49 protein-coding genes and 1 riboswitch (1 of these 50 cut by a window edge) are annotated in these 57,301 nt (G+C 59.2%); of the genes, 28 read left to right on the forward strand and 21 right to left on the reverse strand.

Going from position 1 to position 57,301, the window contains the following annotated elements:
* Nucleotides 1-231: 231 nt before the first annotated feature.
* Genes hemG through pepQ form a run of 4 tightly spaced genes read right to left on the reverse strand, consistent with a single transcriptional unit; the run spans nt 232 to nt 4,197 of the window.
* A complete protein-coding gene (gene hemG, locus AB5Y86_RS18750) occupies nt 232-756 on the reverse strand; it encodes a menaquinone-dependent protoporphyrinogen IX dehydrogenase (protein ID WP_005339483.1) in 525 nt (174 codons plus the stop codon).
* A gap of 7 nt (nt 757-763) precedes the next feature.
* Complete coding sequence (locus AB5Y86_RS18755; RefSeq protein ID WP_005339482.1) at nt 764-2,221, reverse strand: TrkH family potassium uptake protein; 1,458 nt, start codon at nt 2,219-2,221, stop codon at nt 764-766.
* A 36-nt stretch (nt 2,222-2,257) separates the two neighbouring features.
* The gene (locus tag AB5Y86_RS18760) at nt 2,258-2,875 is read right to left on the reverse strand and encodes a YigZ family protein (RefSeq protein WP_368193782.1); all 618 of its coding nucleotides are present in this window, start codon (nt 2,873-2,875) and stop codon (nt 2,258-2,260) included.
* A complete protein-coding gene (pepQ, locus tag AB5Y86_RS18765; protein ID WP_335866269.1) occupies nt 2,875-4,197 on the reverse strand; it encodes a Xaa-Pro dipeptidase in 1,323 nt (440 codons plus the stop codon). Before pepQ ends, AB5Y86_RS18760 begins: the two co-directional genes overlap by 1 nt.
* Before the next feature lie 191 nt (nt 4,198-4,388).
* On the opposite strand from pepQ, the gene AB5Y86_RS18770 reads away from it, so the two are divergent.
* The 6 genes from AB5Y86_RS18770 (at nt 4,389) to AB5Y86_RS18795 (ending at nt 13,549) form a co-directional block, all read left to right on the forward strand.
* The gene (locus tag AB5Y86_RS18770; protein WP_368193784.1) at nt 4,389-6,326 is read left to right on the forward strand and encodes an acetoacetate--CoA ligase; all 1,938 of its coding nucleotides are present in this window, start codon (nt 4,389-4,391) and stop codon (nt 6,324-6,326) included.
* A gap of 204 nt (nt 6,327-6,530) precedes the next feature.
* A complete protein-coding gene (gene fadB / locus AB5Y86_RS18775; RefSeq protein ID WP_201910522.1) occupies nt 6,531-8,678 on the forward strand; it encodes a fatty acid oxidation complex subunit alpha FadB in 2,148 nt (715 codons plus the stop codon).
* The gene (gene fadA / locus AB5Y86_RS18780; protein ID WP_368193786.1) at nt 8,679-9,863 is read left to right on the forward strand and encodes an acetyl-CoA C-acyltransferase FadA; all 1,185 of its coding nucleotides are present in this window, start codon (nt 8,679-8,681) and stop codon (nt 9,861-9,863) included.
* Between the two features lie 278 nt (nt 9,864-10,141).
* Nucleotides 10,142-10,864, forward strand: a complete 723-nt coding sequence (locus tag AB5Y86_RS18785; RefSeq protein ID WP_005339475.1) for a response regulator — start codon at nt 10,142-10,144, stop codon at nt 10,862-10,864.
* Complete coding sequence (locus tag AB5Y86_RS18790; RefSeq protein WP_005339474.1) at nt 10,861-12,306, forward strand: ATP-binding protein; 1,446 nt, start codon at nt 10,861-10,863, stop codon at nt 12,304-12,306. Before AB5Y86_RS18785 ends, AB5Y86_RS18790 begins: the two co-directional genes overlap by 4 nt.
* Nucleotides 12,307-12,310: 4 nt before the next feature.
* On the forward strand, nt 12,311-13,549 hold the full coding sequence (locus AB5Y86_RS18795; protein ID WP_164535877.1) for an ABC transporter substrate-binding protein: 1,239 nt from the start codon (nt 12,311-12,313) through the stop codon (nt 13,547-13,549).
* A gap of 75 nt (nt 13,550-13,624) precedes the next feature.
* Here the strand turns inward: AB5Y86_RS18795 and AB5Y86_RS18800 are convergent, their stop codons facing one another.
* Nucleotides 13,625-13,816 (reverse strand): hypothetical protein, encoded by a 192-nt coding sequence (locus AB5Y86_RS18800; protein ID WP_005339471.1) that lies wholly within the window; start codon nt 13,814-13,816, stop codon nt 13,625-13,627.
* 169 nt (nt 13,817-13,985) lie between these two features.
* Here AB5Y86_RS18800 and tusA point away from each other — a divergent pair, with 169 nt between their 5' ends.
* Both tusA and AB5Y86_RS18810 read left to right on the forward strand, forming a co-directional pair.
* Nucleotides 13,986-14,231 (forward strand): sulfurtransferase TusA, encoded by a 246-nt coding sequence (tusA, locus tag AB5Y86_RS18805; protein WP_005339470.1) that lies wholly within the window; start codon nt 13,986-13,988, stop codon nt 14,229-14,231.
* Nucleotides 14,232-14,252: 21 nt separating this feature from the next.
* Complete coding sequence (locus AB5Y86_RS18810; protein ID WP_021229265.1) at nt 14,253-14,600, forward strand: RidA family protein; 348 nt, start codon at nt 14,253-14,255, stop codon at nt 14,598-14,600.
* A 144-nt stretch (nt 14,601-14,744) separates the two neighbouring features.
* On the opposite strand, the gene AB5Y86_RS18815 is transcribed toward AB5Y86_RS18810, so the two are convergent.
* Nucleotides 14,745-15,401 carry an OmpA family lipoprotein gene (locus AB5Y86_RS18815; RefSeq protein ID WP_005339468.1) on the reverse strand — a complete coding sequence of 219 codons (657 nt, stop codon included), beginning with the start codon at nt 15,399-15,401 and terminating at the stop codon, nt 14,745-14,747.
* Between the two features lie 129 nt (nt 15,402-15,530).
* Nucleotides 15,531-16,103, reverse strand: a complete 573-nt coding sequence (locus tag AB5Y86_RS18820) for a DNA-3-methyladenine glycosylase I (protein WP_368193788.1) — start codon at nt 16,101-16,103, stop codon at nt 15,531-15,533.
* A gap of 222 nt (nt 16,104-16,325) precedes the next feature.
* On the opposite strand from AB5Y86_RS18820, the gene glyQ reads away from it, so the two are divergent.
* The 4 genes from glyQ to AB5Y86_RS18840 all read left to right on the forward strand — a co-directional run bounded on the left by glyQ (nt 16,326) and on the right by AB5Y86_RS18840 (nt 21,612).
* Nucleotides 16,326-17,249 carry a glycine--tRNA ligase subunit alpha gene (gene glyQ, locus AB5Y86_RS18825; protein ID WP_005339464.1) on the forward strand — a complete coding sequence of 308 codons (924 nt, stop codon included), beginning with the start codon at nt 16,326-16,328 and terminating at the stop codon, nt 17,247-17,249.
* A gap of 9 nt (nt 17,250-17,258) precedes the next feature.
* Complete coding sequence (glyS, locus tag AB5Y86_RS18830) at nt 17,259-19,328, forward strand: glycine--tRNA ligase subunit beta (protein ID WP_005339462.1); 2,070 nt, start codon at nt 17,259-17,261, stop codon at nt 19,326-19,328.
* Between the two features lie 113 nt (nt 19,329-19,441).
* Complete coding sequence (locus tag AB5Y86_RS18835; protein WP_368193790.1) at nt 19,442-20,305, forward strand: hypothetical protein; 864 nt, start codon at nt 19,442-19,444, stop codon at nt 20,303-20,305.
* 542 nt (nt 20,306-20,847) lie between these two features.
* On the forward strand, nt 20,848-21,612 hold the full coding sequence (locus AB5Y86_RS18840) for an EAL domain-containing protein (protein WP_227341653.1): 765 nt from the start codon (nt 20,848-20,850) through the stop codon (nt 21,610-21,612).
* A 122-nt stretch (nt 21,613-21,734) separates the two neighbouring features.
* Here AB5Y86_RS18840 and AB5Y86_RS18845 read toward each other — a convergent pair whose 3' ends face one another.
* Nucleotides 21,735-22,952, reverse strand: coding sequence for a 4Fe-4S binding protein (locus AB5Y86_RS18845; protein WP_227341654.1), 1,218 nt, complete (start codon nt 22,950-22,952; stop codon nt 21,735-21,737).
* A gap of 156 nt (nt 22,953-23,108) precedes the next feature.
* Complete coding sequence (locus AB5Y86_RS18850; RefSeq protein WP_227341655.1) at nt 23,109-23,816, reverse strand: GntR family transcriptional regulator; 708 nt, start codon at nt 23,814-23,816, stop codon at nt 23,109-23,111.
* Nucleotides 23,817-24,098: 282 nt separating this feature from the next.
* Between AB5Y86_RS18850 and AB5Y86_RS18855 the strand changes: the two genes are divergently transcribed.
* A complete protein-coding gene (locus tag AB5Y86_RS18855) occupies nt 24,099-25,688 on the forward strand; it encodes an alpha-glucoside-specific PTS transporter subunit IIBC (protein WP_227343141.1) in 1,590 nt (529 codons plus the stop codon).
* On the forward strand, nt 25,685-27,010 hold the full coding sequence (locus AB5Y86_RS18860) for a 6-phospho-alpha-glucosidase (RefSeq protein WP_227341656.1): 1,326 nt from the start codon (nt 25,685-25,687) through the stop codon (nt 27,008-27,010). Before AB5Y86_RS18855 ends, AB5Y86_RS18860 begins: the two co-directional genes overlap by 4 nt.
* A 64-nt stretch (nt 27,011-27,074) precedes the next feature.
* Here the strand turns inward: AB5Y86_RS18860 and AB5Y86_RS18865 are convergent, their stop codons facing one another.
* Entirely contained in the window at nt 27,075-28,079 is a 1,005-nt protein-coding gene (locus tag AB5Y86_RS18865; RefSeq protein WP_005355925.1) for a substrate-binding domain-containing protein, read from the reverse strand.
* 434 nt (nt 28,080-28,513) lie between these two features.
* On the opposite strand from AB5Y86_RS18865, the gene AB5Y86_RS18870 reads away from it, so the two are divergent.
* From AB5Y86_RS18870 to glpG, 7 genes are all read left to right on the forward strand, one after another.
* Nucleotides 28,514-29,635 (forward strand): branched-chain amino acid ABC transporter substrate-binding protein, encoded by a 1,122-nt coding sequence (locus AB5Y86_RS18870; RefSeq protein WP_227341657.1) that lies wholly within the window; start codon nt 28,514-28,516, stop codon nt 29,633-29,635.
* A 66-nt stretch (nt 29,636-29,701) separates the two neighbouring features.
* Complete coding sequence (livH, locus tag AB5Y86_RS18875) at nt 29,702-30,628, forward strand: high-affinity branched-chain amino acid ABC transporter permease LivH (protein ID WP_005339439.1); 927 nt, start codon at nt 29,702-29,704, stop codon at nt 30,626-30,628.
* The gene (locus AB5Y86_RS18880; protein ID WP_216952426.1) at nt 30,628-31,896 is read left to right on the forward strand and encodes a high-affinity branched-chain amino acid ABC transporter permease LivM; all 1,269 of its coding nucleotides are present in this window, start codon (nt 30,628-30,630) and stop codon (nt 31,894-31,896) included. The genes livH and AB5Y86_RS18880 overlap by 1 nt, the downstream gene beginning before the upstream one ends.
* The gene (gene livG, locus AB5Y86_RS18885) at nt 31,893-32,666 is read left to right on the forward strand and encodes a high-affinity branched-chain amino acid ABC transporter ATP-binding protein LivG (protein WP_219296971.1); all 774 of its coding nucleotides are present in this window, start codon (nt 31,893-31,895) and stop codon (nt 32,664-32,666) included. Before AB5Y86_RS18880 ends, livG begins: the two co-directional genes overlap by 4 nt.
* Before the next feature lie 10 nt (nt 32,667-32,676).
* Entirely contained in the window at nt 32,677-33,378 is a 702-nt protein-coding gene (locus AB5Y86_RS18890) for an ABC transporter ATP-binding protein (protein ID WP_005339433.1), read from the forward strand.
* A 122-nt stretch (nt 33,379-33,500) separates the two neighbouring features.
* Complete coding sequence (gene glpE, locus AB5Y86_RS18895; RefSeq protein WP_368193794.1) at nt 33,501-33,824, forward strand: thiosulfate sulfurtransferase GlpE; 324 nt, start codon at nt 33,501-33,503, stop codon at nt 33,822-33,824.
* Complete coding sequence (gene glpG / locus AB5Y86_RS18900) at nt 33,821-34,654, forward strand: rhomboid family intramembrane serine protease GlpG (protein ID WP_265774920.1); 834 nt, start codon at nt 33,821-33,823, stop codon at nt 34,652-34,654. The genes glpE and glpG overlap by 4 nt, the downstream gene beginning before the upstream one ends.
* Before the next feature lie 66 nt (nt 34,655-34,720).
* Here glpG and AB5Y86_RS18905 read toward each other — a convergent pair whose 3' ends face one another.
* Nucleotides 34,721-37,162, reverse strand: coding sequence for a VolA/Pla-1 family phospholipase (locus AB5Y86_RS18905; protein ID WP_368193795.1), 2,442 nt, complete (start codon nt 37,160-37,162; stop codon nt 34,721-34,723).
* Nucleotides 37,163-37,462: 300 nt separating this feature from the next.
* Here AB5Y86_RS18905 and AB5Y86_RS18910 point away from each other — a divergent pair, with 300 nt between their 5' ends.
* Entirely contained in the window at nt 37,463-37,720 is a 258-nt protein-coding gene (locus tag AB5Y86_RS18910; protein WP_005339429.1) for an accessory factor UbiK family protein, read from the forward strand.
* Nucleotides 37,721-37,774: 54 nt separating this feature from the next.
* Here AB5Y86_RS18910 and AB5Y86_RS18915 read toward each other — a convergent pair whose 3' ends face one another.
* The 7 genes from AB5Y86_RS18915 to trxA all read right to left on the reverse strand — a co-directional run bounded on the left by AB5Y86_RS18915 (nt 37,775) and on the right by trxA (nt 44,253).
* Nucleotides 37,775-38,788, reverse strand: coding sequence for a sensor domain-containing diguanylate cyclase (locus AB5Y86_RS18915; RefSeq protein WP_144716134.1), 1,014 nt, complete (start codon nt 38,786-38,788; stop codon nt 37,775-37,777).
* A 71-nt stretch (nt 38,789-38,859) separates the two neighbouring features.
* Entirely contained in the window at nt 38,860-38,991 is a 132-nt protein-coding gene (locus tag AB5Y86_RS18920) for a hypothetical protein (protein WP_265177427.1), read from the reverse strand.
* Between the two features lie 16 nt (nt 38,992-39,007).
* Nucleotides 39,008-39,706, reverse strand: a complete 699-nt coding sequence (fre, locus tag AB5Y86_RS18925; protein ID WP_005339423.1) for an NAD(P)H-flavin reductase — start codon at nt 39,704-39,706, stop codon at nt 39,008-39,010.
* 146 nt (nt 39,707-39,852) lie between these two features.
* Nucleotides 39,853-41,322 (reverse strand): 4-hydroxy-3-polyprenylbenzoate decarboxylase, encoded by a 1,470-nt coding sequence (gene ubiD / locus AB5Y86_RS18930; RefSeq protein ID WP_368193796.1) that lies wholly within the window; start codon nt 41,320-41,322, stop codon nt 39,853-39,855.
* A gap of 33 nt (nt 41,323-41,355) precedes the next feature.
* Nucleotides 41,356-42,348, reverse strand: a complete 993-nt coding sequence (locus AB5Y86_RS18935) for a hypothetical protein (RefSeq protein WP_368193797.1) — start codon at nt 42,346-42,348, stop codon at nt 41,356-41,358.
* 108 nt (nt 42,349-42,456) lie between these two features.
* A complete protein-coding gene (gene rho / locus AB5Y86_RS18940; protein WP_005339417.1) occupies nt 42,457-43,722 on the reverse strand; it encodes a transcription termination factor Rho in 1,266 nt (421 codons plus the stop codon).
* Between the two features lie 204 nt (nt 43,723-43,926).
* Nucleotides 43,927-44,253: a thioredoxin TrxA gene (gene trxA, locus AB5Y86_RS18945; RefSeq protein WP_005339416.1), complete on the reverse strand. Its 327-nt coding sequence runs from the start codon at nt 44,251-44,253 to the stop codon at nt 43,927-43,929.
* A gap of 113 nt (nt 44,254-44,366) precedes the next feature.
* On the opposite strand from trxA, the gene rhlB reads away from it, so the two are divergent.
* From rhlB to AB5Y86_RS18960, 3 genes are read left to right on the forward strand one after another with little or no spacing between them, the layout of a single operon-like run.
* Nucleotides 44,367-45,656 (forward strand): ATP-dependent RNA helicase RhlB, encoded by a 1,290-nt coding sequence (rhlB, locus tag AB5Y86_RS18950; protein ID WP_005339414.1) that lies wholly within the window; start codon nt 44,367-44,369, stop codon nt 45,654-45,656.
* Between the two features lie 11 nt (nt 45,657-45,667).
* Nucleotides 45,668-47,158 carry a guanosine-5'-triphosphate,3'-diphosphate diphosphatase gene (gppA, locus tag AB5Y86_RS18955; protein ID WP_005355894.1) on the forward strand — a complete coding sequence of 497 codons (1,491 nt, stop codon included), beginning with the start codon at nt 45,668-45,670 and terminating at the stop codon, nt 47,156-47,158.
* Nucleotides 47,159-47,188: 30 nt separating this feature from the next.
* A complete protein-coding gene (locus AB5Y86_RS18960; RefSeq protein ID WP_236323264.1) occupies nt 47,189-47,443 on the forward strand; it encodes a Rho-binding antiterminator in 255 nt (84 codons plus the stop codon).
* Nucleotides 47,444-47,513: 70 nt separating this feature from the next.
* Here AB5Y86_RS18960 and AB5Y86_RS18965 read toward each other — a convergent pair whose 3' ends face one another.
* On the reverse strand, nt 47,514-48,263 hold the full coding sequence (locus AB5Y86_RS18965) for a class I SAM-dependent methyltransferase (RefSeq protein ID WP_368193799.1): 750 nt from the start codon (nt 48,261-48,263) through the stop codon (nt 47,514-47,516).
* Nucleotides 48,264-48,339: 76 nt separating this feature from the next.
* Here AB5Y86_RS18965 and AB5Y86_RS18970 point away from each other — a divergent pair, with 76 nt between their 5' ends.
* A complete protein-coding gene (locus tag AB5Y86_RS18970; protein WP_042081324.1) occupies nt 48,340-49,080 on the forward strand; it encodes an ABC transporter substrate-binding protein in 741 nt (246 codons plus the stop codon).
* A 6-nt stretch (nt 49,081-49,086) separates the two neighbouring features.
* Here the strand turns inward: AB5Y86_RS18970 and AB5Y86_RS18975 are convergent, their stop codons facing one another.
* A complete protein-coding gene (locus AB5Y86_RS18975; RefSeq protein ID WP_236272666.1) occupies nt 49,087-51,633 on the reverse strand; it encodes a bifunctional diguanylate cyclase/phosphodiesterase in 2,547 nt (848 codons plus the stop codon).
* Between the two features lie 207 nt (nt 51,634-51,840).
* On the reverse strand, nt 51,841-53,883 hold the full coding sequence (prlC, locus tag AB5Y86_RS18980) for an oligopeptidase A (protein WP_245148512.1): 2,043 nt from the start codon (nt 53,881-53,883) through the stop codon (nt 51,841-51,843).
* A 437-nt stretch (nt 53,884-54,320) separates the two neighbouring features.
* Nucleotides 54,321-54,406: riboswitch (cyclic di-GMP riboswitch) on the forward strand.
* A gap of 50 nt (nt 54,407-54,456) precedes the next feature.
* On the opposite strand from prlC, the gene AB5Y86_RS18985 reads away from it, so the two are divergent.
* Nucleotides 54,457-56,649, forward strand: a complete 2,193-nt coding sequence (locus AB5Y86_RS18985; protein ID WP_368193800.1) for an immunoglobulin-like domain-containing protein — start codon at nt 54,457-54,459, stop codon at nt 56,647-56,649.
* Nucleotides 56,650-56,817: 168 nt separating this feature from the next.
* Nucleotides 56,818-57,301 carry the 5' portion of a hypothetical protein gene (locus tag AB5Y86_RS18990; protein ID WP_368193802.1) on the forward strand. The gene runs 3,023 nt beyond the window's last position, so the window shows 484 of its 3,507 coding nt (coding positions 1-484); the start codon lies at nt 56,818-56,820; its stop codon lies beyond the right edge, outside the window.

The raw sequence follows: 57,301 nt of genomic DNA on the forward strand, positions 1-57,301 counted from the left end.
TTTTCGCTTTTCTTTCGGCGCCCACTTCGCTAGGAAGCTGGCTCATCAGTTCGGCGTGTTCCGCCGTGCTGGTAGGGGCGCATTATAGGGAGCCGTGCCGGGATGACAAGAGGAAAACTGCAAAAAATGGCACTTTTTGCAGTTTTCGGGTTCAACCGTTGCTTTATTAAACAAAAGCCCCGCATCAGCGGGGCTGTTTCGGGCAATAAACCCTGAATTTACATCATGCTGCTACCTTTTTGACCAGAATTCACGGGCAAAGCTGCGCACCTTTTCCCAATCGGTAAATTCAATGTCCTTACTGGTGTCGGTACTGCCACCGGTAATCTTCATGATCAGCTGGATGATGCGAGTCTGCCACCAGTTATAGCGGGAGTACTGCAGCGCACCGGCAAACACACCCAGGGTTTTCGGCTTCCAGGGAGAGAGGCGCAGGAACTTCTTCATATAAGCATTGGTTTGCGGCGTCTGCTTCTCTGGCTTGCGGGCCGTCAGGTTGACACAGAAGAAGGCCGCATTGGCCACCTCCAACTGCTCCTGATGAGCGTGAATAAAGCTGAACAGGCTGGGGTGGAAGTTGCCATAACGGATAGAGGCACCGATCAAGACCTTGGCATACTTGCTGAGGTTACACATCGGCAAGGTGTGTAGGTCGTGCATCACCACTTCGCATCCCGGCATCTGCTCCAGCATGACATCGACTATTTTGCGGGTTTGGCCATCCCGAGAGGAATAAAGCACCAGAATCTTGTCCATAACAACCTCAACTACGCCAGAATGCAGGAGTAAACAGTACCAGAAGCGTGAAAATTTCCAATCGGCCAAACAACATAGCCAACACCAGTACCCACTGGGCCGCTGGCGAGATATTGCCGAAGTTGGCTGATACCTCTCCCAAACCCGGACCTACGTTGGTGAAAGCCGCAGCCACAGCGGTGAATGCGGTCACTTCGTTCAGCCCCGTCATCAGCAACAGCAGCATGAACATAAAGAAGAGAATAATATAGGTGGCGAAGTAGCCCCACACCGCCTCGACGATGCGCTCGGGCACCGCCCTATTCCCCAGCTTCAAGGTATAGATGGCTCTGGGGTGAACCAAGCGCTTCAACTCTCGCATCCCCTGCATGAACAGGATCATGAAACGCATCACCTTGATGCCGCCGCCAGTACTGCCCGCGCAACAGCCAATAAAGGCGGAGAACATCAGCAGCATGGGCAGGAACGAGGGCCAGTCGGCATAGGTCGTGGTGCTATAGCCGGTGGTGGTACCCAGAGAGACCGCCTGGAAAAGGCCGTGGTTGAGCGCCTCTTGCCAGGTGGCGTAGTGTCCGTGGGTCAGCAAGGCGACAAAGCAGATCATTACCAGGGTCGCCTGAATGGCCAGGAACACCTTGAGTTCAGAATCATAGAGGTAGCGCCCGAGCCGAACCGGACGGTGAGAGAAGACGGTAAAGTGGAGCGCAAAGTTCACGCTGGCCAGCAGCAGGAACACCACGGTAATCAGGTTGATAACCGGACTGTTGAAGAAACCGATGCTGGCATCGTGAGTGGAGAAGCCACCGACCGACAGAGTCGAGAACGAATGGCACACCGCATCGAACAGCGTCATTCCGGCGAGCCAGTAGGCCAGCGCACAGAGCGCGGTGAGCAGCAGATAGATGAACCAGAGCGCCTTGGCCGTTTCGGCGATGCGCGGCGTCACCTTGGTATCCTTCACCGGCCCCGGGATCTCGGCGCGATAGAGCTGCATGCCCCCGATCCCCAGCAGTGGCAGAATGGCCACCGCCAGTACGATGATCCCCATCCCTCCCAGCCACTGCAGCAGCTGGCGATAGAACAGAAACGCCTTGGGCAGATTATCGAGCCCGGTCAGTACCGTTGCGCCTGTGGTGGTCAGGCCGGAAAAAGATTCGAAGAAGGCCTCCGAGACCGACATGTCCGGCACATCGCTCATGATGAAGGGCACCGCCCCCACACTGCCCAACACGGTCCAGAACAGCACCACAATCAGAAAGCCCTCTTTCGAGCGCATCTCCTTCTTGTGATAGCGATTGGGAAACCAGAGCACCACGCCGAGCAGCAGGGCGATCAGAAAAGAGCTGACGAACTCGGCACCGCCACCATCCCGATAGCCAAAGGCCACCAGTGCAGGCAACAGCATGGTCGAGCTGAACAACGCAACCAGCAGGCCAACAATGCGAATAATGCTCAGAATGTGCATTACAGCTCCCTTTCCCCAATTAAAGAGCGATGGATTCTAGCCATCTAAGGGGCTGAGGGATACCCGCCCATGAGTCCGGTCGGTCAATTCACGGTCTACCTGAGCCCAAACCGAGGACTCCCACGCCACCTGCAAGGTGATCTGCTGACCGTAATCGGCCGCCAGCAATTCGCCATTATGGCTGCTGATCAGCGACTCGACAGTCCCCATGTCACCGTAATCGCAGTGAATGAGAGAGGGAGTGCGTGGCACCTTGAGCAGGGTGGGCAGCTGCTTGAGGGCGGCACCGACACCGCCCCCATAGGCTTTGACCAGTCCACCGGTGCCAAGCTGGATGCCGCCGTAGTAACGCACTACCACGGCGCAGATTTCACCGAGCCCCGAGCCCATCAACTGGGTCAGGATCGGCTTGCCCGCAGTACCGGAAGGTTCGCCGTCATCGCTGAAGCCATAAACCTGACTATCTTGCGGCGCGCCCGCCACAAAGGCCCAGCAGTGGTGGCGAGCGGTCGGATGTTGGCGCTTGATCTCGTTGACCCACCCCTTGGCCGCCTCGACGGTCGGGGTGTGGGCGATCAGGGTAATGAAGCGACTCTTCTTTATCTCTTCGGTCAACTCCAGCGGGGCAGCTGGAATGGAGTACGCTGCCGCCATCAGAGTCCTGCTTGTCTGGTCATGTTCTCCACCCCATTGGCGTGCAGCACTATGTTGTCTTCGATGCGGATGCCGCCGAACGGACGCAGCGCCTCCACCTTGTTCCAGTTGACCCGTTTGCCCTGTTCGCCCTGACGCAGCGGCTCCAGCAAACTGTCGATGAAGTAGAGACCCGGCTCGATGGTGAACACCTGATCAACCTCCATCACCCGGGTGCAGCGCAGATAGGGGAACAGCTCGGGCGCCGCCAGATGGGTGCCGCGCTCATCCTGCATGAAACCGCCCGCATCGTGTACCTGCAAACCGAGGAAGTGGCCGAGGCCGTGAGGGAAGAAGACGTTGGTCACCCCGGTGTTGATCATCTCGTCCACCGACATATCCACCAACTCGGTCGCTTGCAGCAGGCGCGCCAGCTTGTGGTGCATCTGCAGGTGCAGCTCGCTGTAGCGGCGACCCGGTTTGATCTCCTTGATGATTTCCTGCTGCTGCTCGTCGAGGGCAGCAATCAGATCGGCAAACTCGCCTCGCCGCCACGCCCAGGTGCGGGTGATGTCGGAGGCATAACCGTGAAAATCGACGCCGGCATCGATCAGGAAGGAGTGGCGCTCCGCATCGGGCACCCGCAAGGCAGACAAATGGGTGTAGTGAAGGATGGCTGCATTGCGGTTGATGGCGACGATATTGCCGTAGGGCGCCTCATTGGCTCCCTGGCCGACCGCTTTCATGTAGGCCAGATTGATCTCGAACTCGCTCGCCCCCGCCATAAAGGAGTCCTTGGCGGCGATATGGCCGCGTACCCCGATCCGGTTCGCCTCACGAAGACACTCCAGCTCGTAGGGGGTCTTGTAGGCGCGGTGATAGTGCAGGTAGTTGAGCACCGCCTCCGGATTGGGCTGGGTCAGCCCCAGCAGCTCGGCCACTTCCAGATGACCGCCCAGATAGGCCCACTCCTGCTTGTTGGCAGGTAGATGGTCGGCCACCTGTTCCGGCCGGGTCAGGAAACGAATATCGAAGAACTCAACCCAGAAGGCATTGGGCAGATCCGCTACTTTGTGCCAGAAATCAACCGGGCGGTAGAACAGCAATACCGGTTTGTTCACCCCGTCTACCAGCAGCCAGCAGTGGGGATTGTCCAGCACCGGCAACCAGGCCTTGAAGTGGGGGTTTACCTTGAACGGGTAATCCTGATCATCGAGGAAGATGCGGTGAGTCTGGCCGGAGTGGATGGCCAGTCCGCTGAGCCCCTGTTGTTGCAGAATGTCGCGGGTGCGCTGCTGCAAGGTATCGAGGTGCTGGGCAAAAAGTTGGCTGTAGCTGCTCATGGCGTCCTGCTCCGAGGTGAATGTGATTGCAGCATAACATCAAGCGCTTGGCGGCTCGACCCGTCAAGCTGCCGCTTCGTGAGGTAACGCATACGTTACAAACGTGTTTGTTATCAACAGAAAACCAATCATTAACAAATCAAAAACAATTCAATACACTGCCGGTAGATACATGAAGTCAGGGATTACTCATGGACAACCTCTGCCTGTGGCAACCGGATCCGCTCGGGATGCAGCAATCCAACCTCTACCGTTTTATGGCGGAGGTGAACCGTTTCCACGGCTTGCAGTTGCAGAACTACCCGCAGCTGTATCAATGGTCGGTGGAGAAGACCACCCGTTTCTGGCCGCTGGTATGGCAGCACTGCGGCGTCAAGGGCGAGCTCGGCAACATAGTGGCGGAGAACCGTCAGGATATGCAGCGCACTCGCTGGTTCCCCGACAGCCGCCTCAACTTCGCCGAAAACCTGCTGCGCCGCCAGGACGAGAGCCCGGCCATCATCTCCCGCATCGAAGGTAGCCCAAGTCGCACTCTGAGCTGGGGTGAACTGGGGGAACAGGTTGCCCGGCTGGCTCAGTGGCTGCGTCATCAGGGGATTGGTCGTGGCGATGTGGTCGCCGCCTATCTGCCCAATATTCCGGACACCGTGGTTGCCATGCTGGCAACCACCAGCCTCGGGGCGATCTGGACCTCCACCAGCCCCGACTTTGGCGAGGCCAGTGTGGTGGAGCGCTTCGGCCAGACCAGGCCACGGGTGCTGTTTGCGGTGGATGGCTATCGCTACAACGGCAAAGCTATCGACATTCAACAGAAGGTCGCCAGCGTGGTGAGCCAGATCGGCAGCATAGAGCAGACGGTGATGATCCCCCTGCTCGGCAACCCGCTGCAGCTTGGTCACGACTGGCAACAAGTGCTAGCGAGCCAGCCGGACGCCAGCCTCCAGTTCGAGCCGATGGCCTTCAATGACCCGCTCTATATCCTCTATTCATCCGGCACCACTGGCAAACCCAAGTGCATCGTGCACGGCATCGGCGGTACCCTGCTGCAACATCTGAAAGAGCACCAGCTGCACTGCGACATCAAGCCGGGGGAGCGGATCTTCTACTTCACCACCTGCGGCTGGATGATGTGGAACTGGCTGGTGAGCGCGCTCGCCTCCGGCGCCACCCTGGTGCTCTATGACGGCTCGCCGTTTTATCCGGATGGCAATGTGCTGTGGGATCTGGCCCGCGACGAGCAGGTCAGCTTGTTCGGCACCTCGGCCAAGTATCTCGATGCGCTGCACAAGCAAGGTTATGCTCCCATCAAGAGCCACGATTTGCCGCACTTGCGATTGATCTGCAGTACCGGCTCCGTGCTGTCGCCGGAGGGGTTCGACTACGTCTACCAGCAGATAAAGCAGGATGTGCAGCTCAGCTCCATCTCCGGCGGCACCGATATCTGCTCCTGCTTCGTCATCGGCAACCCGCTCAGCCCTGTCTATCGCGGCGAGAGCCAGGGGCGTGGCCTCGGTCTCGCGGTGCAGGTATTCAACGAAGCGGGTCAGCCGGTGCAGGGGGAGAAAGGCGAGCTGGTCTGCACCAAGCCGTTCCCGGCTCAGCCCATCTACTTCTGGGGCGACGAGAATGGCGACAAGTACCATGCCGCCTACTTCGAACGGTTCGACAACATCTGGTGCCACGGCGACTGGATCGAGCTGACCCCGACCGGCGGCATTCTGTTCTACGGCCGCTCCGACGCCACCCTCAATCCGGGCGGCGTGCGCATCGGCACCAGCGAAATTTACCGCTATGTCGAGCAGCTGGACGAGGTGGAGGAGAGTATCGTCATCGGCCAGCAGTGGCAGCAAGACGAGCGGGTGGTGCTGTTCGTCAAGCTCAAGGTGGGTTGCAAGCTGGATGAGCCGCTGCGCGAGCGGATCCGCCAGCAAATAAAGCAGCACTGCACCGCCCGCCACGTGCCCGCCCGCATCCTGCAGGTGGATGCCATCCCCCGCACCAAGTCCGGCAAGATCGTCGAACTGGCGGTGCGTGAAGTGGTACACAACCGACCGGTCAACAATACCCATGCCCTCGCCGATCCCGAGGTGCTGAACCAGTATCGCAACAGGCCGGAACTGGCCAGTTGATAACAAACTCACATCTATCTGGGGCGCCGCAAGGCGCCTCTCTTTTGCCTGTTTTGTGATGAAGAGCTTTTACTCGAGATCTGTTAAACAAATGTTTTAAATAGGTGTTGAAAATGTCTCCTTTTGGATCAATAGTGAGCCTCGCCCCCTGCTGGGGATTAAGGAGCACCACTCCCCACTGAGTGGGAACAAGGAGACACTCTCATGATCTACCAAGGCGAAACCCTGTCGGTCAGCTACCTCGAAAACGGCATCGCCGAGCTGAGGTTTGATGCCCCGGGTTCAGTCAACAAGCTGGATCGCGCTACCCTGCTCTCCCTGAGCGAAGCGATCGCCGCATTACAACAAGAACGTGAACTAAAAGGTCTGATCCTCACCTCTGGCAAAGACGCCTTTATCGTCGGTGCCGACATTACCGAATTCCTGGAACTGTTCGATCTGCCGCAAGAAGATCTGCTCGGCTGGCTGAAAAAGGCCAACGACATCTTCAACGCCATCGAAGATTTGCCGGTTCCGACCCTCTCCGCCATCAAGGGACACGCTCTGGGCGGCGGCTGCGAGACCATTCTCTCCACCGACTTCCGTCTGGCTGACACCAGCGCCAAGATTGGCCTGCCCGAGACCAAACTCGGCATCATGCCGGGCTTTGGCGGCACAGTCCGTCTACCGCGGGTAATCGGCGCCGACAACGCGCTCGAGTGGATCACCACCGGCAAGGATTACCGTGCAGATGACGCCCTCAAGGTGGGCGCCATCGACGCCGTGGTCGCCCCGGACGCACTGCAGAGCGCTGCGCTGCAGATGATCAAGGACGCCATAGCGGGCAAGCTGGACTGGCAGAGCCGTCGTGCCGCCAAGAAAGCGCCGCTGCGCCTCTCCAAACTGGAAGCCATGATGAGCTTCACCACCGCCGCCGGCATGGTTGCCGCCGTGGCGGGTAAACACTATCCGGCGCCGATGACCGCGGTGAAAACCGTCGAAGCCGCTGCTGGCATGGGCCGTGACGAAGCGCTGGTCGTTGAGGCACAGGGCTTTATCAAGCTGGCCAAGACCGATGTCGCCAAGGCGCTGGTCGGCATCTTCCTCAACGATCAGCACATCAAGGCGCTAGCCAAGAAGGCGGCCAAGCAGGCAAGCAAGGCCACTGGCCACGCCGCCGTACTGGGTGCCGGCATCATGGGTGGCGGCATCGCCTACCAGTCTGCCAGCAAGGGCATTCCGGCGGTGATGAAGGACATCAACGAGAAGGCTCTGGCACTTGGCATGGGCGAAGCCACCAAGCTGCTCAACGGCCAGCTCGAAAAGGGCCGCATCGATGGCATCAAGATGGGCCAGGTGCTCTCTGCCATCACTCCGACCCTCAGCTATGACAACGTCAAAGGCGTGGACGTCGTGGTCGAAGCCGTGGTCGAGAACCCGAAAGTGAAGGCCGCCGTACTGGGTGAAGTGGAAGGGATCATTGGTGAAGATGCCGTGCTCGCCAGCAACACCTCCACCATCCCAATCTCCCTGCTGGCCAAGGGGCTGAAGCGCCCGCAGAACTTCTGCGGCATGCACTTCTTCAACCCGGTGCACCGCATGCCACTGGTGGAGATCATCCGCGGCGAGCAGACCTCCGATGAAACCATCAACCGCGTGGTGGCCTACGCCGCCGCCATGGGCAAGTCCCCGGTCGTAGTCAACGACTGCCCTGGCTTCTTCGTCAACCGGGTGCTGTTCCCCTACTTCTTCGGCTTCAACAAGCTGGTCGCCGATGGTGCCGACTTCGCCGCCGTCGACAAGGTGATGGAGAAAGAGTTTGGCTGGCCCATGGGCCCCGCCTACCTGCTGGATGTGGTCGGCATCGACACCGGCCACCATGCCGGTGACGTGATGGCGCAGGGCTTCCCGGCACGCATGAGCAAGGAAGGTCGCACCGCCATCGACGTGATGTACGAAGTGAACCGCTTCGGTCAGAAAAATGGCAAGGGCTTCTACGCCTACGAGCAGGATAAGAAGGGCAAGCCGAAGAAGGTGGCTGACGCCGCCAGCTACGAGCTACTGGCCCCCATTGCCAAGCCGAAGCAGGATTTCGACAAGGACGCCATCATCGCCCGCATGATGATCCCGATGATCAACGAGGTGGTGCTCTGTCTGGAAGAGGGCATTGTTGCCACACCAGCCGAAGCCGACATCGCGCTGGTCTACGGTCTGGGCTTCCCTCCCTTCCGCGGCGGCGTGTTCCGCTATCTGGACACCATTGGTCTGGATCGCTACGTGGCCATGGCCGACCAGTATGCCGACTTGGGCCCGCTCTACCGCGTCAGCGACAAGCTGCGCGAGATGGCTGCCCAAGGCAAAACCTTCTACTGATTGCGGAAAGGAGATCCATTCATGAAAGACGTAGTCATTGTCGACTGTATCCGGACCCCGATGGGCCGGTCCAAGGGCGGCGCCTTCCGCAACGTGCGTGCAGAAGATCTGTCCGCGCACCTGATGAAATCCATCCTGCTGCGCAACCCCAATCTCGACCCGAACGAGATCGAGGATATCTACTGGGGCTGCGTGCAGCAGACCCTGGAGCAGGGCTTCAACATCGCCCGCAACGCCGCGCTGCTGGCCGGCATTCCGAAGCAGGTGGGGGCGGTTACCATCAACCGCCTGTGTGGCTCCTCCATGCAGGCGCTGCATGACGCCTCTCGCGCCATTCAGGTAGGTGATGGGGATATCTTCATCATCGGCGGCGTCGAGCATATGGGTCACGTGCCGATGAGCCACGGCGTTGACTTCCATCCCGGCATGGCCAAGTCGGTGGCGAAAGCCTCCGGCATGATGGGGCTGACCGCAGAGATGCTCGGCAAGCTGCACGGCATCAGCCGTCAGCAGCAGGACGAGTTTGCCGCCCGCTCCCATCGCCGTGCCCACGCCGCCACCGTGGAAGGACGTTTTGCCAAGGAGATCGTCGGGCTGGAAGGCCATGACGCCAGCGGCGCCCGCTTCTTCTACGACTATGACGAGGTGATCCGCCCGGAGACCACGGTCGAAACCCTGAGCCAACTGCGCCCGGTGTTTGACCCAGTCAACGGCACCGTCACCGCCGGCAGCTCCTCGGCGCTGTCCGATGGCGCCGCCGCCATGCTGGTGATGAGCGCGGATCGCGCCAAGGCCCTCGGCCTCACGCCGCGCGCCAAGGTACGTGCCATGGCCATCGCCGGCTGTGACGCCGCCATCATGGGTTACGGCCCGGTGCCGGCCACCCAGAAGGCGCTCAAGCGTGCCGGTCTGACTGTCGGTGATATTGACCTGTTCGAGCTGAACGAGGCGTTTGCTGCCCAGTCCCTGCCCTGCGTGAAGGATCTGGGTCTGCAGGATCTGGTGGACGAGAAGGTAAACCTGAACGGTGGCGCCATTGCGCTGGGTCACCCGCTTGGCTGCTCCGGTGCCCGCATCTCCACCACCCTCATCAATCTGATGGAGGAGAAGGATGCCACCCTGGGGGTTGCCACCATGTGTATCGGTCTGGGTCAGGGCATCGCCACCGTGTTTGAACGGGTGTGATAACCAGCCGGATCGACGGGATGCACTACTGAGAGTTGTCCCTTTTCGGGGCCAGTCTGACTGGCCCCTTTTCAAGTCTGTGACGATCGCCACACGGGGTGCTCGTCAGTGGTCAGAAGCTGTCTGTTGGCCGTCCCGTTTGGGTCGGCCTTTTTTCGTTTTAATCTTATCAATAGGCTGTTATTGCCTTAAACCTCACATTAGATAGGGGGCTTGCTTGCTTTTTACTCCCCCGACAGGTTCAATCTGCACAAAAAAATGGGTGGATGCACATACATATGTCAATGAGCAAACAACTGCTGATCGTCGATGACGACCAAGAGATCCGCGAGCTGCTCAATGAGTACCTGACCCGGGCGGGCTTTCAGGTATTGACGGCGGCGGAGGGCAACGAGATGCGTCAGCAACTCGCCCAGCACAGCCCGGACCTGATTATTCTGGACATCATGATGCCCGGCGAGGACGGTTTTACCCTCTGCCAGCAGATCCGTCGTGACTCCCAGGTGCCCATCATCATGCTGACCGCCGCCTCCGACGAAGCGGATCGGGTGATCGGCCTGGAACTCGGCGCCGACGACTATATCGCCAAGCCGTTCAGCCCCCGTGAACTGCAGGCCCGCATCAAGGCGCTGCTGCGCCGCGCCGAATTCCGCCAGCCGGAAAAAGAGAAAGAGCCGAGCCGCCGCCTGCGTTTTGCCGAGTGGACCCTCGATACCCTGAGCCACCAGCTGACCCATGACGATGGCAGCCTGCTGGATCTCTCCGGCAGCGATGCCATGCTGCTCGGCATGTTTCTGCAACAGCCCGGTGTGGTGCTGGATCGGGACACCATCTCGGATGCCACCCGCGGCCGCGAAAGCCTGCCGATGGAGCGCGGTATCGACGTACAGATCAGCCGTCTGCGCCAGAAGCTGGGCGACAACGGCAAGAGCCCGCGCATCATCAAGACCATTCGCGGCAGTGGCTACATGCTGATTGCCGAGGTGCACGAGCTGCCATGAGCAACAAGTGGTCCTGGGGGGCGCTGGTGCCCCGCTCCCTGTTGTCACGGATGATCCTGCTGTTGTTGCTGGCCATCCTGCTCTCCCAGACCATTCTGACCGGCATCTGGATGCAGCAGATCCAGAAGCGGGAGCTGGAGGGGATGCTCAGCACCACCCGCAACCTCGCCATGTCTGCCGCTTCCACCGTCAATTTCTTCAAATCCCTGCCGCTGCAATATCGCCATATCGCGCTGGACCAGCTGCGCAACATGGGGGGCAGCCGCTTCTTCGTCTCGCTCAACGAGGAAGAGATACACATCAACGCCATCCCCGACAGCGAACGCAAGACGCAGGTGCTGGAGGAGGTGCAGGGAGTACTGACCCGCAAGCTCTCCGACGCCATGGCGATCAAGGTGGACTTTTCCCGACCCGATGACCTCCACGTCTTCAACAACGACACCTTGCTGGCGGATCTCCCCTCCTCCTGGGCCCGCTACACCCTGTCGCTGGAGCCGCTCAATCCGCCGGTGCTGGTGACCCAGATCGAGATTGAAAAGGGGGAGTGGCTCTATCTGGCGGCCCTGCTGCCCGCCCCCTACATGACCCTCGACGATACCGTGATGCCGAGCAACCAGGTGCGTTTCATCGCCCTGATGACTGTGTTCCTCTGCTTCTTCACCTTTATGCTGGTGCGCTGGCAGACCCGGCCACTGCGCCGTCTCGCCAAGGCGGCAGTGAATCTGGGCAAGGATATCGATCAGCCTTCGCTCAAAGAGGAAGGAGCATCGGAAATCGTGGCGGCGACCCGCGCCTTCAACATCATGCAGCACCGCATCCGCCGTTATATCGACGATAGAGAGCGGCTGTTCAGCTCCATCTCCCACGACCTCAAGACCCCCATCACCCGACTGCGGCTGCGGGTCGAACTGCTCGACGACGAGGTGCAAATCGCCAAGTTCAACAAGGATCTCGACGAGCTGGAGCTGATGGTGAAAGGGGCGCTGCAGACGGTCAAAGAGACCGACATTCACGAGAATATCGAGGAGATCGACATCAACGCCCTGCTGGAGCAGATGGCGGAGTCGATGAACCTGCACGACGAGCGGCTGACCATCGAAGGCCACTGCAAGTGGCCCTATCGCGGCAAGCTGCTGGCGCTCAAACGCTGCATCGGCAATCTGGTGGACAACGGCATCAAGTACGGCCAGCGGGTACGCATCATCATCATGGATGACGAGGAGATGCTGATCCTCTTCATCATGGATGAGGGCCCCGGCCTGCCGGACGATCAGTTCGAGCGCATCTTCGAACCCTATTACCGGCTCAGTACCGATCAGGCTGGCACCGGCCTCGGTCTTGGCATCGCCCGCAACATAGCCCACGCCCACGGCGGCGATCTGGTGCTGGAAAACCGTCCGCAAGGTGGCCTGCAGGCCACGCTCTCCCTACCAAGGCAGTAACCTTATGAAGTGGTTGTCTTTTTCTGTCATCGCCCTGCTCTCTGCTCCAGTTGCCGCTTCCCAGGTGGAGGTACTGCACTGGTGGACGTCCGGCGGCGAAGCGAAAGCGGTCGAAGTGCTCAAATCCGAGTGGACCAAACAGGGCAACCAGTGGAACGACTTTGCAGTGCAGGGCGGCGGCGGCAAGAGCGCCATGACGGTATTGAAGAGCCGGGCGCTGGCGGCCAACCCGCCCGAAGCGGCCCACCTCAAGGGTTACGAGCTCAAGGAGTGGGCCGGACTCGGCTTTTTGCGCGATCTCAGCCCGATGGCCGAACACCTCGGCTGGTACAGTCAGATGCCGCCCATGGTGCGTGCCACCCTCAGCCAGAATGGCGCCCTGATGGCGGTGCCCACCGGCATCCACCGGGTCAACTGGCTGTGGCTCAACCGCAAGATCTTCGAGCGCAACAAGCTGGCTCCGCCCACCGACTGGGCCCAGTTTGTCACCGTCGCCGACCAGCTTAAAAAACGGGGCATCACCCCGCTCGCCATCGGCAACGAGCCCTGGCAGCTGGCAGTACTGTTTGAAACGGTGGCACTCGGTGAGGGCGGAAAAGAATTCTATCGCAAGGCGTTCCTCGAGCAGGACAGCGCCACCCTGACCGGCCCCGACATGGTGCGGGTGCTGACCCGCTTCCAGCAGCTGCGCGCCTATGTGCCGCAAAAATACGCCGGTCTGAAGTGGCATCAGGCCACCAATCTGCTGGAGAGCGGTGGCGCCGCCATGCAGGTGATGGGGGACTGGGTGAAGGGTGAACTGAGCGCGGGCAACTACCGGCCGGGTGAGGATATCGCCTGTCTGCCGAGCCCGGGCAGTGCCGGACTGTTCAGCTACAACCTTGACTCCATCGCCATGTTCAAACAGCGGGATCCGGCCCAACTGCAGGCGCAGGGGGATCTGGCCCAACTGCTGATGACGCCGCAATTTCAGGAGGAGTTCAATCGGGTGAAGGGGTCGATCCCGGCGCTGACCAATCCCGACATGAGCAAGTTCGACCGCTGCGCAGTCCGCTCCTATCAGGATTTCCTGCTGGCGGAAAAGCAGGACAACCTGCTGCCCAGCATGGCGGAGGGGATGGCGACGCCGACCAATATGCGGCAGGCAATCCTCGATGTGCTGAGCAACTTCTTCAACGATCCCAAGGCCAACCCGGAGCAGACGGCGCTGCATCTGGAACGGGCGATGCGCTCGACCCGCTGATCCGGGCACATTGCCAAACGGCAGAAATGACAAAGGCGGAATTGCTCCGCCTTTGTTGTTGAATCGCCATCCGATTCAGGATTGATCGTTCTCGTCCTCATCCTCGTCATAGTAATCGCTGAGCTCGATCCAGAGCCCCAACCCGACCATCACCATGGAGCCGAACCAGGTACCGGTATTCCCGATCGGGCTGCCCATCACTATCATGGCGAAGGACAAGAACCCCATGCCTGCATAGGCCTGTAATCTGCCGTAGGAGACCTGCATATTCACCTCCTTGTTGAATATGGTTCAATTTTTATATTACTCGTCCGGCGCAAGCTGGATAGGGCAGAATAACATTTCGGTTACATATGCTGGTTTATGGGGCGTTTGTTTGATTATTTTTTAGCCCTGAGTATCATTGGCAGCCGAATAGGTTGAAGGTTGATAATAGATGAGTGATTTATTCTGCGGCGCGACTCACGAGTTGGACGCAATCGGGCTTCGTTGCCCGGAACCCGTTATGATGGTTCGCAAGAAAGTGCGGCTGATGGCGGATGGCGAGACCCTGCTGGTCAGCGCCGACGATCCTTCAACCACCCGCGACATCCCCAGTTTCTGCCGCTTTATGGATCACACCCTGGTCGCCAGCGAGACAGAGCAGGCCCCCTACCGCTATCTGATCCGCAAGGGTCAATAAGCCCCTGTACCGGAGCACTCCATGACAACCATTACCCGAATTGGCACCACCCAGCGTTGGTCAGACGTGGTCATCCACAATGGCACCCTCTACGTGGTGGAAGTGCCCGTCAGCGAAGAGGCCGACATCCACCAGCAGACCCGCGAAGTGCTGGCAAGCCTGCAACGCCTGCTGGAAGCCAACGGCTCCGGCGTAGACAAAATTCTGATGGCCAATATCTATCTGAAAGACATTGGTGACATCGCTGCCTTCAACGAGCAGTGGGATGCCTGGATCCCGGCTGGCACCGCACCCGTGCGCGCCTGCGTACAAGCCCGCCTCGCCCACGAGGGCTACAAGGTCGAAGTACAGCTGACTGCCGCTGTCTAAGAGGCGCTTATCCCCCTCATCCCCGCCCCTTCTCCCACGAGGGGAGAAGGGAGCAAACAACAAGACGTCATTGCTCGCCACGGCGCCAATAGAAAGGCCCCGCCATCACTGGCGGGGCCTTTTCGTTACCGAAACCTGAACGACTTAGGCGGTCGGGGTCAGGGTAATGGTCACGCGGCGGTTTTGGGCTTTGCCAGCGGCGGTGCTATTGGTAGCAACCGGCTGATCCGGGCCCACGCCGGTGGTGGAGATGCGGCTACCTGCTACGCCCTGACCAATCAGCTGGGCGGCAACGGCATCGGCACGATCGCGGGAGAGCTTCATGTTCAGATCGCGGGAACCGGTGCTGTCGGTGTGACCGACCACGTTCAGGCGGGTCTTGTCGAACTCGGCAACCACCATGGCCACACCGGAGAGGGTGTTGGCTCCGGCCGCTTTCAGCTGGGAGCTGGAGCTGTCGAAGGTGACGTTGTTCGGCATGTTGAGGATCAGCTCATTGCCATTACGGGTCACGCTGACGCCAGTGCCCTGCAGCTTCTCGCGCAGCTTGGCTTCCTGCACGTCCATGTAGTAGCCGATACCGCCACCCAGCGCCGCGCCAGCAGCAACGCCGGTCAGGATGCCCTTCTTGCGGTCACCCTTGCTGGAGGAGAGCGCACCTACGGCCGCACCGGCAGCGGCGCCAGCCAGCGCGCCCCAGGCACCTTTGGAGGTCTGGGATTCACCTGTGTAGGGGTTGGTGGTACAGCCGCTCAGGGCAACGGTCAGTGCCAGAGCAGGCACCAGGATCTTGGCTCGCATGAAAAAACCTCTGTGAAAACAATCCGGCACCATGCCGGGGGCCGGATTGTAACGCGCTGGCACGCCATTGTCTGACGCAAGCCTGAACAGATGGCGAGAGTGGTGTTTTTTTGGCCAATCGGCGGGCTGTCAGCGCGGTAACTGACACTCGGCGTGGCAAGGGCAGCTGACCAGATGATCGTTCACCATCCCCACCGCCTGCATAAAGGCGTAACAGATGGTGCTGCCGACGAAGTTGAAGCCGAGCTTCTTGAGCGCTTTCGACATGGCATCCGACTCCGGTGAGGTCGCCGGAATATCGCCGTTGCCCTGCCGCTGGTTGACGATGGGGGCACCGCCAACAAAGCCCCACAGGTAGTCGGCGAAGTCGATCCCCTGCTCCTGCAACGCCAGATAAGCGCGGGCATTTCTGATGATCGACTGCACCTTGAGCCGGTTGCGGATAATGCCGCTGTCCTGCATCAGCCTCTCCACATCCTGCTCGTCGAAGCGGGCAATCTGCACCGGATCAAAGTCGACATAGGCGCGGTAGTAGCTCTCGGTGCGCTTGAGGATGGTGATCCACGACAGCCCCGCCTGCTGGCCGTCGAGGCAGAGCTTGGCAAACAGCTCACGCGAGTCATAGACCGGCCTGCCCCACTGTTTGTCATGGTATTCGATGTATTCCGGGTCCCTGGTCACCCAAGCGCAGCGCAGTTCCATTTCCTCTCCCTCGCTATTTCAGCGGTTTGCCCGACCCTGCCCACTCTGCAGGCGGCACTGCTCACATCATATACCGGACATCCCGCCCGACCAGCCAGAGCGCAGCACCATCCCGCGAATCCGCTGCAATTTCGCCTATTATCCGACCATGCCAGACGGTATACTCCCTCGGTTCACATTCAGCAAATCTTGCTCTGATTTTCACTTCGCGCGAAAAAAATTATGCAAAAATTCGATGTCAAAACCTTTCAGGGCCTGATCCTGCAGCTGCAGGACTATTGGTCCCGCCAGGGCTGTACCATCATTCAGCCGCTGGATATGGAAGTGGGTGCCGGTACTTCCCACCCCATGACCTGTCTGCGTGCCCTGGGCCCGGAGCCCATCGCCTGCGCCTACGTGCAACCGTCCCGCCGTCCGACTGACGGCCGCTACGGTGAAAACCCGAACCGCCTGCAGCACTACTACCAGTTCCAGGTGATCATCAAGCCTTCCCCCGACAACATTCAGGAACTCTATCTGGGCTCCCTGAAAGAGCTGGGCATGGATCCCGAGATCCACGACATCCGCTTCGTGGAAGACAACTGGGAAAACCCGACTCTGGGTGCCTGGGGTCTGGGTTGGGAAGTGTGGCTGAACGGCATGGAAGTGACCCAGTTCACCTACTTCCAGCAAGTTGGCGGCCTCGAGTGCAAGCCGGTTACCGGCGAGATCACCTACGGTCTCGAGCGTCTGGCCATGTACATTCAGGGCGTGGACAGCGTCTACGATCTGGTCTGGTCTGACGGCCCGCTGGGCAAGACCACCTACGGCGACGTGTTCCACCAGAACGAAGTGGAGCAATCCACCTACAACTTCGAACACGCCGATGTGGAGTTCCTGTTCCACTGCTTCGAGCAGTACGAGAAGGAAGCCCAGAATCTGCTGGCACTGGAAAAACCGCTGCCGCTGCCTGCCTACGAGCGCATCCTCAAAGCCGCTCACTCCTTCAACCTGCTGGATGCCCGCAAGGCCATCTCGGTCACCGAGCGTCAGCGCTACATCCTGCGCATTCGCACCCTGACCAAGGCCGTGGCCGAGGCATACTACGCCTCCCGCGAAGCGCTGGGCTTCCCTATGTGTCAGCGCAGTGAGAACAAGCAAGGTTAAGGAACGGACATGGCACAACATACATTTCTGGTAGAGATCGGTACTGCTGAGCTGCCGCCCAAAGCCCTGCGCTCCCTGGCCGAAGCCTTTGCCGACAACTTCAAAGCCGAACTGACCAAGGCCGATCTGGCCTTCGGCGACGTCGAGTGGTTTGCCTCACCGCGCCGTCTGGCGCTGAAGGTAAGCGAGCTGGCCGGCGAACAGCCGAGCAAGAGCGTCGAGAAGCGCGGTCCGGCCGTAGCGCAGGCGTTCGATGCCGAAGGCAAGCCGACCAAGGCTGCCGAAGGCTGGGCTCGTGGCAACGGCATCACAGTTGAGCAGGCCGAGCGCCTGGTCACCGACAAGGGCGAGTGGCTGGTTCACACCGCCAAGGTTGAAGGCCGTCCGGCCGTCGATCTGCTGGGTGAGCTGGTTGCCTCCGCACTGGCCAAGCTGCCGATCCCGAAAATGATGCGCTGGGGCGACAAGACCATCCAGTTCGTGCGTCCGGTCTTCACCGTGACCCTGCTGCTGGATGGCGAGCTGGTCCCCGCCCACATTCTGGGTATCGACTCTGCCCGCACCATCCGCGGCCACCGCTTTATGGGCGAGAGCGAATTCACCATCGACAACGCCAGCCAGTACCCGCAGATCCTGCAGGAGCGCGGCATGGTGATTGCCGACTTCATGGCGCGCAAGGCCAAGATCAAGGCTGACGTCGAAGCGGCCGCTGCCGCCTTCGGTGGCGTTGCCGATCTGGACGACGCCCTGCTGGAAGAAGTGACCGCACTGGTCGAGTGGCCGGTAGTGCTGACCGCCAACTTCGAAGAGAAGTTCCTGGCCGTGCCGGCTGAAGCGCTGGTTCACACCATGAAGGGTGACCAGAAGTACTTCCCGGTCTACGACAAGAACGGCAAGCTGCTGCCGAAGTTCATCTTCGTCACCAACATCGAGTCCAAAGACCCGAGCCAGATCATCAGCGGCAACGAGAAGGTGGTTCGCCCCCGTCTCTCAGACGCCGAGTTCTTCTTCAAGACCGACCTCAAGCAGACCCTGGCCTCCCGCCTGCCGCGCCTTGAAACCGTGCTGTTCCAGCAACAGCTGGGTACCGTCAAGGCCAAGGTCGAGCGCATCGAGACCGTCGCCGGCTTTATCGCCGAACGTATCGGTGCCGACGTAGCTCAGGCCAAGCGTGCCGGTCTGCTCTCCAAGTGTGACCTGATGACCAACATGGTCGGCGAGTTCACCGACACCCAGGGTGTCATGGGGATGCACTACGCCCGTCACGATGGCGAAGACGAAGCGGTGGCCGTGGCCCTCAACGAGCAGTACATGCCGCGCTTTGCCGGTGATGCCCTGCCGTCCGGTCTGGTTGCTTGCGCCGTCGCGCTGGCCGACAAGTTCGACACCCTGGCCGGTATCTTCGGCATCGGCATGCTGCCGAAGGGTGACAAGGACCCGTTCGCCCTGCGTCGCGCCGCCATCGGTGCCCTGCGCATCATGACCGAGAAGCAGCTGGATCTGGATCTGGTTGAACTGGTTGAAGAAGCGGTACGCGTCTACGGTGACAAGCTGACCAACAAGACCGTCGTTACCGACGTGGTCGACTTTATGCTGGGCCGCTTCCGCGCCGCCTATCAGGACGAAGGCATCGGTGCCGACGTGGTGCTGGCCGTACTGGCCCGCCGCCCGACCCGTCCGCTCGACTTCGATCGTCGCGTCAAGGCCGTCAGCCACTTCCGCACGCTGGATGCCGCACTGGCACTGGCTGCCGCCAACAAGCGCGTGAGCAACATTCTGGCCAAGGTCGAAGGCGAACTGCCGACTGCCGTTAAACCGGAACTGCTGGTCGATGCCGCCGAGAAGGCTCTGGCCACCCAGGTTGCCGAACTGCAAGCCGAACTGGCCCCGCTGTTCGCCGCCGGTGACTATCAGGCTGCCCTCACCCGTCTGGCCGCCCTGCGCGAGCCGGTCGATACCTTCTTCAACGAGGTGATGGTGATGGCCGACGACGAAGCCCTCAAGGCCAACCGTCTGGCACTGCTGAACAACCTGCGCAACCTGTTCCTGCAAGTCGCGGATATCTCCCTATTGCAGTGATGTTGGTTGAATCAGTGATATAAAAAACGGCGCCGTTAAGGCGCCGTTTTTGTTTGACCGAATATAAACAAAAAAGATAAATTAATATTACTAATAACTTTCCAGAGTCACATATGAGCAAAATCATATTATTCATATTCGCATTATTATCTGCAACATCAGTTGAAAACCATAAAGATAGCACTATAAATATAACTACTACACCATCAGTTGATATAGAAACGGTTTATAAATTAAAAGAATTCGAGGAGTTAAAGATAGAAAATAAAATCATGAAGGAGTTTCATGAGAAAATTTTAGATACTGTTTATTGGTCTCTTGGTTCTGTTTTTGGGATATTAGCATTGCTTCTAGGTTTTGGATGGTGGTCAAACTTCAAACTCCACGAAAAAGATAAAAAAAGTATTCTTGATGAAGTATCAGCACTTATTTCCGAGAGAGAAATAAGTCAAATTAAAAAGATCCATAATGTCCAGGAAAGCATAAACAGTGAAATTAAAAGCGTAGTGATTCAACTCAATTCAAAAATAGATAATCTTCATGTATTACATTCAGAAGTAGATAAAACTACGGATGAACTATATGGACAATTAGAAACGGTCAAAGCGAGCATAGCTGACTGCATTAAACACATTAAAATTAGTCATTTGGGTCATGAAGTATCGCTGCGATTTGTTGAAGAAAGACTCTGGGATACTAGAGGTGTCGGAGATAACGTGTTGCTAACACAATTTCAGTACTTATCTGCTTGTATAGAGCTAAATAAGCTTGTGGAGAATGAAGGGAGAGATATTGGTGGTATTCTAGAACGCATAGCAGCAACCATACAAGAGTCCTTTATTGATAAAAAAAGAAAGGTCTCACAATATCTTCTTGATGTAGCAAAAAATGACCTTAAAGAACTAGATGAAAAACACAACATAAGTATTAATAAAATTTTCACTTTGCTTGAAGAGGCGAGAACAATTGACAATTAATTACAGGGGCACCTGCTCGTAGGTTCGATTAGCCGCTAGGCGTAATCGGACGTTCGCGTAAATCCATTCTCCCACCATAACGGCCAGTCGAATTCCCCCTCCGGCTGGCCGACGCTGTTACACGGAAACAACCGCAACCAAAGCCTCTCGTTCGTCCGATTACGCTGCGCTAATCGAACCTACAGAAAGCGGTGGATTGCGGAGCATGCCGGTCGGTGCCGAACATCGAGAAGCTCAACATTGACCTTGGGTTGGCATTACGCCCCCTCATCCCCAACCCTTCTCCCGCAAGGGGAGAAGGGGGCAACTCGTAGGTTCGATTAGCCGTCAGGCGTAATCGGACGTTCGCGTAAATGGATTCTCCCGCTATCACGGCCAGCCGCACTTCCCCCTACGGCTGGCCGCCCCTGAATCACGGCAACAACCGTAATCAAAGCCTCTCGATCGTCCGATTACGCTGCGCTAATCGAACCTACAGGGGGGTAATGAGCTGTTATCATTTGAGACAGTGCCCAGCGCCGCCACGCCCCGAGAGGAGAGTCATGGATATACCTGCCGCCCCGTCCCCCGCCATCTGCCAGCTGTGTCAGGAGAAAGCCGAGCTCGACTTCGATTTCACCATGGCCTTCCAGCCCATCGTCGATTGCAGCCAGCGCACCATATTCGGCTATGAGGCGCTGGTACGGGGGATCAACAACGAACCGGCGCAGAGCGTGATTGCCCGGGTCAACGATGGCAATCGCTACCGCTTCGACCAGCTGTGCCGCATCAAGGCCATCGCACTGGCCGCCCGGCTCGATATGCGGGGCATGCTGAGCATCAACTTTCTGCCCAATGCGGTCTACCGTCCGGAACGCTGCATCCGCACCACCCTGCAGGCGGCCCGCGAACACCACTTCCCCATCGAGCAGATCATGTTCGAGCTGACCGAGGTGGAGCAGGTGCAGGATAGCCAGCATCTTCGCGGCATCGTCGATCACTATCAGGCCCTCGGCTTCAAGACGGCAATCGATGACTTTGGCGCCGGTTACTCGGGCCTCAACCTGCTGGCCGATTTTCACCCCAACATCGTCAAGCTCGATATGCACCTGCTGCGGGGCATCGACCAGGACCCGACCCGACAAGCCATAGTGCGCCACTGTCTGGCGCTGTTTGCCGAGTTGCAGATCACCCCGCTGGCGGAGGGGATCGAAACCCGCGAAGAGATGGCCTGCCTGCGGGAGATGGGCGTCAGCCTGATGCAAGGCTATCTGTTTGCCCGCCCCGGCTTTGAAAACTTGCCGGAAGTAGATTTCGCCAGCCTGTAAGCCAGTCGGTCTGCACTGCCCCCCTCAACCCACACCCGCCCGAATAAGAAAACGGACACCCGAGGGTGTCCATGTGCATACCCTGTGACCTTGCGCCATGGTCACACAGTCACCCTCCCCGGTTAATGGGTCAGCTGTGGCAACAGTTGCAGCAGGTGAGCCCGTATCGCCAGCGGCGTCTGGCTGACCCAGATCTCCAGCAGGCCATACGCGAGCAACGGCAGCACCAGCAGCAACAGGCAGAGCAGCACCAGCAAACGGCTCGGTGCAAGCCGCTTCACCTTGCTGCCAAGGTGCAGGGCCTCGGCCCGCTTGGGGCAGGCGGCCACGCAGCTCAGGCAGCCGGTGCACTCCAGGTTGCGAACTGCGATAAGCTGGTGCACCGCAATGCGCGATGGACAGGCCCGGCTGCACTTGTCGCAGTCATGACCCAGGCTTCGCAGGCAGCGGGCCGGGTCGCGGCGAATGCGCAGCGGCGTCAGTAGCCCCAGCAGGGCGAGCCAGGCGCCATAGGGGCAAAGGTAGCGGCAGAATCCCTGACGAAAGGTCGCGGTAAGCAGCAACACCCAGCCGAGGCACAGACCCGAGATCAGGGTCAGGTTGAAGAAGAAGGCTCCCATCTTCATGTCCGCCGCCTGATGGTAGGGGCTGGTGAAGTAGCCGGGCAGGGCAGCAGCCGGCACCGCCAGCAGGATGATGAAGAGCAGAAAGCCGAGCACCAGAAATTTCTGGGTGCGCAGGGCAAGATCCAGCCAGCGCGGCGGGCTCCACTCCCCCGGCAGCAACCGGTGGCGCAGGCCATGTAGCCATTCCCCCACCAGCCCGAGCGGACAGAACCAGGCACAGAACGCCCGCCCCAGCAGCAGGGCCGACAGGGAGAGTACCAGTACGGTGACGGTGGCTGCCGGATGGTGGGGATCCACCAACCCCTGCGCGAACCAGGCCCGCAGCCCGAGGCCACCGGCGATGGGCAGGAAGGCATCCACCACGTCCGGGCGCACCAGCCAGGGGCTCATCCCCTGTCCCAACTGCCAGATATGCAGGCTGTATTGCACTGTGACCAGCCCCCAGCAGAGCAGCAGCAGATGGCGAGTGCCTGCCCGCAACTGCTGACTGTCGATCGCCCCGAACACGGGCAGCGGCCGCCTCTGATGCCGGAGGGCAAGCACGGCGGTGACCGTCCCCAGTGCGAGCCAGAGCAGGCTGTCGGCCGCCAGCAACCAGACCAGCCCCAGCAGGCCGAGCGCAAGACGCCCCGGCCAGCCGGTGCGCACCTGCCACGCCAACAACACCAGATAAACCATACCGGCCACCATGGTTATCGCTTCAATCACGCTCATGCATCCCCCACTGCCTACATCCGGATCCGGCAGCAAGGATAACTAACATTTGAGTTGATTATTTTGATCTGCATGGGCCGAGGGAGGAGTTATGGCCAATGCCTCCCTCGCAGGCTCTCCCCTCTTTCAACGACACGCTGCCTCATCAGCCAGGCACTAACCGCGGGCACGGTGGAGGTGGTAGTCAACGTGATAGTCGTTGGCATTACGGAACATGATGGAGTAGTTGAGGAACTCTCCGCTCTCGCTGTATGAGAGTGAGGTGAGCCGCAGGATAGGGGCCCCCTGCTCGATATGGAGCAGCTCGGCAGTAGCCCGATCCGCCAGCACGGCGCTGAAGCACTCATAGTTGCCCGCAATCGCGATGCCGCACTCCCGTTCGATGTAGTCGAATTTGGACCCTTCCAGATGGGCGACCGACAGATTGCGAAACAGTCTGACCGGCATATAGCTCTCTTCCAGCAGCAGAGCCCGACCATCCACCGAGCGGATCCGGCTGGAGTAATAGACGGGTTCATTCACCTTCACCCTCAGCTGACTGGCGATGGCCGGTGGCGCAGGCATGGTGCGAAATTCCAACACCTGGCTGGTCAAAGTGCGCCCCTGCTCGCGCATCAGTTCGGTAAACCCGCTCAGCCCTTTGGTCTCATGCTGGACATCCTTTTTTGTCACATAGGTGCCGCTGCCGTGGCGCCGCTCGACCAATCCCCACTCGATCAACATGTCTACCGCTTTGCGAATGGTCATGCGGGAGACGCCATACTGTTCTGCCAGCGCTTTTTCGCCGGGCAACACATCTCCCACCCGGCACTCGGCACCGTTTACCCTGATCCTGAGTCGATCAGCCACCGATTTATAGATCACTGCTAGACATCTCCTGTGGTCACAATGCCAACCATCTTATTCTGAATCAAGTGACTAAATTGCTTAAAAACAATAACTTAACTTTCAACCAAAGCTGCAAGAACATCACGAAACCAAGAGGTACAACAATATCGCAAAAGTTAGACATCTTTGTCTAAATAACTGCATGCGTCAGATCACATTATTCCAAGATATTTCATGAGGTCTCTTTTTATCGTTGCTAATTTGCATCTGGCAACACCGGCAAGGATTCGATTAGCTATTTCAACCAAGGGACAATATATGCTCAGTCAAATTCAACGTTTTGGCGGAGCAATGTTCACTCCTGTACTGCTTTTTCCTTTTGCAGGTATGGTAGTAGGCATTGCAATTATGCTGAAAAACCCGATGTTTGTCGGTGAATCACTGGCAAACCCACAAGGATTATTCTTCCAGATCATCCATATTATTGAAGAGGGTGGCTGGACAGTATTCAGGAATATGCCGCTTATATTTGCGATTGGCCTGCCAATCGGTCTGGCAAATAAGGCACAAGCCAGAGCCTGTCTGGCTGTATTGGTCAGTTTCATGACCTGGAACTATTTTATCAACGCCATGGGCATGACCTGGGGCAGTTATTTCGGGGTCGACTTCAGTCAGGATATAGGGGGTGAAAGTGGCCTCGCCATGGTAGCGGGGATCAAGACCCTGGATACCAGCATCATAGGGGCCATCGTCATCTCCGGCACCGTGACGGCACTGCACAACCGCCTGTTTGATCGCCAACTGCCGGTCTTTCTCGGCATCTTTCAGGGCAGCTCCTTTGTCACCATTGTCGCCTTCTTCGTGATGATCCCCTGTGCCTGGCTGACCCTGCTTGGCTGGCCAAAAGTACAGATGGGCATCGCCTCCCTGCAGAATTTCATGCTGATCTCGGGTCCGGTCGGGGTGTGGGTATACACCTTCCTCGAGCGGATTTTGATCCCGACCGGCCTGCATCACTTTATCTACGGCCCCTTCATCTTCGGCCCAGCGGCAGTAGAGGGGGGCATTCAACTCTACTGGGCGCAGCACATGCTGGAGTTCAGCCAGAGCACTCGCCCGCTGATTGAACAGTTCCCTCAGGGTGGCTTTGCCCTGCATGGCAACTCGAAGATTTTCGGTGCCATGGGGATTGCCCTGGCCATCTATGCCACGGCAGCCAAAGAGAACAAGGCCAAGGTTGCAGGCCTGCTGATCCCGGCCACCCTGACCGCCATTCTGGTCGGCATCACCGAGCCGCTGGAGTTCACCTTCCTCTTCATCTCGCCGCTGCTGTTTGCCATCCACGCCCTGCTGGCAGCCACCATGTCGACTGTGATGTACCTGTTTGGTGTGGTCGGCAACATGGGTGGAGGTCTGCTCGACCAGTTCCTGCCGCAGAACTGGATACCCATGTTCCACAACCATGCGGGAATGATGTTCACCCAGATCGCTATCGGATTGGTCTTTACCGGCATCTGGTTCCTGATATTCCGCGCGCTGATTATCAGGCTCAATCTTAAAACACCGGGCCGGGAAGACAGTGAAATAAAGCTTTATTCCAAGTCAGATTATCAGGCAGCCAAAAACCAGCGTAGCAGTGATAGTGCAACACAAATTATCGAAGCGCTTGGTGGAGTCAAAAATATACGCAGTCTGAATAATTGTGCCACGCGCTTAAGAATATCGCTGGTTAACAGCAAGCTAGCAGATGCAGATGAGGAGTTTATTAAATTGGGAGCCCATGGTGTCGTCCGCCATGGCGATAGTATCCAGGTAATTATCGGTCTGCATGTACCTCAGGTACGTGAAAATATGGAATCGATTATGAACAACAGTCATCAACAATCGTCTTTAGTAATGGAGTCATGATCATGAAAAAATTCTCTGTAGTCATTGCCGGTGGTGGTAGCACTTTTACTCCAGGTATCGTTCTGATGTTGCTGGAAAATCAGCATCGCTTCCCGCTCAAGGAGATCAAATTCTACGACAACGATGGTGCCCGTCAGGAGATCATCGCCGAAGCCTGCAAAATCTTGCTGAAAGAGAAGGCTCCCGAGATCGCCTTCAGCTATGGCACCGACCCCAAAGCAGCGTTTAGCGATGTAGATTTCGTCATGGCCCATATCCGGGTTGGCAAATATCCGATGCGCGAGCTGGACGAGAAGATCCCGCTGCGTCATGGCGTGGTCGGTCAGGAGACCTGCGGCCCGGGCGGTATCGCCTATGGCATGCGCTCCATCGGCGGAGTGCTGGAGCTGGTCGACTATATGGAGCAGTACTCACCCAATGCCTGGATGCTCAACTACTCCAACCCGGCCGCCATCGTCGCCGAAGCGACCCGTCGCCTGCGTCCCAACGCCAAAATTCTCAACATCTGCGACATGCCGATCGGGATCGAGGGGCGCATGGCCCAGATTGCCGGTCTCAAATCCCGCAAAGAGATGCGGGTACGCTACTACGGCCTCAACCACTTTGGCTGGTGGACCCGCATCGAGGATCTGGAAGGCAACGACCTGATGCCGAAGATCAAGGAGCACGTTGCCCGCCACGGCTATGTGCCCAACAGCGCCAGTCATGCCGAAGCCAGCTGGAACGATACCTTCGCCAAGGCAAAGGATGTATGGGCGCTCGACCCGGATACCCTGCCCAACACCTATCTGAAGTACTACCTCTACCCGGACTATGTGGTGGCCCACTCCAACCCGGAACACACTCGCGCCAACGAAGTAATGGAGCACCGCGAGAAGCAGGTCTTTACCGCTTGCACCGAGATCGTCAAGGCAGGCAACTCAGCAGCTGGCGAGCTGGAGATCGATGAACACGCCTCCTATATCGTGGATCTGGCAACCGCCATCGCCTTCAACACTCAGGAGCGGATGCTGCTGATCGTACCCAATCGCGGCGCTATCCCCAACTTTGACCCGGAAGCCATGGTCGAGATCCCCTGCCTGGTCGGCAGCAGTGGGCCAGAGCCGTTGCAGGTGGGCAGCATCCCGCTGTTCCAGCAGGGCATGATGGGCCAACAGGTCGCGGTCGAGAAACTGGTGGTCGAAGCCTGGGTTGAGCACTCTTACCAGAAGCTGTGGCAAGCCATCACCCTCTCCAAGACAGTACCTAGCGCCTCGGTGGCCAAGTCCATTCTCGATGACTTGATAGAGGCCAACAAAGCCTACTGGCCGGAACTGAAATAAACCGCCCATAAACAAAAACCCCCTCGTGACAGAGGGGGTTTTTCGTGTTGGCAACGGGTGCGGATTAACGCAGCGGTTTGACCGAGCGACGGACGATCAGCTCGGGCTGTACCGTCATCGATTCCACTTCCAGCTCCTTGTTGCGGATCCGGCTGACCAGATGCTTCACCGCCAGCTGGCCCAGTTCGGCCTTCGGGTGACGGATGGTGGTCAGCGGCGGGCTGGAGAAGCGCGCCATCTCCACATCGTCGTAGCCGATGATGGAGATATCGTCCGGCACCTTGACTCCGGCTTCCCAGGCAGCGCAAATCGCGCCGATCGCCATGGGATCGTCGAAGGCAAAGACCGCGGTCGGACGAGGCTGCAGGGCCAGGATGCGCTGCATGGCATCGAAGCCGCTCTGGCTCTCGTAATCCCCTTCAAAGACCTGTTCATCTTTGAGGGTCAGACCGTGCTCGCCCAGCGCATCACGTACCCCGTCCAGCCGCTGCTGGGTGGTCGGCTTGGAGAGCTGGCCAGTGATGCAGACGATGTCGCGGTGCCCCAGCTCCAGCAGATGGCGTACGGCCATGCGGGCGCCGATGCGGGCGTTGTCGTTGATGACGTTGGCGAAATCGCACTCCGTCCCCCAATCCAGTACCACCTGCGGCACGTTCTTGTGGATGCGCAGCATGTCGCGCAACGGGGTGTCGATATCGGTCCCCAATACCAGCAGACCATCCACCCGTTTTTCCATCAGCATTCTCAGGTAATGCTGTTGGCGAGGCGGCTGGTTTTCGGTGTTGCAGAGGATCAGGCTGTAGCCCTGTTCGAAGCAGTACGCTTCAACCCCTTGCACCACTTCCGCGAAGAAGGGGTTTACGCTGGTGGTCACCAGCATGCCAATGGTCTTGGTCGAATTTATCTTAAGACTGCGCGCTACCGAGTTGGGCGCGTAGTTGAGTTCTGCCACCGCCTCAATCACTTTCTGGGTCGCGTCTTCGCTGACCCGCCGAGTGTGGTTGAGCACATGTGAGACGGTGGAGATGGATACGCCTGCGCGCGAGGCGACATCCTTGATAGTGGCCATCTCTGTCTCCTGACTGTCAAAGGCGGAACATTAGCAGATTTCCCGAATAAAGGCTTGGTTTTAACGGGCTCTGCCACGGAATTGTCAATGCCGGCTAATTTAGGCGCTCATTTCTGTTTGCGCAAACGATTAATGGTCAAAATGGGAGCACCATCAGAGTAAAATATCACCAGACTAATCCTCTGTGCTTCATCATAATCACCTCTGGTTACCAAGATGTTAAGGCGAAGAATCGATACTAAATTCCAATTCAACACAAATGACAGGTCATTTATTTCAAAATAAGCCCACCCCACCCCCTCTGGTTAGTATCTTTAACAGCTTGTTATTGCCCCGTGAGGAATGATAGAACCATACCTATAGCCGGATGCACGGGATGTCGATCCGGAATGGCACTCGTAAATGAAACAATCCACTGATTAAGGGACGAATCAATGCATAAGTTGAGCAAAATCACAGTTGGCGCAGCGGTTTCTTTGGCTCTGTTTGGATCGATCTCCATCGCCCACGCGGCAGACACCATCAAGATAGGTATCGCAGGCCCGCTCACCGGCCCGGTTGCCCAGTACGGGGACATGCAGTTCACCGGCGGCAAGATGGCGGTCGAGCAAATCAACAAGGCTGGCGGTATCAATGGCAAGCAGATCGAAGCCGTCATCTATGACGATGCCTGTGATCCCAAGCAGGCGGTAGCCATCGCCAACAAGGTGGTGAATGATGGCGTCAAGTTCGTGGTCGGCCACCTCTGCTCCGACAATACCCTGCCCGCCTCCGACATCTATGAAGACGAGGGGATCCTGATGGTCACCCCCGCCTCCACCAACCCCAAGATCACCGAGCGCGGTTACCAGCTGACTCTGCGCACCATCGGTCTGGATAGCGATCAGGGCCCGACTGCCGCCAAGTACATCATCGAGCAGGTCAAACCCCAGCGCGTCGCCGTTATCCACGACAAGAAGCAGTACGGTGAAGGGATCGCCTCCAGCGTCAAAGCAGCACTGGACAAGGCTGGCGTGAAGGTGGTGGCCTATGAAGGGATCACCGCCGGTGACAAGGACTTCTCCGCCCTGATCGCCAAGCTGCAGAAAGAGAACGTCGATTTCGTCTACTACGGCGGCTATCACCCTGAGCTGGGCCTGATCCTGCGTCAGGCTGGCGAGAAGGGGCTGAAAGCCAAGTTCATGGGCCCGGAAGGGGTCGGTAACAAGGATATCTCCGCCATCGGCGGCCCGGCTTCCGAAGGCCTGCTGGTGACCCTGCCGAACAAATACGATCTGGTGCCTGCCAACGCCCCGCTGGTGGCGGCGTTCAAGGCCAAGGGTCAGGACTCCTCCGGCCCGTTCGTCTGGACCACCTATGCCGCGGTGCAGAGCCTGGCTGCCGGTATCGCCAAGGCGGGTGAAGATGACCCGGCCGCCGTTGCCGCCGCCATCAAGGCCGCACCGATCGATACCGTGATGGGCCCCCTGACCTGGGCACCTAACGGTGACCTGAAAGGCTTCGAATTTGGTGTGTTCCAGTGGCACGCTGACGGTACTTCCAGCCAAGTCAAATAATCTGCCGATCGGGGGTGAGTACGCTCACCCCCTCCTCTCTTTGCGGGCAAGTACAGGGAACGCAGTATGTCCGAACACCTCCTTTATCTCGTTCAGCAACTGCTGAACGGATTAACCATAGGCAGCACCTATGCGTTGATCGCCATTGGCTACACCATGGTCTATGGCATCATCGGCATGATCAACTTCGCCCACGGCGAGGTTTACATGATCGGCTCCTATGTCGCTTTCATGGTGATGGCGGGGCTCATGATGATGGGCATCGACAGCACCTTTCTACTGCTGGGGGGCGCCTTCCTGGTCAGTATCATCATCACCGGCACCTATGGCTGGAGCATCGAGCGAGTCGCCTACCGGCCACTGCGCGGTGGCAACCGGCTGATCCCCCTCATCTCCGCCATCGGCATGTCGATCTTCTTGCAGAACATGATGCGCATGGCTCAGGGCTCGCGGGATATCGCCATGCCCAGCCTGATCTCAGGTGGCTGGACCCTGGGGGGTGAGGATGGTTTTCAGGCCAGCCTCTCCTATATGCAGCTGATCATTTTCGTGGTGACTTTCATCACCATGCTGGCGCTGACCCAGTTCATCGGCCGCTCCCGCATGGGCCGCGCCTGCCGCGCCTGTTCGGAAGATATCAAGATGGCCAATCTGCTGGGCATCGACACCCACGTGGTCATCTCCATCACCTTCGTGCTGGGGGCTGCACTGGCCGCCGTGGCCGGGGTGCTGCTCGGCATGTATTACGGCGTCATCAACCCCTACCTCGGCTTTATGGCCGGTCTGAAGGCCTTCACTGCCGCAGTATTGGGCGGTATCGGCAGCATTCCGGGCGCCGTACTGGGCGGCCTGCTGCTGGGGGTGGTTGAAGCGCTCACCGCCGGTTATCTCAGCACCGAGTACAAAGATGTGATGGCGTTTGCCCTGCTCATCTTTGTGCTGCTCTTTATGCCTACTGGCATCTTGGGTCGTCCGGAAGTGGAGAAAGTGTGATGAAACATCAATTGATCCACGCCTGTATCGCCAGCCTGGTGCTGCTGGTGCTCTCCTTCTGGCTGCTCGGCTTCAAGCTGGAGACCGATGGCTCCAGCCTGCAGGTAGTGAGCCGCCTCGATGTGTCGCTGGCCTGGCTACTGGGGGGCGCCACCATTGTTTTCTGGTTCCAGATGCTGCGCGGCCAGATTGCCAAGCTGTTTCAGGCCTCCATCAGCGGCTTCTCGGTCGGCTTCACCAAGCTGGTGCTGCCGAGCCCGGAAGAGGCGCCCAAGCTCTATAACCTCACCGCCGTGCTGGTGCTGCTGTTTGCGGTGAGCTGGCCCTTTATGGCTTCTCGCGGCGCCATCGATCTCGCCACCCTCACCCTGATTTACATCATGCTGGGGCTGGGGCTGAACGTGGTGGTCGGCCTCGCCGGTCTGCTCGATCTCGGCTATGTCGGCTTCTACGCGGTCGGTGCCTACAGCTATGCCCTACTCAACACCTACTTCGGACTGAGCTTCTGGGAGTGCCTGCCCATCGCCGGGCTGATGGCCGCTACCTTCGGCTTCCTGCTCGGTTTCCCGGTGCTGCGGCTGCGGGGGGACTATCTGGCCATCGTCACCCTGGGTTTTGGCGAGATCATCCGCATCCTGCTCAACAACATGACTACCCTGACCGGCGGCCCGAACGGGATCTCCGGCATCCCCAAGCCGACGCTGGGGGGGCTGGAGTTCAACCGCACCGTCAAGGATGGGGGCTTTGATACCTTCCACAACTTCTTCGGCATTACCTACAACGCCAACCACAAGGTGATCTTCCTCTACCTGATGGCGCTGGTGCTGGTGGTGGTGACCCTGTTCGTCATCAACCGCCTGCTGCGCATGCCCCTTGGCCGAGCCTGGGAAGCGCTGCGGGAAGATGAGATCGCCTGCAAATCGCTGGGGCTCAACCCCACCATCATCAAGCTGACCGCCTTCACCATAGGCGCCACCTTCGCAGGCTTCGCGGGGAGTTTCTTTGCCTCGCGGCAGGGCTTTATCAGCCCGGAATCCTTCGTCTTTATCGAGTCGGCCATTGTGCTGGCGATTGTGGTGCTGGGCGGCATGGGCTCCCAGATCGGGGTTGTGCTGGCAGCCATCGTGATGACGGTGCTGCCGGAGCTGGCCCGCGAGTTCAACGAGTACCGCATGCTGATGTTCGGCCTCTTGATGGTGTTCATGATGATCTGGCGACCACAGGGATTGCTGCCGATGACCCGTCCGCATCTGGAGTTGAAGAAATGAGTACTCATCAGAAGTTAATGGAAGTCTCTGATTTGTCGATGCGCTTCGGCGGCCTGCTGGCAGTCAACGGGGTAAAACTGGATATCGACAAGGGCGAGGTGATCTCCATCATCGGCCCCAACGGCGCGGGCAAGACCACCATCTTCAACTGCCTGACCGGCTTCTACTGCCCGAGCGGCGGCATCATCCGCTACAAGGGTGAGGAGATCCAGGGGTTGCCCGGCCACCTCATCGCCCGCAAGGGGATTGTGCGTACCTTTCAGCATGTGCGGCTGTTCAAGGAGATGACAGCGGTGGAGAACCTGCTGGTTGCCCAGCACCAGCACCTCAACACCAGCTTTATCGCCGGTCTGTTCAAGACCCCGGCCTTCCGCCGGGCGGAGCAGGAGGGGCTGGAGCGGGCCGCCTTCTGGCTGGATAAAGTGGGCCTCAAGGATCTTGCCAACCGCGCCGCCGGTAATCTGGCCTACGGTCAGCAGCGCCGCCTCGAGATCGCCCGCTGCATGGCGACCCGTCCCGAGCTGCTGATGCTGGATGAACCTGCTGCCGGCCTCAACCCGAAGGAGACCGACGAGCTGGACGAGCTCATCATGAGCCTGCGGGACGAATTCGGGGTCTCGGTGCTGCTGATCGAACACGATATGAAGCTGGTGATGGGCATCTCCAACCGCATCTTCGTGGTCAGCCAGGGCACCCCGCTGGCCCATGGCAAGCCGGATGAGATCCGTAACAACCCGGCAGTGATCAAGGCCTATCTGGGCGAGTCGTAAGGAAAACAAGATGTTAGAACTTCGCAACGTATCGACCCACTACGGCAAAATTCAGGCGCTGCACGATGTTAGCGTCGAGGTGAAAGAGGGGGAAATCGTCACCCTGATCGGCGCCAACGGCGCGGGCAAGACTACCCTGCTGATGACCCTCTGCGGCGAGCCCAAGCCCAGCAGCGGCTCCATCTGGTTTGAGGGGGAACAGATCAGCTCCCTCACCACCGCCCGCATCATGCGCAAGGATATCGCCGTGGTGCCGGAGGGGCGCCGTATCTTCGCCCGCCTGACGGTGGAGGAGAACCTGCTGATGGGCGCCTTCTTCGTCGACAAGGCCGAGCAGCATGGCCTGCTGGATCAGGTGTTCACCCTGTTCCCGCGCCTGCATGAGCGACTGGAGCAGCGCGCAGGCACCATGTCCGGCGGCGAGCAGCAGATGCTGGCCATCGGCCGCGCCCTGATGAGCAAACCGCGCCTGCTGCTGCTGGATGAACCCTCGCTGGGGCTGGCCCCCATCGTCATTCAGCAGATCTTCGACACCATCGAACAGTTGCGGCAGAAGGGGATGACCATCTTTCTGGTGGAACAGAACGCCAACCAGGCGCTCAAGCTGGCCGACCGCGGCTATGTGCTGGAGAACGGCCACGTGGTGCTGCAAGACACGGGCGCCGCCCTGCTGGCCAACCCGGCGGTGCGGCAGGCTTATCTGGGCGGTTAACCCACTCACCCGCATGCCATATCAACAAGGGAGCCGCTGGCTCCCTTATCTTTTGTGGGGTTAGTTTGCGCCCAAGCTTGCGGTACACTGGCCCGTAATCAACCTATTCGCAGGACATCCCGATGGACCAGTTTGCCCATATCAATGCCCATGATGCCCACCAGAAACTGAGCGCGGGTGAAGCCCTTCTGGTGGATATTCGCGACCCGCAATCCTTTGAAGCGGCCCACGCGGTCGGCGCCTTCCACCTCACCAACGGCACCCTGGTGCGCTTTATGAACGAAGTGGATTTCGATACCCCGGTCATCGTGATGTGCTATCACGGCAACAGCAGTCAGGGGGCCGCCCAATACCTGCTGCAACAGGGTTATGACGAGGTCTACAGTCTGGATGGCGGTTTCGAGGCGTGGCGCCGGGAGTTTCCCATCGAGGCTGGCGAGGCATGATCCAGCTGCTAGTGCTCGACAACGCCCGCATGGCACAAGCGCTGGTGGACTATCTGGCGACCCTGGGGATCTCCTGCGAGCTGACCCAGTCCGAGCTGGGGGTCACCATCTGGTTGGCGGACGAGCTACGCCTTGCCCAAGCCCAGCTGGAGGTGAAGCGCTTTCTGGCCGAGCCGGGCCACCCGCGCTATATGGAAGCCTCCTGGCAATCCGGCCGCGCCGATGCCCGCATCGACTACAGCAAGGGGATGACGGATCCCATCACCGATTTCCTCCATCAGGCGGGGCCACTGACGCTGGTGGTGATCATCGCCTGCCTCGCCATCTACGGCATCGAGGCCATCGGCCTACCCATCTACGATGAACTGGCATTCCACCCGACGCTGGCCCAGTTCACCGACTGGCAGGCGTGGCGCTATTTCACCCCCGCCCTGATCCACTTCTCGGTACTCCATCTGGTGTTCAACTTGCTGTGGTGGTGGTATCTCGGCGGTCAGATCGAGCAGCGCCTTGGCAGCGGCAAGCTGCTGATCCTGCTGCTGGTGGGCGCCGCCCTGCCCAATATCGCCGAGTTCTTCGCCAGCGGCCCGCTGTTTGGCGGCCTCTCCGGCGTGGTCTATGCCCTGCTCGGCTACTGCTGGCTGCGCAGCAAGCTGCAACCGGCCTGTGGCCTGACTCTGCCACCGGCGCTGATGGGCTTTATGCTGTTCTGGATGGTGCTCGGCTTCTTCGACATGCTCGGAACCAGCACCGCCAACATCGCCCACCTGACCGGCCTGCTGGTCGGCCTGCTGCAAGGCTGGCTGGATCGCAACCACCAGCCGACCTGATTATTCAGCAGTTTCAGAAACGAGAAAGCCGCCCCGAAGGGCGGCGTTTGCTTATGGTCTGCGCAGTTACTGCTTGAGCAGGGTGTCGTCAGTCACCTTGACCGCCGCACCGCCACTCATAAAGAAGCTGGCGAACTGGGTCTGGCTCTCGGTGGTGACCGCGCCAGTCGGATCAAAGTTCTCGTCAGGGGCCAGCAGCGAGCTATGGCCCCCTTTCAGGAAGCGCGCAGCATGGTGACCCGCCGGGAGCACGCCGGAACCCTTCAGCTCTTGCAAACCCAGTACCCGGAACAGCGGCTCGGTACCACCCAAAGGCGCGGAGGCGATGCTGTTGGGGATCACCTGATCCGGTAAGCTGAGCGCCCCATCACCAACAATTTCGGTGGCGAACAGCGGGAAGCTCTTGGCGACGCCACTGCCCAGATTGATCGGGTCGGCAGAGTCCAGCACTGACTGGGCGGCAAAGGTATAGCTCTGCAAGGTGCTCGCAGCCCCCGCCTGAGTAGCCGCATCCAGACTGGGCAGGAACTCGTTCACGAAACAGGTCGGCACCGCCGTCTGGCAACCGGGAGCATAAGCCTCAAACCCGGCCTTCAACTCAGGACTGCCCGAGGTGAGCACGCTCATCTTGATGGTCGGCCCGAAGCTCGGCGAGTTGAGCAGCAGCGGGGCGATGCCGCCACCCGGCATCGCAAGACCGCCGGTATCGAACTTGAACAGGGCATCAGCCTGAGCACTGCCGGTGGTCTGGTTGGCTACAGCCAGCAGATTGGCCCCGGTAATGGCACCGAGTGAGTGACCGAGGAAATGCACCTTCAGACCAGCACCACCCAATTGGCCACCCAGCCCCTTGGCATTGGCCAGACCGACAGCCAAGCGAAGGCCAAGCAGATCGGCCACGCTCTGTTTCAGGTTGTCCCGCGCCACCGTCAGATAACCCAAATTCAGATAGGGAGTCGGGTTCTCGGAGGTGGTGACGGTATCCATGCTGCCGCTCAGGGCATAGCCACGCTCACCGTGCAGCGGGTGATCGATCACCACCACAGCAACCACCTTGTTCACTGATGGGTCTAACCCGGCACCTATCTGGCTCAGCGCCAGCGCATAGGCGTTCTCCTTGATGGAGGTGACCCCGTGCTGATAGATGATCACATCGGTGACAGTGCTGAGGTCAGTGGTGGGGGCAAAGATCCGCAGCGGTACAGATTGTACTTCGGTCAGGGTCGGCAGCGGGTTGAAACGACCGATATTGCGCTCGGCATCCAGCGGCTTGCCACCCGAGGTGAGGGTCACCCCGATCAGCTTGCTCGCCTCCCTCAGCAGATCGGCCTGACGGCTCGGATCGGCGATCAGCTCACCCAGCAGTACTGGGTCCACACCCGCCCCGACCAGCCCACCGATCACCTCGGTATCACCCGCTTTCAACGCATTGGCGATGGCATAGAGGCTGGGAATGGCGCCATGCCAAGATTGGGTCTTGGCCTTGTCCCAGGAGCCGGCTATCGCTGGAGTAGAGAGGAAGTAAGGGAGCTTGACGGCACCGGTATACACCTTGGTCACCGCCGCGATGCCGTTCAATGTGGCATTGGCAGCGACAGCGGCAGCAATCGCATCCCGATCATCTTGAGGCAAGAATGGCTCATTCGCCAGCTGGGTCAGAAAATCCACCCCGCCATTAAGACCGTTGATGGTATAGGTTGCTGGCAGGCTGGTGTTGCCCTTGGCATCCTGTTTCCAGACGAACGCAGCATCCAGACCATTTTCGACTACCTTAGCTGCAGCCCCCTTCACCGCCAGCAGCACATCGGCACCAGATTGGGTGGCAAACCAGTCGGAGAAGATCACCCGATCGCTGGTGATCCCGGTGGCCGCCTTGAACAGACCTTCCTGCAGCGAGATCAGGCCGTTAATGGTCTGCTCCTGGGTGGTTGCGCCAGCTGTCGATTTGAAGCTGCTGTAATCGCCGCCCGCCTTGAGCGGTGTGCCACGACTGTCCTTGAGGGCATCGGTCGCCACGATCATGTAGTAAGAAGAGGGATTGAGCGGCTTGAGCGGAACCAGATTAAGCTTGCCGTCCCCGCCAGTGACCACAAAGTCGGTCCCATAAACCAGTGGCTTGCCGCCCTTGACTCCGTTGGGTTGCAGAGTGACCGGATCCAGCGTGAGCTCGAGCAGGTAGAGGGGCGCAACGGCAGAAGTATACTCGCTGGCCGCCGGTGCCGGCACAGAGACACCGGTCACGGTCGCCGGTACCAGCTGGACAGGTTGGGTGGTTGACCAGCCATCCAGGGTGGAGAGGGCAGATACCGGGTTCGACAAATCAGCCGTTTCTGTCGAAAACTTCAGGGTACCGTCGCTGGCACGGGGGGCCAGCACGCTCGGGCGCACCCCGTTGGCACCACTCAGGACGTAGTCGAGGGAGCTGGTGGTGTCTCCCTTGTTGTCATCTCCACCACATCCGGCCAGCAGGGCGCTGACAACAGCTGCATAAATTAGCTTCTTCTTCATTTTTTATTCTCTTTTTGTAAGGTTGTTATCCATCACAAGCCAACGGGGTCATCACGACCTCGACTGCAAAACGTTAACATAAAACTAACACCAAATAAGACTCATGCCGGACAGTTCTGGCTCAGCTTTGTGGTGCATGTCATGGTTTCAGGTTAACAAAGGGGCGCAAGGGTAGCAGTTGTAGCCCCATCACCAGACCCGACCAGCCAGCGGGCACCATCACGACTAAAAAGCCGCCGCGATCTCGGCAAAGTGAGGGAATTGTCGGTAGAATGTCCGCCAACGCTTAAGGAGGACATCATGATCGACCCGAAGAAACTGGAAGAGATCGCCAAGCAGGTGCACAACTCCCTGCCGCCCGGCATTCGCAGCATGGGTGAAGAGGCCGAGAAGAAGATGCGTCAGGTACTGCAAGCCCAGCTGGGCAAGCTGGATCTGGTCAGCCGCGAAGAGTTCGACGTGCAGACCAAGGTGCTGCTGCGTACCCGTGAAAAACTGGCCGCCCTCGAAAGCAAGCTGGCTCAGCTCGAGCAGCAGCTCGGCGCCAAAGGCGAATAACGAAAACCCCAGCTCAGCTGGGGTTTTTGCTTTGAATTGAACCTGTAAAAAACATCACACCTGAAGCAGATACCAGGCTCGCTTGCCGCGCGCCTTGGCCTCATACATGGCCCTGTCGGCCACCTCCAGCGCCTGCCGGAAGCTCAATGGCTCCTCTTCCCACAGGGCGATGCCGATACTCAGCCCCACCCGTTGCGGGCAACCGGGTTTGGGCACATAGCCGTGCATCCGGCTGATCAGGGCGTCAGCCAGTTGCGCCAGGCCATGGCTCGACACATCCCGGTGCAGATGCACCACAAACTCGTCGCCGCCGTAACGGCCACATAGCGCCGAGCCAGGCATAATAAGGCGCAGCCAGTCCGCCATCTGCTGCAACACCAGATCGCCGCAGGCGTGCCCCAGCTGGTCATTGATCCCCTTGAAATCATCCAGATCGATAAAGAGCAGCGCCCCCGCACCTTGCGGCTGCAGCTGGGCAAACGCCTTGCCAAACCCCTGCCGGTTGAGCAAGCCGGTCAGTGCGTCGCTGTTGGCTCGCTCAGCCAGTCGCTGCTCATAGGCCTTGCGCTGGGTGATATCGATATGGGAGCCCATGATCCGCAGCGGCTTGCCATCGCCATCCCGATCGACGACCCGTCCCCTATCCCACAGCCAGGTGACCTCGCCTTGCGGATTGATGGTGCGGTATTCGGCTTCGTAGAAGGGGGTTTTCCCCTCAAGGTGGGCAAAGTAGCTGCCCATGGCATGGGCGCGATCGTCGGGATGGAGCTTGGCGCTCCACTGATCGAAATGAGGGGCCATGTCACCGGCCTGAAAGTTCTGCAGATTGAAGACCCGCAGCTCGCCGGTAGGAATAGTGCCCTGCCAGAGACAGATGCCGGTGCCATCGAGGGCGGCATTGAGCTTCTCCTGCAACAGGCAGTTTTCATGCTGCAAAGCGGCGATCTCTGCCTGCAAACGGGCTATTTCACCGCCATGAGGGGACGGGATCAGCGTTGCGACCCGCTCGACAGAGCCGGTCTCTCCCCTGTCATCCTCCGCAGATGCCCTGCCCTCTTCACTCAACACTGCGCCTCCTTGTGCTTGCTCTATGGATGCTCTTGTCAATCCCTCACAAAGATGCCATCAGCTACGTTTGATTAGTAGCCATTCATAGCCAAAATATTGAAAAATAATGGGATAACGCCGCGATAATCCAACTCTTCGGTACGATCCGGCACTGCGGCGGCCACAAAAACAAAAGCCCCCGGTAAAACCGGGGGCTGCGTCATCCAGACGGGGATCCCGTCAGATAAATTCGTAGGCATCACCGAAGATGCGCTCCGGCTCGGCGCCGAGGATCTTGAACTCCTCACGCGCGGCCCCCGCCATCTCGAAACGGCCAGCGACATAGATGTCGTAGTCGTGAAGGCTGACGAAGTCATCCATGATCGCCTTGTGCACCAGCCCGCTCTTGCCGGTCCAGTCAGCCTCCGGCTCCTGCACCACAGGGATAAAGGTGAGCGGCGCATAGTCACGCTCCCACTGCTGCATCTGCTCCAGCTCATAGAGCCAGTGAGCCTGACGCACACCCCAGTAGAAGAACACCGGACGCTTGCTGCCCGTGTCGATCAGGTACTCCAGAATGGAGCGGGCGTAAGAGAAGCCGGTGCCGCCCGCCATCAGGATCAGTGGACGAGGGGATTCATCGCGCAGGAACGCCTTGCCAGCCGGCAATTCGACCTCGATCTCGCCCTGCTCGCGCATGCGGGCCAGCACCTGACCGGCATAGGCGTTCTCGGGAGTGGCGCCAATTTGCAACTCCAGCACGCCCGGGCGGGTCGGCGAGTTGGCGATGGAGAAGGGGCGCTTGTCCGAATCGCTCATCACCACCAGCAGATACTGGCCCGGCTTGAAGCTGATCGCTTGCTGCGGCGTCAGGGCCACATGCCAGATGGTGTCGACATATTCGCGCAGTTCCTCTACGCGGCATTTGATACGTTGCATTCTTGTCCTTGTGGCGGGCTCGCTCGGCCCGCTTCGCTCATTGTTTCACTATGGAGTGACGACCAGCAGCCCTGGCCCCGTCAGTCGAGAATACTCAAATCAGTGCGGATCGCATCACTTTTTGCAGCAAAGCTGTCATGTTTGCCTCATCCGAGGATATTGAGCTCATCCCAGATGGCATCAACCTTCTGCTTCACCGCCTCATCCTGAACTATGGGCTGACCCCACTCCCGATTGGTCTCTCCCGGCCACTTGTTGGTGGCATCCAGCCCCATCTTGGAGCCGAGGCCGGAGACCGGCGAGGCGAAGTCCAGATAGTCGATCGGGGTGTGCTCGATCAAGGTGGTGTCCCGTGCCGGGTCCATCCGGGTGGTGATGGCCCAGATCACATCCTTCCAGTCGCGGGCGTTGACGTCATCGTCACACACCACCACGAACTTGGTGTACATGAACTGGCGCAGGAATGACCAGACCCCCAGCATCACCCGCTTGGCGTGGCCCGGGTAACGCTTCTTGATGGTCACCACCGCCATCCGGTAGGAGCACCCCTCCGGCGGAAGATAGAAGTCGACGATCTCGGGGAACTGCTTCTGCAGCAGCGGTACGAACACCTCGTTCAGCGCCAGACCCAGCACCGCCGGTTCATCGGGCGGACGGCCGGTGTAGGTGCTGTGATAGATGGCATCGCGCCGCTTGGTGATGTGGGTGATGGTAAAGACCGGGAAGTCGTCCACCTCATTGTAGTAACCGGTGTGGTCGCCATAGGGCCCTTCCGGCGCCATCTCACCCGGCTCCAGATAGCCTTCCAGCACGATCTCGGCACTGGCGGGCACCTCCAGATCGCAGCTGATGGCCTTGATCACTTCGGTACGGCTGCCGCGCAGCAGACCGGCAAAGGCATATTCGGAGAGAGTATCCGGCACCGGCGTCACCGCGCCGAGAATGGTCGCGGGATCGGCGCCGAGCGCCACCACCACCGGGAAGCGCTCACCGGGATGGGCCTCCTGCCACTCACGAAAATCGATGGCACCGCCGCGATGATCCAGCCAGCGCATGATCAGCTTGTTCTTGCCGATCTTCTGCTGGCGATAGATCCCGAGGTTCTGCCGCTTCTTGTAGGGGCCACGGGTGATGGTGAGGCCCCAGGTGACCAGCGGCGCTACATCGCCGGGCCAGCAGTGCTGGATCGGGATCTGGTCGAGATCGACCGCATCTCCCTCCTGCACCACCTGCTGGCAGGGGGCGGAAGAGAGGCGCTTGGTCGGCATGTTGAGCACCTGCTTGAAGATCGGCAGCTTCTCCATCAGCTCCTTGAATCCCTTGGGCGGCTCGGGCTCCTTGAGATAGGAGAGCCAGACCCCGACCTGACGCAGGGCGCCCACATCGGGCTGGCCCATGCCCATGGCAACCCGATCAGGGGTACCGAACAGGTTGGTCAGCACCGGCATGGTGTAGCCTTTGGGATTTTCGAACAGCAGAGCCGGGCCACCCGCACGCAGGGTGCGGTCGCTGATCTCGGTCATCTCCAGATAGGGATCTATCTCGCGGGTGATGCGCTTGAGTTGTCCGTTTTGTTCCAGCTGCGCGATGAAATCACGCAAATCCTTGTATTTCATGCAAGTTCCCAACCGGGTTCAGGAGGTCACGCATTATAACCCTGGCTGCCCATCGGGTGTACCCGAATCGGGCAGCAGACTCGGTGCAATGGGTGGCATGTCACGCTGGCCGAGGCGTCTGGCTAGCGCAGAGAGCAACTGGGGCTCGTCCACCTCCATCAACAGACCGGCTACCAGCGCCCCGTATTGACGGTTGGAGAGTTCCGCCAACAGGTATTTCTGGGCCTGCGGCGGCAAGGGCGAGAGCGCGCTCAGCTGGCGCAGGGCGGCTCCCTTCAACCCCTCGTTGCCACTGGCGGCAATCAGCAGATCGCTGGCAGCACTGCCGTGATGGAAGCGGTTGATGGTAGAGAGTGCACGCAGCGCATCCTGATCTGCCGGCCGCCGCCACAGCATGCTATAGAGCGCCGGTTCCCCGGTGCGCTGCAACAGATGGAACAACAGGTGATTGTCGGGCAGATAGATATTCTGGCTAGCCAGTGCTTGCGCCTCCCGCATCCAGATCGGTTGCGGCAAGGTGTCGAGAGCCAGCAACAGGGCTTGCTGCTGCATGGCGAGATCGGGGTTACTGCTGTAGTAGATGGACTTTAGCTGGAAGCTGCCCTGGGCAAGCTGCTGCCGATAGCGCTGCACCAGTGATTGCAACTGCCACTCCCCCAGCAACTGACGGGCCTGCGCGGCAAAATCATAAACCGGTTGCTGCACCAGAAAACCGTCGACCTGCTGCTCCATGAGCCACTCGGGTGCCTTGTCGGCCTGAGCCTCGACCCACTGTTGCAACGCAGGGGATGCAGGGGTGGTAGCGGGAATATCCCGCAGCAGTTGCAACAGCAGGAACTCCCGCCGCTCGCGACTCAGGGTCGCCAGCAGAGAGTCGATGGCTGCAAATTGCCCCTCCTGCAGACGGCCCGCCAGATAGCGCTGGTGAGTCTGCAACGTCTCGGCTGTCACCGCGACCGGAGCACTCTGCGCGCAGGCTGGCATTGCACTCAGCAACCCCAGCAATAACCAGAAAACAGGCTTCATGACGTCTCCATCCATGTGACATCGGGATCTCATACTACTAGGGCGACCGGAAAACAGATAAACAAAAACCGCGACCAGGGCCGCGGTTTCGTCATTTTCTGACCGGACTTACTTCTGCTGGCGCCGCATGGCGTCGAAGAACTCGTCGTTGGTCTTGGTCATCGCCAGCTTGTCGATGAGGAACTCGATACCATCGATCTCGCCCATCGGGTGGACAATCTTGCGCAGGATCCACATCTTCTGCAGCTCGTCACCTGAGGTGAGCAGCTCTTCTTTACGGGTGCCTGAGCGGGTGATGTCGATAGCCGGGTAGACGCGCTTCTCGGCAATCTTGCGCGAGAGGTGCAGTTCCATGTTGCCGGTACCCTTGAACTCTTCGTAGATAACCTCGTCCATCTTGGAGCCGGTATCGATCAGCGCGGTGGCGATGATGGTCAGGCTGCCGCCCTCTTCAACATTACGCGCGGCGCCGAAGAAGCGCTTGGGACGGTGCAGGGCGTTGGCATCCACACCACCGGTCAGTACCTTGCCGGATGACGGGATAACGGTGTTGTAGGCACGGGCCAGACGGGTGATGGAGTCCAGCAGGATCACCACATCTTTCTTGTGCTCGACCAGGCGTTTGGCCTTCTCGATCACCATTTCAGCAACCTGAACGTGGCGGGAAGCAGGCTCGTCAAAGGTGGAAGCGATCACTTCACCTTTTACCATGCGCTGCATCTCGGTCACTTCTTCCGGACGCTCGTCGATCAGCAGAACGATCAGTTCACAGTCCGGGTGGTTGTAGGCGATGCTCTGGGCGATGTTCTGCAGCAGCATGGTCTTACCGGCCTTGGGCGGCGCCACGATCAGGCCACGCTGGCCTTTACCGATGGGGGAAGCCAGATCCAGTACACGGGCGGTGATATCTTCAGTAGAGCCATTACCCCGTTCCATACGCAGACGTTCGTTGGCATGCAGGGGGGTAAGGTTTTCAAACAGGATCTTGTTGCGGGAGTTTTCCGGACGGTCGTAGTTGACCTCATTGACCTTGAGCAGTGCGAAGTAGCGTTCGCCCTCTTTCGGTGGCCGGATCTTGCCGGAGATGGTATCGCCGGTACGCAGGTTGAAGCGGCGGATCTGGCTCGGGGAGACGTAGATATCGTCAGGGCCTGCCAGATAGGAGCCGTCTGCACTGCGCAGGAAGCCGAAACCATCGGTCAGGATTTCCAGCACACCGTCGCCAAAGATATCTTCACCACCCTTGGCGTGCGCCTTGAGGATTGCAAAAATAATATCTTTCTTGTGCGCCCGAGCCAGATTTTCCAACCCCATGGATTCGCCAAGCTTGACCAGCTCGGACACAGGAGTGTTCTTTAATTCAGTCAGATTCATAGTGGTGAAAGTCTGTAAGCAAGGATTGAAATGAGGAGACAGTCTGCTGGATTGATGCTGATCGGATTTGATTGCCAGGCTGTGGTTAGCAAAGAGTCAGGCAAAAAGGTTAGCAAACGAGCGATAAACTAGCACCAATCGGGATGAGCGTCTAGGTGATAAAACACAAGGAGCGCATTATTGCAATGCGCTCCTCTTTAATTATTACAGGTTGCCGTCCAGGAACTCTTTCAGCTGAGTCTTGGACAGTGCACCGACCTTGGTCGCTGCCACTTCGCCATTCTTGAACAGCAAGAGGGTCGGGATACCACGAATGCCGTACTTGGGCGGAGTATCAGAGTTATGGTCGATGTTCAGTTTGGCTACGGTCACGCGACCTTCGTACTCTTGGGCAACTTCTTCCAGGATCGGGGCAATCATCTTGCACGGACCACACCACTCGGCCCAGAAGTCGACCAGAACGGCGCCATCGGCTTTGATTACATCTGCCTCGAAGCTGGCATCGCTCAGCTGAACAATCTTGTCACTCATCTCCAACTCCAGTCAGTAATTAAGGCTTTATTGACATATCAACAAAGGCAATAGTTGCCCTATTTGAAATGATCCTGTTTATTATTGCAAGCCTAACCTGATAACCTACCGCCATGAGCAAAACACACTTAACGACCGACAAATTCGCCCAAATGGGCCTCGAACCCGAAGTTCTGGCTGGTCTGGAATCAAAGGGATTTCACTATTGCACGCCCATCCAGGCACTGTCTCTGCCACTGCTGGTAGAAGGTCATGACCTCGCTGGTCAAGCCCAGACAGGAACCGGCAAGACCATTGCCTTCCTGGCCGCGACATTCAACTATTTGCTGACTCACCCGCTGACCAAGCCCCGTCTGGTTAACCAACCCAGAGCCATCATCATGGCACCCACCCGGGAACTGGCAGTACAGATCTATAACGATGCCGACAGCATCGCCGCTTCTACCGGCCTGAAACTCGGCCTCGCCTACGGCGGCGAAGGTTACGACAAGCAGCTGGCCGTGCTGGAGCAAGGTGTCGACATCCTGATCGGCACCACTGGCCGCATCATCGACTACTTCAAGTCCAAGGTGATCGATCTGAGCAACATTCAGGTCGTGGTACTGGACGAAGCAGATCGCATGTTCGATCTGGGCTTCATCAAGGACATCCGCTTCCTGTTCCGCCGCATGCCGCCCGCGACCGAGCGTCTGAGCATGCTGTTCTCAGCCACCCTCTCCCTGCGCGTGCAGGAGCTGGCCTACGAACACATGAACCACCCGGAACATGTGCAGGTAGAGCCGGAGCAGATGACCGGCGTGCGGATCAAGGAGGAGCTGTTCTACCCCTCCAACGAAGACAAGATGTTGCTGCTGCTCTCCCTGATGGAAGAGGAGTGGCCGGAGAAAGCGATCGTCTTCGCCAACACCAAGCATGTCTGTGAAGACGTTCATGCCTGGCTGGAGAACGACGGCCACCGCGTTGGTCTGCTGACCGGTGATGTGCCACAGAAGAAGCGGATGAAGATCCTCGAGGATTTCACCAAGGGTGCGCTCGATATTCTGGTCGCCACCGACGTGGCCGCCCGTGGTCTGCACATCCCTGACGTGACCCACGTCTTCAACTATGACCTGCCCGACGACGCCGAAGACTATGTACACCGTATCGGTCGTACCGGTCGTGCCGGCAAGAGCGGTCACTCCATCAGCCTGGCCTGTGAAGACTATGCCTTCAACCTGCCGGCCATCGAGGAGTACATCCACCACGCCATTCCGGTCAGCAAATATGATCGCGAAGCGCTGCTGGATGACGTGACCCCGCCGAAACGGGTGTTCCGCAACCGTCAGCCGGTGAACCGCAACATGCGGGATCGTCAGGGCGGTGGCAACAGCAACAACCGTCGTCGTCCGCCGCGCAAGAGCTAAGGACAGGCCCGTTGCACAACTCGCCTCTCTATGCCGCCATCGACCTCGGCTCCAACAGCTTTCATATGCTGGTGGTGCGCGAGGTCGCCGGTGCCCTGCGCACCGTCGCCAAGGTAAAGCGCAAGGTTCGCCTCGCAGCCGGGCTCGATCCGGAATTTCGTCTCAGCCGTGCCGCCATGGAGCGAGGCTGGGACTGTTTGCGTCTCTTCTCCGAACAGTTGCAGGACATTCCGGCCGACAACATCCGGGTGGTGGGCACCGCAACCTTGCGGCTTGCCACCAACGTCGACGAGTTCCTCAGCGAAGCGGAACGGGTACTCAACCACAGCATCGAGATCATCTCGGGCGAGGAAGAGGCCAAGACCATCTATGAAGGGGTCTCCTGGACCTCCGCCGGGGAAGGCAACCGGCTGGTGATCGACATCGGCGGTGCCAGCACCGAACTGGTGATCGGCGAACATAGCGAAGCAAAACTGCTCAACAGCCTGCACATGGGCTGCGTCACCTGGCTCAACAATCACTTTGGTGATGGTGAGCTCTCCGAAGCTCGTTTCGAGCAGGCGATTGCCGCCGCCAAGGCGGTGCTGGAGAAGGTGGCGGAAGATTACCGCGCCCTCGGCTGGCGCACCTGCGTCGGCGCCTCCGGCACGGTACAGGCGCTGCAAGAGATCATGCTGGCGCAAGGGAAGAGCGAGCGGGTCACCCTGCCGAAGTTGCAGGAGTTGATGGGTCAGGCCATCGCCTGCGGCAAGCTCGACCGGCTGCAACTGGAAGGGCTGGCGGCCGAGCGGCTGACCGTGTTCCCCTCCGGCCTCGCCATCCTGATCGCCATCTTCGAAACACTCGATATCGAGAGCATGACCCTCGCGGGGGGCGCCCTGCGTGAAGGACTGATCTACGGTCTGCTGGGCAACAATCACGACTGTGATGCCCGGGATCGTACCGCCGACAGCCTGATCAGCCGCTATCAGCTGGATAAAGAGCACGCCGAACGGGTGCGCGATACCGCCGTCGAGGCGTTCAACCAGCTGCAACCGGCCTGGCGACTCTCCAAACGCTACGGTCGCCCGATCTTGCGTTATGCCGCCCTGCTGCACGAGATCGGCCTCTGTATCGAGTACAAGAAGGCGCCGCAACACGCCGCCTACATCATCGACAACATCGACATGCCGGGCTTTACCCCGGCGCAAAAGAAGCTGTTGTCGGCCCTGCTGTTCAACCAGCGGGACGAATTCAAGCTGGAACCACTGGAGAAACAGGGGGCCGTCACCGGTCGTCAGGCGATCCGGCTGGCCCGTATCCTGCGCATCGCGCTGATCCTCTGCATGCGCCGTACCCAGGGCACAGTGCCCAGCTTCACCCTGCAGGCAGAAGAGGAGTCACTGACCCTGACCCTGCCCAAGGGCTGGATGGATGAACACTACCTGCGCGCAAGCGAGCTGCGCTTTGAAGTGGAACGCCAGCAGAAGATGGGCTGGCCGACCCGCGTACAGGAAGCCTGACTCAGCAACCTGCCCGTTTTGGAGCCGATCATGCCGGATTATCAACCCATCAGCTGCGATCTCTACGACTGGCTCGAAATTGCTGCCAGCTGGCAACTGCCGGTGACCCTCACCAGCCGCGATGGTCGCCAATGGGATGACAAGCTCCGCACTATCGAAGCCAGCGAAGGGGTCGAGTATCTGCTGCTGCACAGTGGCGAGCGGCTCAGTCTGGCAGAACTGGCGACCCTGCGCCTGAACTGGCAAGGGGAAGAGAAGCTGATCCGCTTCGCGCCAACCAACTGAATCTATTACGAAAAAGGAGGGCCAACATGATGTTGGCCCTCCTTTTTGCATCTGCGGCTCACACCGGCCGTTAACCCGCCGCCAGCGCCGCCATCACGTAGACATCGAAGCGGTTGCTCTTGGTCTCGATGGCCATGCTGGGCTTCTGTTCATTGAGCCAGCCGGCGTAGTCGGGGCGTTTCACCACAACCCGCTTCTCAGCCATCTTGAGCGCGGCAGGCAACAAGGCATCCGCATCGAGATCCGGACCCACCAGCGACTGGAACACCCGCATCTCTTTTTTCACCAGCGCCGACTTCTGCTTGTGCGGGAACATGGGGTCGAGGTAGATCACCTCTGGCCGCTCCGGCAGCGCCAGCAAGTTGTCCACCGCCGGGCCTTGCAGCAGGAGCATCCGCTCGCTGACCCAGGGGCCAATCTCGGGATCCTGTGCCGCCCGCGCCAGCCCGTCCTGCAACAGAGCGGCCACCACAGGGCTGCGTTCGATGAGGGTCACCTTGCAACCGAGGGAGGCGAGCACGAAGGCATCGCGTCCCAGCCCGGCGGTGGCATCCACCACGGTCGGAGTGGCTCCGGCCTTCAGCCCCACCGCCTTGGCGATGGACTGGCCGCGACCGCCGCCAAACTTGCGGCGATGCGCCACCGCCCCTTCCACGAAGTCCACATAGACAGCACCCAGCTTGGGTTCATCCAGCTTGCGCAGCTCCAACCTTTCCGGGGTAAACACCAGGGCAAACTGGGGAAGGTCGAGCTGGGCAAGCTGGCTGGCCAGCGCGTCTGCCTGCGCGGCCTTGGCGGGGTCTTCGAGGAGGATTTGCATGGTCTTTGGATGCGTTCTAAGTTCAGTGAACCGAGTGTACCACAGCCCCTTCAAGTCGCTGTAGGGAGGAAATCCCATGAACCTGTTCATTGCCCTGCTCCTCGCCGCCCAGAGCGGCACAAACCTGAAGGTCTGCGGCGTAGACTGGCCTCCCTTTTCCTATGCCGAACAGGGCAACCTGAAAGAGGGCATTTCGGTGGAGATCCATCAAGAGGTGGCGCGCCGCCTTGGCATGAACCTCACCCTGCTTGAACTGCCTTGGGGACGCTGCGAGCAGTATGTCAGCACCCAGCTGGCGGATGGCATTCTCGACAACGCCCCTCTCCCCGGTTGCTATCACTCTGACCTTGCCACCGCCTTCTATCCTCTGGCCGCCTATGTGCGTACCGACAGTCCGTTACAGAACTTCTCGTGGGAGATGGCCAAGGGGCTGAAAGTAGGAATGGTCAGGGGGTATGACTACACGGCCAAGATCAGGAACTTCACTGGCTGGGAGCCCATCAAGGTTCACTCCGACAAACAGCTGCTACTGATGCTGGAAAAGAGCCGGGTCGATATGATCATCCTGGACTACTTCTCTGCCCCCATTCTGTCGAGGGAGCAGGACGTCAGGATCCGCGCCCTCACACCCTTTATCGATTCGACGCCGCTCTACCTCTGTTTTGGCAAACAGAAGGCTGACCTGCTGCCTGCCTACAACAAGGCGCTGCAACAGATGCAGGATGAGGGAGTACTGGATCGCATCTATTTGCGCTATCTCGGCGAGGATTACCGGACATTGAAAACCAAACAGGAACAGATGACATCGAAGGAGTAAGCGCCACTAGCTGATCTGCAGAAACATCCCTTTGTCATTGAGCTGCAGATATTCGGTGAGATCGTCATAGGCCAGCGGGCGGCTGAGCAGATAACCCTGGGTGAAGGCACACCCCTTCTGGCAGAGGAAGTTGAGCTGCTCGCGGGTCTCAACCCCCTCGATCACCACCTGCATGCCGAGGTTGTGCACTATGTTGATGATGCCGTCGAGCAGCATCCTATCCTGCTCGTTGAAGGGGATATGGCGCACGAAGGAGCGGTCGATCTTGACCAGATCGACCGGGAAAGTACGCAGATAGTTGAGGGCCGAGTAGCCGGTACCGAAATCGTCGATGGCCAGCTTGCAGCCCGCCTCGCGCAGGGCATCGATCCGCACTCTGTGCTGATCGCTGCTCTCCATCAGCAGAGATTCGGTGATTTCGATGACGATGTCGGCAGGATCGAGCTCGAAATGCTGGATCACCTTGAGCCACTCACTCGCCTCGGGGTCGATGGTCTGGAACTCCATGGTGGAACGATTGATCGACATCTGCAGATCAGGGAAGCCGGATTGCTGCAATCGCGCCAGATCCCGGCACGATTGCCACAATACCAGCGCACCCAGCCCCTGAATCAATCCCGCCTCTTCCGCCAGCGGAATAAACTCGGCAGGGGATACCTGCCCCCAGTGGGGGTGATACCAGCGCACCAGCGCCTCCAGCTTGGCGACCCGTCCGCTGCGATTGTCCCAGATCGGCTGGTAGGCCATGGTCAGCTGCTCCAGCTTGATCGCTTCGGCCAGATCCTGCTGCATCTGGTGGCGCTGGCGCACCTCTTCCCGCATGGATGAGCAGTAGGCACCGAGCAACCTTCCCTGCCGCTTGGCCGCAAACAGCGCCTGTTCGGCATTGCGCAGCAGCTCGTCGCTCTCGCTGCCATCGACCGGACAGAGAGTCATGCCGATGGTCGCGGTCACATAGAGATGCTGGTTGGCCAGCATAAAGGGGCGGGCGAAACTGCCGATCACCTGCTTGGCAAACACCTCGGCCTGACGGCGGGTGACGATGCCGGGCACCAGGAACGCGAACTCATCGCCACCGATACGGGCCACCAAATCTTCGGTGCGCACCCGGCTCACCAGTCGATCCGACACCTCTCGCAGCAGGGCATCGCCAGCATGGTGATCCATGCTGTTGTTGACCGCCTTGAAGTTGTTGAGGTCGAGCACCATGAGCGCGAAGCGCTCGCCCCGCTCGCAGAAGCGGGTGAGGCAGCGGCCAAACAGCCAGCGGTTGGGCAGGCTGGTAAGGTTGTCGTAGTTGGCCTGGGTCGCGATCTTCTGCTCGGCCACCTTGGTCTGGGAAAGATCGCTGAAAATGGCGATATATTGCTGGATTTTTCCGGCTTCGCGCAGGGTACTGATCATCAGCTGCTGCGGATAGAGCTTGCCGTTCTTGCGCTTGTTCCACACCTCTCCACGCCACACCCCCACTCGCTCCAGCGCATGGTACATGTCGGCATAGAAGGTCTGATCGTGCAGCCCGGACTTGAGCATGCTGGGACGCTGGCCCCGCACCTCGTCGCTGCTGTAGCCGGTGATCTGCTCGAAGGCCGGGTTGACCGAGATGATGCGGCTGTCGGCATCGCACACCAGAATCGCTTCGGAGAGGTTGTCGTAGACCCGGTGAGAGAGCTTGAGCTGCTCCGCATGGCGCTTGAGGGGATCGATATTCTCCAGCAGCACCATCAGGTAGTCCGGCTGCTGCTGCTCGTCGCGGATCAGGGTGACAGTTACCCGCCCCCACAGGATCTCGCCCCCCTTGCAGAAGTAGCGCTTCTCCTGGGTGAAACTGCTGCGCTCGCCGCGCCGGATCTCTTCGTAGCACTCAAGGCTGCGCTGCCAATCCTCCGGGTGATTGATGTCGGAGATGGAGCGATGAAGCAGCTCGTCGAGGGGATAACCCAGCATCTTCTCGATGGCCGGATTGGCCCAGAGAATGCGGCCGGTGAGATCGAGCTTGCCGATCCCCACCGGGGCCTGAAACAGCATGCTCTGCAGCACATGAGGGGTATCAGGCAAGAGTTGCGGCAGCTGGCGTTGCAGCATCAGCGCCAGTTCGCGACCGGCCAGCGGCCCCAGCAACCGGAGCAGCCCCATCACCTTGGTCATATTGGCCTGCGGCTGACGATAGAGCAGGCAGCAGATACCTATGGTCTCGCCATCCGCATCCTTGAGGGCGATCCCGGCGTAGGCCTGGGCTTGCCACGCATCGGCAAGTGGCATCGCGGGGAACAGCTGCAACAGACGATCGCTGAACCATGCTTCCCCCTCCTGCCAAGTAATGGCATCAGGAGAGTCAGTCAGTGGCAGCGTCAGGGTATCGGGGTCAAGAGAGGAGGGATGGGCAGCCTGAACCGTAAGATGGGAAGCATTTGATTCCCTGCTGGCGATCAGGACGACATCAGCCATCACAGCAGCGGCGATTTCACTCACAAAGGTATCGAAATATCCCTGGCCGCTCGAATGAGCCAGACTTGAGATGATTTGATAGACGGAATCGAGTGCTCGCCTCATGGCAAGTGGCTTTCTCTCCTTGAAGGTTAGAACACGACTCTACTGAAGAGCTGTGAGCAGTGCAAATATGCAATCAGCAAGATATTAAAAAGCCTTGAAAAAAGGGACCAAAAGGTCCCTTTTTGTCGCAGAAATCACGACTCGATCCCACTATGCCGCAAAACAGTGTACCTGCTTGAAGCTCACACAGGCGGCGGGTCAGGAATCTCAGGCAGCGATCCCGCTGTGTCGCAACAGCGCATCCACCTTGGGCTCACGACCACGGAAGGCTCGGAACAGCTCCATCGGCTCCTTCGAGCCCCCCTTCTCCAGAATATTCTTCAGGAAGGATTGGCCGGTCGCCGGGTTGAAGATCCCCTCCTCCTCGAAGCGGGAGAAGGCATCGGCAGAGAGCACCTCGGCCCACTTGTAGCTGTAGTAGCCCGCCGCATAGCCGCCCGCGAAGATGTGGGAGAAGCTGTGCTGGAAGCGGTTGAACGCCGGTGGCGTCATCACGGCCACCTGACTGCGCACCTCGTCCAGCAGCGCCGGAAGCTGCGCCGGATTGGTCGGGTCAAACTCCTGATGGAGACGGAAGTCAAACAGAGCGAACTCCAGCTGGCGCAGCATCTGCATCGCCGCCTGGAAGTTGCGGGCGGTCAGCATCTTCTCCAGCAGATCGGCAGGCAGCGGCTCGCCGGTCTCGTAGTGGCCGGAGATAAAGGCCAGCGCCTCGGACTCCCAGCACCAGTTCTCGAGGAACTGGCTCGGCAGCTCCACCGCATCCCAGGCCACTCCGTTGATACCGGCGACACCGGCCACGTCGATGCGGGTCAGCATGTGGTGGATGCCGTGGCCAAACTCATGGAACAGGGTGACCACTTCGTTGTGGGTGAACAGCGCCGGTTTACCATCCACCGGGCCGTTGAAGTTGCAGGTCAGGTAGGCCACCGGCTTTTGCAGCGAGCCATCCTGACGGTAGCGACGACCCAGACAGACATCCATCCAGGCCCCGCCCTGCTTGTGCTCGCGGGCGTAGAGGTCGAGGTAGAAGCTGCCGCGCAGCTCGTCGTCGGCATCGAAGATATCGTAGAAGCGCACGTCCGGGTGCCAGGTGTCGATGCCGAGGCGCTCGCGCACCTTCATGCCGAACACCCGCTTCACCACTTCGAACAACCCCTTCACCACCTTGCTGGCGGGGAAGTAGGGGCGCAGCTGCTCGTCGGAGATGGAGAACTTGTGCTGCTTGAGCTTCTCGGCGTAGTAGGCGAGATCCCAGGCTGCCAGCTCGCTCTGACCATGCTGCTCGGCGGCGAAGGCGCGGATCTCCTCCAGCTCGGCCTTGCCTTGTGGCAGGGATTTGGCCGCCAGATCGGTGAGGAAGCTCACCACCTGTTCGGTCTTGTCCGCCATCTTGGTGGCCAAGGAGAGCTCGGCATAGTTGGCAAAGCCCAGCAGTTGAGCCAGTTCGCGGCGCAGGGTGAGCAGCTCGCTCATGATGGCGGAGTTGTCCCACTTGCCCGCATTGGGGCCCTGATCGGAGGCGCGGGTGGTGAAGGCCTCATACATCTCGGCGCGCAGCTCGCGGTTGTCGGCATACATCATCACCGGCAGGTAGGAAGGGATATCCAGCGTGAACAGCCACCCCTCTTTGCCTTTAAGTTCAGCCATCTGACGGGCAGCGGCACGCACGCTCTCGGGCAGACCGGCCAGTTCGGCTTCATCGGCCACCAGCTTGTGCCAGCCCTGGGTCGCATCCAGCACGTTGTTGCTGAAACGGGAGGCCAACTCGGAGAGGCGGGCCTGAATTTCACCGTAGCGCTGCTGCGCCTCGGCAGGCAGACCGATGCCGGAGAGGCGGAAGTCACGCAGGGTATTCTGGATCTCCTTGCGCTGGGCGCCACTCAGCAGCGGGAAATCATCGCTCTGGGAGAGGGCCAGATAGGCCTGATAGAGCCCTTCATGCTGACCGACATAGGTCTGGAATTCGGAGAGCAGCGGCAGGCAGGCGTCATGGGCCTCGCGCAGTGCTTCGCTGTTGAGTACGGAGTTGAGGTGGCTGACCGGTGACCAGATCCGTGACAGACGGTCATTTACCTCTTCCAGCGGGGCAATCAGGCTATCCCAGGTATGGGGATCACGCTGGGCCAGCACATCGCTGATCTTCTGCTTGCAGTCAGCAATCGCCTGAATCACGGCAGGCTGAACCTGCTCCGGCTTGATCTGGCTGAAAGGGGGCAGCGAATCCATTGTCAGCAAAGGGTTATTCATCCCGGTTACCTCTTGTTTGGTCTTGAACAGACCGCTTTAGCAGCTCTGTATGGCTTTCTAACATGTGGCCAAGCCACGCAATAATCAAGCGGGAATCCGCCGCAACCCTGTACTTTTCCAGCCATTGCGACCCGGATCTCTGCCGTTGCTGCAGTTTTGCCATCAACAGCCAGTAACAGGATGAATATGTGGGCCTTTTTTGGCTCTTGCCGCTACTTTCAAGGGGCAAAAAGTCGCCATTTACCGGCGCCACAGCTGCCAGCCAAGTACCGTCATGCTCAGTCATGGAAACGGACAAGATGTGGTGACTGTAACAAATTATCAATATTTTTCAGTCAATTAGAATCAAAACCAACTATTGATTAATTTATTTTCAAGCATCTATCATAGGCAACCTGCCATGCAGGTCACTTGATTCTCTGTGCTGCACAGAAATCGGGTGAAAAAGGCAAAGTGACCCGAAAGGGCGCGACGCAAAGCCACCGGTCTAAGGGAAAACACCTATGACAGCGGGGCTGCCCCCGGGGACGTCCGGTCACAACCGACGCCCCATTTGCACCGTACGGAGAGACGATGAACAAACTCAAATTATCCCTGCTTGGCTGCCTGCTCGGCATGGGCGCCCCCATGGCATATGCCACCAGTGCCGGTCAGGCGATGGTCAACCCCCAGTCCGGCGTAGTGGTCGGCTATTGGCACAACTGGTGTGACGGCTCGGGCTACAAGGGCGGTATCGCCCCCTGCGTCAAGCTCGATCAGGTCAACCCGCAATACAACGTGGTCGATGTCTCCTTCATGAAGGTGTATGGCAGCGATCCCATCCCCACCTTCAAACTCGACCCGGCCATCGGCATGAGCGAAAGGCAGTTTATCGAGCAGATTGCCGAGCTGAACCGTCAGGGCCGTTCCGTGCTGCTGGCGCTGGGCGGTGCCGATGCGCACATCGAGCTGCGCAAGGGTCAGGAGCAGGCCTTTGCCGACGAGATCATCCGTCTGGTGGATACCTATGGCTTCGACGGGCTGGATATCGACCTGGAACAGGCCGCCATCACCGCCGCCGACAACCAGACCGTGATCCCGGCGGCCCTGCGTCTGGTCAAGGATCACTACCGCGCCCTGGGGAAAAACTTCCTCATCACCATGGCGCCGGAGTTCCCCTATCTGACCCAGACTGGCGCCTACATCCCCTATATCCGCAATCTGGAAGGGTACTACGACTGGATCAACCCCCAGTTCTACAACCAGGGTGGCGACGGTATCTACATCGATGGCATCGGCTGGATTGCCCAGAACAACGATGCCCTGAAAGAAGAGTTCATCTACTACATGGCGGATTCGCTGAGCAACGGTACCCGCGGCTTCTACAAGATCCCCCATGACAAGCTGGTGTTCGGCATTCCGACCAACATCGACGCCGCCGCCACCGGCTATGTGCAGGATCCGCAGAAGCTCTACAACGCCTTCAACCGCCTGAAGAGCGAGGGGCAACCGCTGCGTGGCGTGATGACCTGGTCCATCAACTGGGACATGGGCCGCAACGCCGCCGGTCAGTCCTACAACGAATCCTTCATCAAGAGCTACGGCCCCTTCATCCACGATCAGGAGATCACGCCCCCGGTCGACAACGGCAAGCCGGTGTTCAGCGGCCTGAGAGATACCCGCATCAAGCAGGGTACCGCCTTTGATCCGCTGGCAGGTGTCAGCGCCAACGACAAGGAAGATGGCGACCTGACTGGCCAGATCCAGGTAGAAGGCTCGGTAGACAGCCAGCGCATCGGCCTCTACCCCCTCACCTACAAGGTGAGCGATCGCGACAACAACGTCACCGAGCAGGTACGTACCATCGAGGTCTACAGCATGAAGCCTGTGTTCAGCGGTGTCACCGACACCACGCTGGAACTGGGTACCGCCTTCGATCCGATGACCGGCGTCAGCGCCCATGATGAAGAAGATGGCGACCTGACCGCCCAAATCAAAGTCATCGGCAACGTCGACAGCAGCAAGGTCGGCCGCTACACCCTCACCTATCAGGTGAGCGACAGCGCCGGTCAGCAGGTAACCCAGCAGCGCAACGTGACCGTCAGGGAGCAGGGCGCCGTCTGTGAAAACAGCTGGGATGCCAAGAAGGTCTACGTGGGCGGCGACATCGTCAGCCACAACGGCAAGAACTGGCTGGCAGGCTGGTGGACCCAGAACGAAGAGCCGGGCACCACGGGTGACTGGGGCGTCTGGCGCGTACAGGGCGACAGCGACTGCGGCGGCACAACGCCCCCCGCCGAAGGCAGCAGCGACTTCACCGTCAGCGCCATGGCGAGCGAGTACACCATAGTCAACGGTCAGGTCAGCATCCGCTTCAACCTGACCACCGCCAACCCGGTACAGATCACCGCAACTCTGGAGCAGAGCGGCCACAGCCACGGTACCACCAGCAGCCAGGTGAACGGCACCAGCACCCTGGTACTGCAGGGCAGCAATGTCACCGATGGCAGCTACGAAGTGGTCATCACCGGTCTGGCTGACGGCCAGCAGCCGGTGGTGCAACGCTTCCCGGTCACCCTGACCGAAGAGAGCGACAACGGCGGCAGCGATGGCGACTACCCGGCCTATGCCCCAAACACCAGCTATCAGGCCGGTGATCGGGTCAGCAATGCCGGTGGCAACTACGAGTGCAAACCCTGGCCGTACAGCGGCTGGTGTGGCGGCTCGACCAGCCACTATGCGCCGGGTACCGGCTCTGCCTGGAGTGATGCCTGGATCAAGCTCTGACCTTGCCCCAACCACTAACGGGGGCCGACAGGCCCCCGCCCATATCCTGCCCGTCGGCAACGCTGCCGATGGGCAGGATGCACTGGCCCGGACGGGTTAGCCCCTCTCTTTTACATGCTTGCCAAGCACCAAAATACATCCAACAACAACCAAGATAAGGAAATCACCATGCCAAGAACCACCAAGCTTGCCACCCTGCTCGGTCTGCTGCTGTCGGCCCATGTCGTGGCCGATGAGCGCGAACAAGCCTATTTCAAACAAACCTATCAGGAGCACTACGAGCAGATGACGGCGCGCCTCGCCGCGCTGCACCAGAGTGCGGCTGACGAGCAGAACGTGATCATCAAGGATGGCAAGCGCCACCTTGCCATCAACGGCCTGCTCTACCCGCTGACAGCGGATAACCACATCCTGTTCGATCTGCCCAAACCCCACTTTTTCGACGAAACAGCCATTCGTAACGTCTTTGATTTCTTCGATGAGGAGTGGGAGCTGACCTGGTACGACGGTGGGGTCGTAGCGGTCAACAAACGCTTTGGCAACTATGACTACGGCAACGGCTGTCTGCTGGAGTACTTCCCCCACGGCCAGATCCAGAATGGCGAACGCACCCGGGTGGTGATGGAGACCAGCTCCTGCAGCGTCAACTCGT

Origin of the sequence: Aeromonas sp. s8 (genome assembly GCF_040907785.1) — a bacterium.
In the GTDB taxonomy this organism is placed as follows: domain Bacteria; phylum Pseudomonadota; class Gammaproteobacteria; order Enterobacterales; family Aeromonadaceae; genus Aeromonas; species Aeromonas veronii.

Coding starts and splice junctions, on each gene's coding strand:
- hemG (WP_005339483.1), bottom strand. CDS start 756: ATGGACAAGATTCTGGTGCTTTATTCCTCTCGGGATGGCCAAACCCGC.
- AB5Y86_RS18755 (WP_005339482.1), bottom strand. CDS start 2,221: ATGCACATTCTGAGCATTATTCGCATTGTTGGCCTGCTGGTTGCGTTG.
- AB5Y86_RS18760 (WP_368193782.1), bottom strand. CDS start 2,875: ATGGCGGCAGCGTACTCCATTCCAGCTGCCCCGCTGGAGTTGACCGAA.
- pepQ (WP_335866269.1), bottom strand. CDS start 4,197: ATGAGCAGCTACAGCCAACTTTTTGCCCAGCACCTCGATACCTTGCAG.
- AB5Y86_RS18770 (WP_368193784.1), top strand. CDS start 4,389: ATGGACAACCTCTGCCTGTGGCAACCGGATCCGCTCGGGATGCAGCAA.
- fadB (WP_201910522.1), top strand. CDS start 6,531: ATGATCTACCAAGGCGAAACCCTGTCGGTCAGCTACCTCGAAAACGGC.
- AB5Y86_RS18785 (WP_005339475.1), top strand. CDS start 10,142: ATGTCAATGAGCAAACAACTGCTGATCGTCGATGACGACCAAGAGATC.
- AB5Y86_RS18790 (WP_005339474.1), top strand. CDS start 10,861: ATGAGCAACAAGTGGTCCTGGGGGGCGCTGGTGCCCCGCTCCCTGTTG.
- AB5Y86_RS18795 (WP_164535877.1), top strand. CDS start 12,311: ATGAAGTGGTTGTCTTTTTCTGTCATCGCCCTGCTCTCTGCTCCAGTT.
- AB5Y86_RS18800 (WP_005339471.1), bottom strand. CDS start 13,816: ATGCAGGTCTCCTACGGCAGATTACAGGCCTATGCAGGCATGGGGTTC.
- tusA (WP_005339470.1), top strand. CDS start 13,986: ATGAGTGATTTATTCTGCGGCGCGACTCACGAGTTGGACGCAATCGGG.
- AB5Y86_RS18810 (WP_021229265.1), top strand. CDS start 14,253: ATGACAACCATTACCCGAATTGGCACCACCCAGCGTTGGTCAGACGTG.
- AB5Y86_RS18815 (WP_005339468.1), bottom strand. CDS start 15,401: ATGCGAGCCAAGATCCTGGTGCCTGCTCTGGCACTGACCGTTGCCCTG.
- AB5Y86_RS18820 (WP_368193788.1), bottom strand. CDS start 16,103: ATGGAACTGCGCTGCGCTTGGGTGACCAGGGACCCGGAATACATCGAA.
- glyQ (WP_005339464.1), top strand. CDS start 16,326: ATGCAAAAATTCGATGTCAAAACCTTTCAGGGCCTGATCCTGCAGCTG.
- glyS (WP_005339462.1), top strand. CDS start 17,259: ATGGCACAACATACATTTCTGGTAGAGATCGGTACTGCTGAGCTGCCG.
- AB5Y86_RS18835 (WP_368193790.1), top strand. CDS start 19,442: ATGAGCAAAATCATATTATTCATATTCGCATTATTATCTGCAACATCA.
- AB5Y86_RS18840 (WP_227341653.1), top strand. CDS start 20,848: ATGGATATACCTGCCGCCCCGTCCCCCGCCATCTGCCAGCTGTGTCAG.
- AB5Y86_RS18845 (WP_227341654.1), bottom strand. CDS start 22,952: ATGAGCGTGATTGAAGCGATAACCATGGTGGCCGGTATGGTTTATCTG.
- AB5Y86_RS18855 (WP_227343141.1), top strand. CDS start 24,099: ATGCTCAGTCAAATTCAACGTTTTGGCGGAGCAATGTTCACTCCTGTA.
- AB5Y86_RS18860 (WP_227341656.1), top strand. CDS start 25,685: ATGATCATGAAAAAATTCTCTGTAGTCATTGCCGGTGGTGGTAGCACT.
- AB5Y86_RS18865 (WP_005355925.1), bottom strand. CDS start 28,079: ATGGCCACTATCAAGGATGTCGCCTCGCGCGCAGGCGTATCCATCTCC.
- AB5Y86_RS18870 (WP_227341657.1), top strand. CDS start 28,514: ATGCATAAGTTGAGCAAAATCACAGTTGGCGCAGCGGTTTCTTTGGCT.
- livH (WP_005339439.1), top strand. CDS start 29,702: ATGTCCGAACACCTCCTTTATCTCGTTCAGCAACTGCTGAACGGATTA.
- AB5Y86_RS18880 (WP_216952426.1), top strand. CDS start 30,628: ATGAAACATCAATTGATCCACGCCTGTATCGCCAGCCTGGTGCTGCTG.
- livG (WP_219296971.1), top strand. CDS start 31,893: ATGAGTACTCATCAGAAGTTAATGGAAGTCTCTGATTTGTCGATGCGC.
- AB5Y86_RS18890 (WP_005339433.1), top strand. CDS start 32,677: ATGTTAGAACTTCGCAACGTATCGACCCACTACGGCAAAATTCAGGCG.
- glpE (WP_368193794.1), top strand. CDS start 33,501: ATGGACCAGTTTGCCCATATCAATGCCCATGATGCCCACCAGAAACTG.
- glpG (WP_265774920.1), top strand. CDS start 33,821: ATGATCCAGCTGCTAGTGCTCGACAACGCCCGCATGGCACAAGCGCTG.
- AB5Y86_RS18905 (WP_368193795.1), bottom strand. CDS start 37,162: ATGAAGAAGAAGCTAATTTATGCAGCTGTTGTCAGCGCCCTGCTGGCC.
- AB5Y86_RS18910 (WP_005339429.1), top strand. CDS start 37,463: ATGATCGACCCGAAGAAACTGGAAGAGATCGCCAAGCAGGTGCACAAC.
- AB5Y86_RS18920 (WP_265177427.1), bottom strand. CDS start 38,991: ATGACGCAGCCCCCGGTTTTACCGGGGGCTTTTGTTTTTGTGGCCGCC.
- fre (WP_005339423.1), bottom strand. CDS start 39,706: ATGCAACGTATCAAATGCCGCGTAGAGGAACTGCGCGAATATGTCGAC.
- ubiD (WP_368193796.1), bottom strand. CDS start 41,322: ATGAAATACAAGGATTTGCGTGATTTCATCGCGCAGCTGGAACAAAAC.
- AB5Y86_RS18935 (WP_368193797.1), bottom strand. CDS start 42,348: ATGAAGCCTGTTTTCTGGTTATTGCTGGGGTTGCTGAGTGCAATGCCA.
- rho (WP_005339417.1), bottom strand. CDS start 43,722: ATGAATCTGACTGAATTAAAGAACACTCCTGTGTCCGAGCTGGTCAAG.
- trxA (WP_005339416.1), bottom strand. CDS start 44,253: ATGAGTGACAAGATTGTTCAGCTGAGCGATGCCAGCTTCGAGGCAGAT.
- rhlB (WP_005339414.1), top strand. CDS start 44,367: ATGAGCAAAACACACTTAACGACCGACAAATTCGCCCAAATGGGCCTC.
- AB5Y86_RS18960 (WP_236323264.1), top strand. CDS start 47,189: ATGCCGGATTATCAACCCATCAGCTGCGATCTCTACGACTGGCTCGAA.
- AB5Y86_RS18965 (WP_368193799.1), bottom strand. CDS start 48,263: ATGCAAATCCTCCTCGAAGACCCCGCCAAGGCCGCGCAGGCAGACGCG.
- AB5Y86_RS18970 (WP_042081324.1), top strand. CDS start 48,340: ATGAACCTGTTCATTGCCCTGCTCCTCGCCGCCCAGAGCGGCACAAAC.
- AB5Y86_RS18975 (WP_236272666.1), bottom strand. CDS start 51,633: ATGAGGCGAGCACTCGATTCCGTCTATCAAATCATCTCAAGTCTGGCT.
- prlC (WP_245148512.1), bottom strand. CDS start 53,883: ATGAATAACCCTTTGCTGACAATGGATTCGCTGCCCCCTTTCAGCCAG.
- AB5Y86_RS18985 (WP_368193800.1), top strand. CDS start 54,457: ATGAACAAACTCAAATTATCCCTGCTTGGCTGCCTGCTCGGCATGGGC.